The sequence below is a fragment of the Streptomyces sp. NPDC056128 genome, from assembly GCF_042263835.1.
Lineage (GTDB): Bacteria > Actinomycetota > Actinomycetes > Streptomycetales > Streptomycetaceae > Streptomyces.
The window spans coordinates 1-54,678 of record NZ_JBHJVQ010000033.1; the positions used below are offsets into that span (position 1 = coordinate 1).

Annotated in this window: 56 protein-coding genes (1 of these 56 only partly in view); 36 read left to right on the forward strand and 20 right to left on the reverse strand. The window is 71.1% G+C overall.

Translation table 11 applies throughout. The features are described 5' to 3' along the window. Positions 1-260: 260 nt before the first annotated feature. The 19 genes from ACFC1X_RS34925 (at position 261) to ACFC1X_RS35015 (ending at position 18,649) form a co-directional block, all read left to right on the forward strand. Complete coding sequence (locus tag ACFC1X_RS34925) at positions 261-1,946, forward strand: trypsin-like serine protease (protein WP_376362111.1); 1,686 nt, start codon at positions 261-263, stop codon at positions 1,944-1,946. Between the two features lie 215 nt (positions 1,947-2,161). Further along, positions 2,162-3,307 carry an LCP family protein gene (locus ACFC1X_RS34930; protein WP_376361918.1) on the forward strand — a complete coding sequence of 382 codons (1,146 nt, stop codon included), beginning with the start codon at positions 2,162-2,164 and terminating at the stop codon, positions 3,305-3,307. Positions 3,308-3,443: 136 nt separating this feature from the next. Continuing rightward, positions 3,444-3,668, forward strand: coding sequence for a 50S ribosomal protein L31 (gene rpmE / locus ACFC1X_RS34935; RefSeq protein ID WP_064729851.1), 225 nt, complete (start codon positions 3,444-3,446; stop codon positions 3,666-3,668). A 108-nt stretch (positions 3,669-3,776) separates the two neighbouring features. Next, complete coding sequence (gene prfA, locus ACFC1X_RS34940) at positions 3,777-4,853, forward strand: peptide chain release factor 1 (protein WP_376361921.1); 1,077 nt, start codon at positions 3,777-3,779, stop codon at positions 4,851-4,853. Positions 4,854-4,903: 50 nt separating this feature from the next. Then, positions 4,904-5,749 (forward strand): peptide chain release factor N(5)-glutamine methyltransferase, encoded by an 846-nt coding sequence (gene prmC, locus ACFC1X_RS34945; RefSeq protein WP_125493191.1) that lies wholly within the window; start codon positions 4,904-4,906, stop codon positions 5,747-5,749. Positions 5,750-5,799: 50 nt separating this feature from the next. Next, positions 5,800-6,447 carry an L-threonylcarbamoyladenylate synthase gene (locus ACFC1X_RS34950; protein WP_122616247.1) on the forward strand — a complete coding sequence of 216 codons (648 nt, stop codon included), beginning with the start codon at positions 5,800-5,802 and terminating at the stop codon, positions 6,445-6,447. Continuing rightward, the gene (locus ACFC1X_RS34955) at positions 6,444-7,124 is read left to right on the forward strand and encodes a protein-tyrosine-phosphatase (RefSeq protein WP_376361926.1); all 681 of its coding nucleotides are present in this window, start codon (positions 6,444-6,446) and stop codon (positions 7,122-7,124) included. Before ACFC1X_RS34950 ends, ACFC1X_RS34955 begins: the two co-directional genes overlap by 4 nt. Positions 7,125-7,234: 110 nt before the next feature. Beyond that, the gene (gene glyA / locus ACFC1X_RS34960) at positions 7,235-8,491 is read left to right on the forward strand and encodes a serine hydroxymethyltransferase (protein WP_376361929.1); all 1,257 of its coding nucleotides are present in this window, start codon (positions 7,235-7,237) and stop codon (positions 8,489-8,491) included. Positions 8,492-8,621: 130 nt separating this feature from the next. Further along, a complete protein-coding gene (locus ACFC1X_RS34965; protein WP_376361932.1) occupies positions 8,622-9,926 on the forward strand; it encodes an MraY family glycosyltransferase in 1,305 nt (434 codons plus the stop codon). Positions 9,927-10,213: 287 nt separating this feature from the next. Further along, complete coding sequence (locus ACFC1X_RS34970; protein WP_376361935.1) at positions 10,214-10,648, forward strand: hypothetical protein; 435 nt, start codon at positions 10,214-10,216, stop codon at positions 10,646-10,648. A 210-nt stretch (positions 10,649-10,858) separates the two neighbouring features. Continuing rightward, positions 10,859-11,701 carry a F0F1 ATP synthase subunit A gene (atpB, locus tag ACFC1X_RS34975; RefSeq protein ID WP_376361938.1) on the forward strand — a complete coding sequence of 281 codons (843 nt, stop codon included), beginning with the start codon at positions 10,859-10,861 and terminating at the stop codon, positions 11,699-11,701. A gap of 79 nt (positions 11,702-11,780) precedes the next feature. Beyond that, the gene (atpE, locus tag ACFC1X_RS34980) at positions 11,781-12,011 is read left to right on the forward strand and encodes an ATP synthase F0 subunit C (RefSeq protein WP_009321656.1); all 231 of its coding nucleotides are present in this window, start codon (positions 11,781-11,783) and stop codon (positions 12,009-12,011) included. Between the two features lie 40 nt (positions 12,012-12,051). Continuing rightward, the gene (locus tag ACFC1X_RS34985; protein ID WP_376361942.1) at positions 12,052-12,606 is read left to right on the forward strand and encodes a F0F1 ATP synthase subunit B; all 555 of its coding nucleotides are present in this window, start codon (positions 12,052-12,054) and stop codon (positions 12,604-12,606) included. Beyond that, a complete protein-coding gene (locus ACFC1X_RS34990) occupies positions 12,603-13,418 on the forward strand; it encodes a F0F1 ATP synthase subunit delta (protein ID WP_376361945.1) in 816 nt (271 codons plus the stop codon). Before ACFC1X_RS34985 ends, ACFC1X_RS34990 begins: the two co-directional genes overlap by 4 nt. A 173-nt stretch (positions 13,419-13,591) precedes the next feature. Further along, positions 13,592-15,181: a F0F1 ATP synthase subunit alpha gene (atpA, locus tag ACFC1X_RS34995; protein WP_376361948.1), complete on the forward strand. Its 1,590-nt coding sequence runs from the start codon at positions 13,592-13,594 to the stop codon at positions 15,179-15,181. 21 nt (positions 15,182-15,202) lie between these two features. Then, positions 15,203-16,120, forward strand: a complete 918-nt coding sequence (locus ACFC1X_RS35000) for a F0F1 ATP synthase subunit gamma (protein ID WP_376361951.1) — start codon at positions 15,203-15,205, stop codon at positions 16,118-16,120. Further along, on the forward strand, positions 16,120-17,568 hold the full coding sequence (gene atpD / locus ACFC1X_RS35005; RefSeq protein WP_376361954.1) for a F0F1 ATP synthase subunit beta: 1,449 nt from the start codon (positions 16,120-16,122) through the stop codon (positions 17,566-17,568). The genes ACFC1X_RS35000 and atpD overlap by 1 nt, the downstream gene beginning before the upstream one ends. Before the next feature lie 130 nt (positions 17,569-17,698). After that, entirely contained in the window at positions 17,699-18,073 is a 375-nt protein-coding gene (locus tag ACFC1X_RS35010) for a F0F1 ATP synthase subunit epsilon (protein ID WP_064729863.1), read from the forward strand. A gap of 129 nt (positions 18,074-18,202) precedes the next feature. After that, entirely contained in the window at positions 18,203-18,649 is a 447-nt protein-coding gene (locus ACFC1X_RS35015; protein ID WP_376361958.1) for a DUF2550 domain-containing protein, read from the forward strand. 8 nt (positions 18,650-18,657) lie between these two features. Here ACFC1X_RS35015 and ACFC1X_RS35020 read toward each other — a convergent pair whose 3' ends face one another. The 3 genes from ACFC1X_RS35020 to ACFC1X_RS35030 form a co-directional block, all read right to left on the reverse strand. After that, on the reverse strand, positions 18,658-20,484 hold the full coding sequence (locus tag ACFC1X_RS35020; RefSeq protein WP_376361960.1) for a glycosyl hydrolase family 18 protein: 1,827 nt from the start codon (positions 20,482-20,484) through the stop codon (positions 18,658-18,660). 146 nt (positions 20,485-20,630) lie between these two features. After that, positions 20,631-21,272: a response regulator gene (locus tag ACFC1X_RS35025; protein ID WP_376361963.1), complete on the reverse strand. Its 642-nt coding sequence runs from the start codon at positions 21,270-21,272 to the stop codon at positions 20,631-20,633. Next, positions 21,269-22,465, reverse strand: coding sequence for a sensor histidine kinase (locus tag ACFC1X_RS35030; RefSeq protein WP_376361965.1), 1,197 nt, complete (start codon positions 22,463-22,465; stop codon positions 21,269-21,271). Before ACFC1X_RS35030 ends, ACFC1X_RS35025 begins: the two co-directional genes overlap by 4 nt. Positions 22,466-22,617: 152 nt before the next feature. Here ACFC1X_RS35030 and ACFC1X_RS35035 point away from each other — a divergent pair, with 152 nt between their 5' ends. Together ACFC1X_RS35035 and ACFC1X_RS35040 are read left to right on the forward strand one after the other, a co-directional pair. Then, on the forward strand, positions 22,618-23,202 hold the full coding sequence (locus ACFC1X_RS35035; protein ID WP_376361968.1) for a hypothetical protein: 585 nt from the start codon (positions 22,618-22,620) through the stop codon (positions 23,200-23,202). Beyond that, positions 23,199-23,384, forward strand: coding sequence for a DUF5708 family protein (locus ACFC1X_RS35040; protein WP_376361970.1), 186 nt, complete (start codon positions 23,199-23,201; stop codon positions 23,382-23,384). Before ACFC1X_RS35035 ends, ACFC1X_RS35040 begins: the two co-directional genes overlap by 4 nt. A 91-nt stretch (positions 23,385-23,475) precedes the next feature. On the opposite strand, the gene ACFC1X_RS35045 is transcribed toward ACFC1X_RS35040, so the two are convergent. The 3 genes from ACFC1X_RS35045 to ACFC1X_RS35055 are packed head-to-tail and all read right to left on the reverse strand — an operon-like array spanning position 23,476 to position 25,640. Then, complete coding sequence (locus ACFC1X_RS35045) at positions 23,476-24,048, reverse strand: cob(I)yrinic acid a,c-diamide adenosyltransferase (RefSeq protein WP_376361973.1); 573 nt, start codon at positions 24,046-24,048, stop codon at positions 23,476-23,478. A 13-nt stretch (positions 24,049-24,061) separates the two neighbouring features. Next, complete coding sequence (locus ACFC1X_RS35050; RefSeq protein ID WP_376361976.1) at positions 24,062-24,811, reverse strand: ABC transporter permease; 750 nt, start codon at positions 24,809-24,811, stop codon at positions 24,062-24,064. Positions 24,812-24,857: 46 nt separating this feature from the next. Then, positions 24,858-25,640, reverse strand: a complete 783-nt coding sequence (locus tag ACFC1X_RS35055) for an ABC transporter ATP-binding protein (protein ID WP_376361979.1) — start codon at positions 25,638-25,640, stop codon at positions 24,858-24,860. A gap of 82 nt (positions 25,641-25,722) precedes the next feature. On the opposite strand from ACFC1X_RS35055, the gene ACFC1X_RS35060 reads away from it, so the two are divergent. The 4 genes from ACFC1X_RS35060 (at position 25,723) to ACFC1X_RS35075 (ending at position 30,693) form a co-directional block, all read left to right on the forward strand. After that, entirely contained in the window at positions 25,723-26,364 is a 642-nt protein-coding gene (locus ACFC1X_RS35060) for a TetR/AcrR family transcriptional regulator (RefSeq protein WP_376361982.1), read from the forward strand. A gap of 136 nt (positions 26,365-26,500) precedes the next feature. Continuing rightward, on the forward strand, positions 26,501-27,349 hold the full coding sequence (locus tag ACFC1X_RS35065) for a 3-hydroxyacyl-CoA dehydrogenase family protein (protein WP_376361984.1): 849 nt from the start codon (positions 26,501-26,503) through the stop codon (positions 27,347-27,349). Positions 27,350-27,530: 181 nt separating this feature from the next. After that, complete coding sequence (locus tag ACFC1X_RS35070; RefSeq protein ID WP_003973611.1) at positions 27,531-27,854, forward strand: STAS domain-containing protein; 324 nt, start codon at positions 27,531-27,533, stop codon at positions 27,852-27,854. Between the two features lie 226 nt (positions 27,855-28,080). Next, the gene (locus ACFC1X_RS35075) at positions 28,081-30,693 is read left to right on the forward strand and encodes an ATP-binding protein (protein WP_376361988.1); all 2,613 of its coding nucleotides are present in this window, start codon (positions 28,081-28,083) and stop codon (positions 30,691-30,693) included. A gap of 70 nt (positions 30,694-30,763) precedes the next feature. Here the strand turns inward: ACFC1X_RS35075 and nucS are convergent, their stop codons facing one another. Further along, positions 30,764-31,435 (reverse strand): endonuclease NucS, encoded by a 672-nt coding sequence (gene nucS / locus ACFC1X_RS35080; protein ID WP_064729874.1) that lies wholly within the window; start codon positions 31,433-31,435, stop codon positions 30,764-30,766. 279 nt (positions 31,436-31,714) lie between these two features. Here nucS and ACFC1X_RS35085 point away from each other — a divergent pair, with 279 nt between their 5' ends. Beyond that, positions 31,715-32,107: an SCO5389 family protein gene (locus tag ACFC1X_RS35085; RefSeq protein ID WP_055421911.1), complete on the forward strand. Its 393-nt coding sequence runs from the start codon at positions 31,715-31,717 to the stop codon at positions 32,105-32,107. Between the two features lie 79 nt (positions 32,108-32,186). On the opposite strand, the gene ACFC1X_RS35090 is transcribed toward ACFC1X_RS35085, so the two are convergent. Next, complete coding sequence (locus ACFC1X_RS35090; protein ID WP_376361992.1) at positions 32,187-33,215, reverse strand: LLM class flavin-dependent oxidoreductase; 1,029 nt, start codon at positions 33,213-33,215, stop codon at positions 32,187-32,189. Between the two features lie 202 nt (positions 33,216-33,417). Here ACFC1X_RS35090 and ACFC1X_RS35095 point away from each other — a divergent pair, with 202 nt between their 5' ends. Continuing rightward, a complete protein-coding gene (locus tag ACFC1X_RS35095; protein WP_376361995.1) occupies positions 33,418-33,750 on the forward strand; it encodes an ATP/GTP-binding protein in 333 nt (110 codons plus the stop codon). Positions 33,751-33,756: 6 nt separating this feature from the next. Here ACFC1X_RS35095 and ACFC1X_RS35100 read toward each other — a convergent pair whose 3' ends face one another. The 7 genes from ACFC1X_RS35100 to mce form a co-directional block, all read right to left on the reverse strand. Then, on the reverse strand, positions 33,757-34,626 hold the full coding sequence (locus ACFC1X_RS35100; RefSeq protein ID WP_376361998.1) for an ABC transporter permease: 870 nt from the start codon (positions 34,624-34,626) through the stop codon (positions 33,757-33,759). Then, positions 34,623-35,897: an ABC transporter ATP-binding protein gene (locus tag ACFC1X_RS35105; protein ID WP_376362001.1), complete on the reverse strand. Its 1,275-nt coding sequence runs from the start codon at positions 35,895-35,897 to the stop codon at positions 34,623-34,625. Before ACFC1X_RS35105 ends, ACFC1X_RS35100 begins: the two co-directional genes overlap by 4 nt. Positions 35,898-36,040: 143 nt before the next feature. Then, complete coding sequence (locus ACFC1X_RS35110) at positions 36,041-36,811, reverse strand: ABC transporter permease (RefSeq protein ID WP_185832643.1); 771 nt, start codon at positions 36,809-36,811, stop codon at positions 36,041-36,043. A gap of 2 nt (positions 36,812-36,813) precedes the next feature. After that, positions 36,814-37,803 carry an ABC transporter ATP-binding protein gene (locus tag ACFC1X_RS35115; protein ID WP_352158044.1) on the reverse strand — a complete coding sequence of 330 codons (990 nt, stop codon included), beginning with the start codon at positions 37,801-37,803 and terminating at the stop codon, positions 36,814-36,816. A 108-nt stretch (positions 37,804-37,911) separates the two neighbouring features. Then, a complete protein-coding gene (locus tag ACFC1X_RS35120; RefSeq protein ID WP_307015150.1) occupies positions 37,912-38,847 on the reverse strand; it encodes a cellulose-binding protein in 936 nt (311 codons plus the stop codon). 207 nt (positions 38,848-39,054) lie between these two features. After that, positions 39,055-42,969, reverse strand: a complete 3,915-nt coding sequence (gene scy / locus ACFC1X_RS35125) for a polarized growth protein Scy (protein ID WP_376362006.1) — start codon at positions 42,967-42,969, stop codon at positions 39,055-39,057. A 233-nt stretch (positions 42,970-43,202) separates the two neighbouring features. Beyond that, positions 43,203-43,643, reverse strand: coding sequence for a methylmalonyl-CoA epimerase (gene mce / locus ACFC1X_RS35130; protein WP_376362009.1), 441 nt, complete (start codon positions 43,641-43,643; stop codon positions 43,203-43,205). 149 nt (positions 43,644-43,792) lie between these two features. Here mce and ACFC1X_RS35135 point away from each other — a divergent pair, with 149 nt between their 5' ends. From ACFC1X_RS35135 to ACFC1X_RS35145, 3 genes are all read left to right on the forward strand, one after another. Then, on the forward strand, positions 43,793-44,998 hold the full coding sequence (locus ACFC1X_RS35135) for an acetyl-CoA C-acetyltransferase (RefSeq protein ID WP_376362012.1): 1,206 nt from the start codon (positions 43,793-43,795) through the stop codon (positions 44,996-44,998). A 70-nt stretch (positions 44,999-45,068) separates the two neighbouring features. Next, the gene (gene meaB / locus ACFC1X_RS35140; RefSeq protein ID WP_376362015.1) at positions 45,069-46,025 is read left to right on the forward strand and encodes a methylmalonyl Co-A mutase-associated GTPase MeaB; all 957 of its coding nucleotides are present in this window, start codon (positions 45,069-45,071) and stop codon (positions 46,023-46,025) included. 205 nt (positions 46,026-46,230) lie between these two features. Next, a complete protein-coding gene (locus ACFC1X_RS35145) occupies positions 46,231-47,526 on the forward strand; it encodes an MFS transporter (protein WP_376362018.1) in 1,296 nt (431 codons plus the stop codon). Here ACFC1X_RS35145 and ACFC1X_RS35150 read toward each other — a convergent pair. Next, positions 47,462-48,184: a PepSY domain-containing protein gene (locus ACFC1X_RS35150; protein ID WP_376362021.1), complete on the reverse strand. Its 723-nt coding sequence runs from the start codon at positions 48,182-48,184 to the stop codon at positions 47,462-47,464. The genes ACFC1X_RS35145 and ACFC1X_RS35150 overlap by 65 nt on opposite strands. A 125-nt stretch (positions 48,185-48,309) precedes the next feature. Here ACFC1X_RS35150 and ACFC1X_RS35155 point away from each other — a divergent pair, with 125 nt between their 5' ends. Together ACFC1X_RS35155 and ACFC1X_RS35160 are read left to right on the forward strand one after the other, a co-directional pair. Next, complete coding sequence (locus tag ACFC1X_RS35155) at positions 48,310-48,978, forward strand: response regulator transcription factor (RefSeq protein ID WP_352158039.1); 669 nt, start codon at positions 48,310-48,312, stop codon at positions 48,976-48,978. Beyond that, positions 48,975-50,417: an ATP-binding protein gene (locus ACFC1X_RS35160; protein ID WP_376362024.1), complete on the forward strand. Its 1,443-nt coding sequence runs from the start codon at positions 48,975-48,977 to the stop codon at positions 50,415-50,417. Before ACFC1X_RS35155 ends, ACFC1X_RS35160 begins: the two co-directional genes overlap by 4 nt. A 13-nt stretch (positions 50,418-50,430) precedes the next feature. Here ACFC1X_RS35160 and ACFC1X_RS35165 read toward each other — a convergent pair whose 3' ends face one another. From ACFC1X_RS35165 to ACFC1X_RS35180, 4 genes are all read right to left on the reverse strand, one after another. Then, positions 50,431-50,907 (reverse strand): MarR family winged helix-turn-helix transcriptional regulator, encoded by a 477-nt coding sequence (locus ACFC1X_RS35165; RefSeq protein WP_122616280.1) that lies wholly within the window; start codon positions 50,905-50,907, stop codon positions 50,431-50,433. A 101-nt stretch (positions 50,908-51,008) separates the two neighbouring features. Continuing rightward, positions 51,009-51,785, reverse strand: a complete 777-nt coding sequence (locus ACFC1X_RS35170) for an AIM24 family protein (protein ID WP_376362027.1) — start codon at positions 51,783-51,785, stop codon at positions 51,009-51,011. Beyond that, positions 51,782-52,432 carry an AIM24 family protein gene (locus ACFC1X_RS35175; RefSeq protein WP_376362030.1) on the reverse strand — a complete coding sequence of 217 codons (651 nt, stop codon included), beginning with the start codon at positions 52,430-52,432 and terminating at the stop codon, positions 51,782-51,784. The genes ACFC1X_RS35170 and ACFC1X_RS35175 overlap by 4 nt, the downstream gene beginning before the upstream one ends. 2 nt (positions 52,433-52,434) lie before the next feature. Next, a complete protein-coding gene (locus ACFC1X_RS35180; RefSeq protein ID WP_376362033.1) occupies positions 52,435-53,067 on the reverse strand; it encodes an AIM24 family protein in 633 nt (210 codons plus the stop codon). Positions 53,068-53,241: 174 nt separating this feature from the next. Between ACFC1X_RS35180 and ACFC1X_RS35185 the strand changes: the two genes are divergently transcribed. The 4 genes from ACFC1X_RS35185 to ACFC1X_RS35200 all read left to right on the forward strand — a co-directional run. Continuing rightward, positions 53,242-53,592: a DUF3817 domain-containing protein gene (locus tag ACFC1X_RS35185; protein ID WP_376362036.1), complete on the forward strand. Its 351-nt coding sequence runs from the start codon at positions 53,242-53,244 to the stop codon at positions 53,590-53,592. Beyond that, positions 53,589-53,882, forward strand: a complete 294-nt coding sequence (locus ACFC1X_RS35190; RefSeq protein WP_114529225.1) for an MTH1187 family thiamine-binding protein — start codon at positions 53,589-53,591, stop codon at positions 53,880-53,882. Before ACFC1X_RS35185 ends, ACFC1X_RS35190 begins: the two co-directional genes overlap by 4 nt. Before the next feature lie 77 nt (positions 53,883-53,959). Continuing rightward, a complete protein-coding gene (locus ACFC1X_RS35195; RefSeq protein WP_376362039.1) occupies positions 53,960-54,469 on the forward strand; it encodes a MarR family winged helix-turn-helix transcriptional regulator in 510 nt (169 codons plus the stop codon). Between the two features lie 81 nt (positions 54,470-54,550). Then, positions 54,551-54,678, forward strand: the 5' end (the start) of a protein-coding gene (locus ACFC1X_RS35200; protein ID WP_163015798.1) for a DUF3817 domain-containing protein. Its footprint extends 211 nt past the window's final position; 128 of the gene's 339 nt are visible here — the first part of the coding sequence; its start codon is at positions 54,551-54,553; its stop codon lies beyond the right edge, outside the window.

Genomic DNA, 54,678 nt, shown 5'->3' on the forward strand with positions numbered 1-54,678 from the left:
CCCCGCGTCACACCGTGACGCGGGCGGCCCTGCGTTTCCTCTGGAACAGGTGTACGATCACGGCTTCTCGAGGGTGCGGCGTCCGGGGGGATCAGCCGGCGCCGTGACTGCTCGATTTCGCCTGTTTCTCATCTCCTGGGGGGACTTGAGTGAGCACATCCCTGTCCGCGTCCGACCGGCCCCGCCGCCGCAGACGCAGGACCAGCCTCGCCCTGCCCGCGCTCGCCACGGGCGTGGCCGCAGTGCTGGCCGCGGCGCTGATGACGTCGTCCGCCACGGCCGCACCCGCCCTGCCGGGCCCGGCCTTCGAGCCGGCCGCCAGAACGGTGCCGCAGGCCGAGCTGGAGCGGCGGGTCGCCGGCGCCGTCGCCGGTGACGACAAGGCCGGCCAGAGCACCGGCAAGGCCCAGCGCGGCGACACCACCGGTGCCGCCGCCATCGATCCGAAGATCATCGGCGGCACCGAGACCGGCATCTCGACCGCTCCCTGGATGGCGCAGCTCTGGTACTTCGACGACCGCGGCAACGGCGACGCGGCCGACGACATCGGCTTCTTCTGCGGCGGCACCGTCATCGCGCCGACGAAGATCCTCACCGCCGCGCACTGCGTCCAGGGCTACAACTGGAACGCCAACGGCGCCGTCGTCACCGGCACCGCTCAGCTGGCGACCAACGGTGACCTGCACGGCGGCACCGTCTCCGGTGTGTGGCGGCAGTGGAACCACCCGTCGTACAACGCGGTGACCATCGACAACGACATGGCGCTGCTGACCCTGCCGAACCCGGTCTCGGCCAAGCCGATCCCGATGACGACGGCCGACGACACGGCTTCCTACCGGGCCGGCACCAGCGCCAAGGTGTACGGCTGGGGTCGCACCAGCTCCGCCTCCGACGAGATCTCCGACGTGCTGAAGACGGCGACGCTGCCGATCCGGTCCGACGCCACCTGCGCCGCGGCCTGGGGGGCCGACTTCGTCAAGGGGCACATGGTCTGCGCGGGCGAGCCCGCGACCGGCTCGGACGAGGGAACCGTCACCGCCTGCAACGGTGACTCCGGTGGCCCCCTGGTCGTCGGCGGGCGCGTCGTGGGCGTCGTCTCCTGGGGTGTGGAGGACTGCGTCGCCCGAGGCGCCTACGGAGTCTTCGCCAAGGTCAGCACCTTTGCCGGCGTCACCTACCCACGGGTGGAGGACACCGACATCAGCGGTGACGGGCGCGCCGACCTGTGGCTGCGCCAGGCGTCCAGCAAGGTCGGCTACTCCCAGTTCTCGCGGGGCAACTCCTTCGCCGCCCGTGAGGCCTGGGGCGACTGGAGCGGCGTGAACCTGGTCGTGCAGACCGACCTCGACCGGGACGGCTACCAGGACCTGCTCAACCGGGGTCTGGGCGGCGAGCTGGTCTGGACGCACTACCAGCCGTCCACCCAGTCCTGGTCGCACCGGACCCTGGCGACCGGCTGGGGCAGCCGCAAGCAGATCCTCGTTCCGGGTGACCTGACCGGCGACACCCTGCCCGACCTGCTCTCCCTCGACTCGGCGAACACCCTGTGGCTCTACCCGGGCCGCGGCAACGGCTACTTCGCCGGACGCGTCCGGGTGACCGCCGGCCTGACCGCGTACAGCCAGCTGCGCGGCCACGGTGACTTCACCGGCGACGGCAAGGCGGACCTGCTCGGCCGTGCCTGGAACGGGGACCTCTACCTGTACCGGGGCACCGGGAAGGCCGCGGGCGCCTTCACCTCGCGTGTCAAGCTGCGCAGCTGGCCCGAGGTGAAGACCGTCGTCTCGCCCGGCGACGTGAACGGCGACGGGAAGGCCGACGTCCTGGCCATCACGAAGTACGGGAACATGTACCTGTACCGCGGCACCGGGAAGACCGGATCCGCGACCTTCGCCACAGCCGTGAAGGTCGGCGGCGGGTACGGCAACTACGACATCTTCGGCTGAAACCCCAGGTGACCGCCTGATTCACGGCTCCTCTCACTACGCTCTGTGTCCGAATCGCTACGAATCGGGCACAGAGCGTTGTGCAACCCTGTCCCGAGTTCCGCCGTCTCAGCTACGGGGGGACGATGGTGAGGTACCGGTGGAAAACCGCCGGGCCGACCGACCCCGACCCTGAGCGCAGGGGGTAGACCGACCGGACGAACACTGAGGAGCCCATGTCAGCCGAGAGCACGCCGGACCCCGCGATACCCGGCCCCGGAGAGTCCCGCGCCACCGGACCCGGCCGCCGGGGCAAGGGCCGCCGCCGCAAGCCCCGGGCCAGGCGGCGCAAGGCCCTGCTCGTCGCCGCCTGGAGCGCCGCGGGCATCGTGGTCCTGGGCGGCACCGGCGCCGGAGTCCTGTACTTCAAGCTGAACGGCAACCTCACGAGCGTCGACATCGACCAGGCACTCGGTGCCGACCGGCCCGAGAAGACCGACAACGGCTCCCAGAACATCCTGGTGCTCGGCTCGGACACCCGCTCCGGCGGCAACGACAAGCTCGGCGGCGGCACCGACGACGGCACCGCGCGCTCGGACACGGCGATGATCGTGCACGTCCACAAGGGCCACAAGAAGGCCAGCGTGGTCTCCATCCCACGCGACACCCTCATCGACCGCCCCGCGTGCACCGGCACCAACGGCGACGAGCAGCCCGCCGCCGACGGCGTCATGTTCAACTCCGCCTACTCCACCGGTGGCGCCGCCTGCGCCGTGAAGACCGTCGAATCGATCAGCGGCCTGCGCATGGACCACTACCTGGAGGTCGACTTCAGCGGCTTCCAGAACCTCATCGACGACCTCGGCGGCGTCGAGGTCACCACCACCGAGAGCATCAAGGACCCCGACAGCCACCTGGACCTCGCCGCCGGGACCCACACCCTCGACGGAGAGCAGGCGCTCGGCCTGGTCCGCACCCGGCACGGCGTCGGCGACGGCTCCGACCTCGGCCGCATCCAGCTCCAGCAGGCCTTCGTGAAGGCCCTGGTCGAGCAGGTCAAGGACGTCGGCGTGCTCGGCAACCCGAAGAAGCTGTACGACCTCGCCGACACCGCCACCAAGACCGTGACCACCGACTCCGAGCTGGGCTCGGTGAACTCCCTGATGTCCTTCGCGAGCGGCCTCAAGGGCATCAGCCCCGAGGGCATGAACATGGTCACCATGCCGGTGATCTACGACCCCGCGGACGCCAACCGGGTCCTGATGGAGAAGGACAAGGCCCAGCAGGTGTGGACGGCCCTGAAGAACGACCGGCCGATCCCCGCGAGCGCCACCGAGGGCACGGCCGCCGGCGGTGCCAAGGGCGTCGTGAACGCCTCGTGAACGCCTCGGAATAGATGAGGGCGGCCCCCGGTTTTGGGGAGTGACCCCAGTCCTGGCAGACTGGTACGTCGGCCCCGGTTCACGCTCCCGCACCCCGCGGCGGCGACCCGGTGCCCTCCCGAACCTAGGAGACACCTTGAAGCGCGACATCCACCCCGAGTACGTCGAGACGCAGGTCAGCTGCACCTGCGGCGCGTCGTTCACCACCCGCAGCACCATCGAGTCCGGCACCGTCCGCGCCGAGGTCTGCTCCGAGTGCCACCCGTTCTACACGGGCAAGCAGAAGATCCTCGACACCGGTGGCCGTGTGGCCCGCTTCGAGGCCCGCTTCGGCAAGGCTTCCGCCGGCTCCAAGAAGTAGCGAGCCCCCAACCGCCGGTCCACGGCCGCATCCCCCGCCCGGGGGAGCGCCGGGACCGGCGTTTTTGGTCGCCCGCCTTCCCCTTCCCCCGCAGTGCAGGAGCCCAAGATGTTCGAGGCCGTCGAGGAACTCGTCGCCGAGCACGCCGACCTGGAGACGAAGCTCGCCGATCCGTCGGTCCACGCCGACCAGGCCAACGCGCGCAAGCTGAACAAGCGTTACGCCGAGCTGACCCCGATCGTCGCCACGTTCCGCTCCTGGAAGCAGACGGGTGACGACATCGAGACCGCGCGCGAGCTGGCCGCCGACGACCCCGACTTCGCCGCCGAGGTCAAGGAGCTGGACAAGCAGCGCGAGGAGCTCACCGAGAAGCTCCGCCTCCTGCTCGTCCCGCGCGACCCCAGCGACGACAAGGACGTCATCCTGGAGGTCAAGGCCGGCGCGGGCGGCGACGAGTCGGCGCTCTTCGCCGGCGACCTGCTGCGCATGTACCTGCGCTACGCCGAGCGGGTCGGCTGGAAGACCGAGATCATCGACGCCACCGAGTCCGAGCTGGGCGGCTACAAGGACGTCCAGGTCGCCGTGAAGACCAAGGGCGGCCAGGGCGCCACCGAGCCCGGTCAGGGCGTCTGGGCGCGGCTGAAGTACGAGGGCGGCGTGCACCGCGTGCAGCGAGTGCCGGCCACCGAGTCGCAGGGCCGTATCCACACCTCCGCGGCCGGCGTGCTCGTCACGCCCGAGGCCGAGGAGATCGACGTCGAGATCAACCCCAACGACCTGCGCATCGACGTCTACCGGTCCTCCGGACCCGGCGGCCAGTCCGTCAACACCACCGACTCCGCCGTGCGCATCACGCACATCCCGACCGGGGTCGTCGCCTCCTGCCAGAACGAGAAGAGCCAGCTGCAGAACAAGGAGCAGGCGATGCGTATCCTGCGCTCCAGGCTGCTCGCGGCCGCGCAGGAGGAGGCGGAGAAGGAGGCGGCGGACGCCCGGCGCAGCCAGGTCCGCACCGTCGACCGCTCCGAGAAGATCCGCACGTACAACTTCCCGGAGAACCGCATCTCGGACCACCGCGTCGGCTTCAAGGCGTACAACCTGGACCAGGTCCTGGACGGCGACCTCGACTCGGTGATCCAGGCCTGCGTCGACGCGGACTCGGCCGCCAAGCTCGCCGCCGCCTAGCACCGCCGCACCACCCACACCGGACCACAGCTCAGCCCCGGAGGACCAGCGTGAACCTGCTGCTCATGGAGGTGGCCCAGGCCACCCAGCGGCTGGCCGACGCCGGCGTGCCGTCACCGCGCACCGACGCGGAGGAACTCGCCGCGTACCTGCACGGCGTCAAGCGGGGCGAGCTGCACACCGTGCCGGACGCGGAGTTCGACGCCCGCTACTGGGAGGTCGTCGCCCGCCGTGAGGCGCGCGAGCCGCTCCAGCACATCACCGGCCGCGCCTACTTCCGCTACCTGGAGCTCCAGGTCGGCCCCGGCGTCTTCGTGCCCCGCCCCGAGACCGAGTCCGTCGTCGGCTGGGCCATAGACGCGGTGCGCGCCATGGACGTCGTCGAACCCTGCATCGTCGACCTGTGCACCGGCTCCGGCGCCATCGCGCTCGCGCTCGCCCAGGAGGTGCCCCGTTCGCGCGTGTACGCCGTGGAGCTGTCCGAGGACGCGCTCAGGTGGACGCGCAAGAACATGGAGGGGTCCAGGGTCGAGCTGCGCCAGGGAGACGCCCTGGCGGCCTTCCCGGACCTCGACGGACAGGTCGACCTGGTCGTCTCCAACCCGCCGTACATCCCGCTCACCGAGTGGGAGTACGTCGCCCCCGAGGCCCGCGACCACGATCCGCAGATGGCCCTGTTCTCCGGCGAGGACGGCCTCGACCTGATCCGCGGCCTGGAACGCACCGCGCACCGCCTGCTGCGCCCCGGCGGCGTGGTCGTCGTCGAGCACGCCGACACCCAGGGCGGCCAGGTGCCGTGGATCTTCACCGAGGAGCGGGGCTGGGCCGACGCGGCCGACCACCCCGACCTCAACAACCGCCCGCGGTTCGCGACCGCCCGCAAGGCACTGCCGTGAGCACCGCCCCGACTTCCATCCCGCAGTACGTGTACGAGGAGGCCCGCTAAATGGCACGGCGATACGACACCAACGACGCGACCGACCGAGTGACCGGTCTGCGCGAGGCCGCGTCCGCCGTCCGCCGAGGCGAGCTCGTGGTGCTCCCGACCGACACGGTGTACGGCATCGGCGCCGACGCGTTCTCCGGAGAGGCCGTCGCCGACCTGCTGGACGCCAAGGGCCGCGGCCGCAACATGCCCACGCCCGTCCTCATCGGCTCCCCGAACACCCTGCACGGCCTGGTCACCGACTTCTCCGAGCTGGCCTGGGAGCTGGTCGACGCCTTCTGGCCGGGCGCGCTGACGCTGGTCGCCAAGCACCAGCCGTCGCTCCAGTGGGACCTCGGCGACACCCGCGGCACGGTCGCCGTGCGCATGCCGCTGCACCCCGTCGCCATCGAGCTGCTCACCGAGTTCGGCCCCATGGCCGTCTCCTCCGCCAACCTCACCGGCCACCCGGCGCCGGAGGACTGCGACGCCGCCCAGCAGATGCTCGGCGACTCCGTCTCCGTCTACCTCGACGGCGGCCCCACCCCCGGCAACGTCCCGTCGTCCATCGTCGACGTCACCCGCGAGGTGCCGGTGCTGCTGCGCGCGGGCGCGCTCTCCGCCGAGGAGCTGCGCAAGGTGGTACCCGACCTCGAGGTGGCGAATTGACGGCCCCTGGGACGGGGCGTGGCATAGGCAACGGGGAACGTGCCGCGGAGATCACGACAACGTTCGTCGGGCTTCCGCGCGACAGCTTCCGCATCCTCCACGTCAGCACCGGCAACGTCTGCCGCTCGCCCATCACCGAGCGGCTGACCCGGCATTTCGTGACGGAGCGGCTCGGCGTGCTGGGCGGCGGCCTCATCGTGGAGAGCGCGGGCACCTGGGGCCACGAGGGCGCGCCCATGGAGGCGAACGCGGAGACGGTCCTCGCGGACTTCGGCGCGGACGCGGCCGGGTTCACCGGGCGTGAGCTGCTCGACGAGCACGTGATCCGCGCGGACCTGGTGCTCACCGCCACGCGGGACCACCGGGCGCAGGTCATCTCCATGGGCCACTCGGCCGGACTGCGCACCTTCACCCTCAAGGAGTTCACCCGCCTGGTCAACGCCATCGACCCGGCGACGCTGCCGTCCCTGGACGAGGGTGTGGTCACCCGCGCACGCGCCCTGGTCCGCGCGGCGGCCGCTCTACGCGGGTGGCTCCTGGCGCCCACGGTGGAGGCGGACGAGGTGTACGACCCCTACGGCGCGCCGCTGCCCTTCTTCCGCTCGGTCGGCGACGAGATACACCAGGCACTGGACCCGGTGGTGACGGCGCTGACCGGGGTTCCCACGCGGGCGTGACGGGGGTCGCGGCGCGGGCGTAGGGCGTACGGCCCGCGACGCCGGGCGGCATCCGCCCCTCGGGCCTACATTGGTCGTACGTCACCGTCGACGCACGCCCGGAGCACACCATGTCGGTCACCCACGAGGTCCCCCTGGCCGAAGACAGCACGCTCGCGGGACTGGGCCGCCAGGACCCCGAACTGGCCGAGATCCTGGTCGCCGAGCGCCGCCGGCAGTCGACGACCCTCCAGCTGATCGCCGCCGAGAACTTCACGTCCCCCGCCGTGCTGGCCGCGCTCGGCTCCCCGCTGGCCAACAAGTACGCCGAGGGCTACCCGGGCGCCCGCCACCACGGCGGCTGCGAGATCGTCGACATGGCCGAGCGGCTCGCCGTGGAGCGCGCGCGGGACCTCTTCGGCGCCGAGCACGCCAACGTGCAGTCCCACTCCGGCTCCTCCGCCGTGCTGGCCGCCTACGCCGCCCTGCTGCGCCCCGGCGACACCGTCCTCGCCCTCGGCCTGCCGTACGGCGGCCACCTCACGCACGGTTCGCCCGCCAACTTCTCCGGCCGCTGGTTCGACTTCGTCGGCTACGGGGTGGACGCGGAGACCGGGCTCGTCGACCACGACCAGGTACGCACCCTGGCCCGGGCGCGCCGGCCCAAGGCGATCGTGTGCGGTTCGATCGCCTACCCCCGCCACCTCGACTACGCCTTCTTCCGCGAGGTGGCCGACGAGGTGGGTGCCTACCTCATCGCGGACGCCGCCCACCCGATCGGACTCGTCGCCGGGGGAGTGGCGCCCAGCCCGGTGCCGTACGCCGACATCGTGTGCGCCACCACACACAAGGTGCTGCGCGGTCCGCGCGGCGGCATGGTGCTGTGCGGGAGCGAACTGGCGGAGCGGGTGGACCGGGCCGTGTTCCCCTTCACACAGGGCGGCGCGCAGATGCACACCATCGCCGCCAAGGCGGTCGCCTTCGGGGAGGCGGCGACCCCGGCCTTCGCGGCCTACGCCCATCAGGTGATCGCCAACGCCCGGGTCCTCGCCGCCCACCTGGCCGCCGAGGGCCTGGTCGTCACCACCGGCGGCACCGACACCCACCTGCTCACCGCCGACCCGGCCCCGCTCGGCGTCGACGGCAGGACCGCGCGGGGTCTGCTGGCGGCGGCCGGGATCGTGCTGGACTGCTGCGCGCTGCCGCACGCGGACCTCCGCGGACTGCGCCTGGGCACGGCGGCCGTCACCACGCAGGGCATGGGGGAGCGGGAGATGCGGGCGGTCGCGACGCTGCTCGCGGGGGTGCTCCGCGGCGACACCGACCCGGCCGCCGCCCGGGACGACGTGCGCGCCCTGGTCACGGAATTCCCGCCGTATCCGGACTGAGGTGGGGTGGACGTACGCACGTGCACAGCCACTCGTGCAACCATCGTCGATACCCGGAAGTCCTCAACCGTATGCGTGCATCGCTAGGGTGTGGGGCTGAGGATGGCCAGCGAGACCTGTGGGGAAGCCCGTGCGTGAATACCTGCTGACGCTCTGCATCACGGCCGCGGTGACGTATCTGCTGACAGGGCCGGTACGGAAGTTCGCGATCGTGGCAGGGGCGATGCCGGAGATCCGGGCACGTGACGTGCACCGGGAACCCACTCCGCGGCTCGGCGGGATCGCCATGTTCTTCGGACTGTGCGCGGGCCTGCTCGTCGCCGACCACCTCACCAACCTCAGTGAGGTCTTCGAGAAGTCCAACGAACCGCGCGCCCTGCTCTCCGGCGCCGCCCTGATCTGGCTGATCGGCGTCCTGGACGACAAGTTCGAGATCGACGCCCTGATCAAGCTGGGCGGGCAGATGATCGCCGCCGGTGTGATGGTGGTGCAGGGTCTGACCATCCTGTGGATTCCGCTGCCCGGCGTCGGCACGGTGGCGCTCACCCAGTGGCAGGGCACCCTGCTGACGGTGGCGCTGGTGGTCATCACCATCAACGCGGTCAACTTCGTGGACGGCCTCGACGGCCTCGCGGCGGGCATGGTGTGCATCGCGGCGGCGGCGTTCTTCATGTACGCCTACCGGATCTGGTACTCGTACGGCATCGAGGCCGCGGCGCCCGCCTCGCTCTTCGCGGCCATCCTCATGGGCATGTGCCTGGGTTTCCTCCCGCACAACATGCATCCCGCCCGGATCTTCATGGGCGACTCGGGCTCGATGCTGATCGGGCTGGTGCTGGCGGCCGGCGCGATTTCCGTCACCGGGCAGGTCGACCCCGACCTGATGAACCTGTTCTCCGGGTCCGAGCGCAACTCGGTCCACCAGATGGTGCCGGTCTACATCCCGCTGGTGATGCCGCTGACCATCATCGCCGTCCCGGCCGCCGACCTGATCCTGGCGATCGTCCGGCGGACCTGGCGCGGCCAGTCGCCGTTCGCGGCGGACCGCGGGCACCTGCACCACCGGCTGCTGGAGATCGGGCACTCGCACAGCCGCGCGGTGCTGATCATGTACTTCTTCTCGGCGCTGATCGCCTTCGGGGCGCTCGCCTACTCGGTGAACGCCGCGTCCATGTGGATCGTGCTGGGTGTGGTCTTCCTCAGCGCGATCGGGCTGGTCCTGCTCCTGCTGCCGCGCTTCACACCGCGCGCCCCGCGCTGGGCGGAGCGGTTCGTGCCGCCCCGCTACCGGCGCCGGGGGGTCGGCGCGGAGGCGGAGGCCGAGGAGGAGGCGGTGGTCGCGGACGAGGCCGCCGAGGAGCGGGTGCCGGTCGCCGCGGGTGTCTCGGGCGTCAACGGGGCCACCGCCATCGGACCCCGTTCGCGCACAAGGTAAGAATCTGACTAGAGCATTGCCAAGTCGTGGTGGAGCGAATCGCCCCATTACCAGACAAGTGGGTGCAGTGATTGCACATACGCGCACTGTCACTCTCATGTGTGACAGCAAGCACACCCACAGGTAAAGACCTCATCAAATAGTTTGTGATACGGTTCACGAGAACCCCCGGGTAGAGCCTAAGGACCGTAGTGCGACGGTCTCTTGGGCGTGAGGACTCCGTTCGGCCCGGGACTACGCTCGTCCATGACGACACCCTGCCCCCTGTGAAAAGCGGAGTTGCCGCCATGCCGTCCAATGACGTCCGGACCTTGCTTCAGGCTGCCGTGCCCACGGCTGCCGTCGGCGCAGTAGCCGCCGTCGTCAGCGCCGTGGCCGCCGGCGGCAAGGGCGCGGTCGGAGCCGTGGTGGGAACGGTGGTGGTGATCCTCTTCATGGGGCTGGGCCTCTACATCCTGCAGCGCACCGCCAAATCGCTTCCGCACCTCTTCCAGGCGATGGGCTTGATGCTCTACGCGGCGCAGATTCTTCTGCTGTTCATCTTCGTCGCCGCGTTCAAGAACACGACGCTGTTCAATCCCCGGGCCTTCGCGCTCACCCTGGTCGCCGGCACCCTCGCCTGGATCGCCGCCCAGACGCGTGCCCACATGAAGGCCAAGATCCTCTACGTCGAGCCCGAGTCCTCGGGGGACAAGCCCGAGAAGACGGGCCACTCGTCGTGAGGGGTAGGGCCGGGATAAAGAGGCATGTGAAGTCCTGCTATCGTCCGGTGCCAACTGCGGCATCGCGGGCGCGGGCATCCGAGCTGACGCCTGCTCAATCGCGAGGCGAGATGCCCCACAGCCGCCCCCACATCCGTAACACCAGTCCCGTGCCGAACTGCGGCCCCGCGCCGCGCCGACACAACGAGGTTGCCGTACCCATGCGCCACGATGAAGGAGCCCGCGGTGAGTGCTGACCCGACACAGGTGCTCGCCTTCGACACCAACTGTCACATCTTCGACGGCTGTGGCTTCGCCGAGGTCTCCCCGGGCCTGCACTCGTTCCTGTTCCAGCCCCTTCTGGGCGATGGGGACAGCAACCTGTACTTCAACAAGACGATGCTGCTGGCGCTGCTCGGCTCGATCATCATCGTCGGCTTCTTCTGGGCCGCCTTCCGCAAGCCGCAGGTGGTCCCGGGCAAGCTCCAGATGGTGGCCGAGGCCGGCTACGACTTCATCCGGCGCGGTGTCGTCTACGAGACCATCGGCAAGAAGGAGGGCGAGAAGTACGTCCCCCTCGTGGTCTCGCTGTTCTTCTTCGTATGGATGATGAACCTCTGGTCGATCATTCCGGTCGCCCAGTTCCCGGTCACCTCGATCATCGCCTACCCGATGGTCCTGGCCCTGGTCGTCTACGTCCTGTGGGTCTCGCTCACCTTCAAGCGGCAGGGCTTCGTCGGCTTCTGGAAGAACGTCACCGGCTACGACAAGTCGCTCGGCGCGGTGCTGCCGCTGGCCATGCTGATCGAGCTTTTCTCGAACCTGCTGATCCGGCCGTTCACCCACGCCGTGCGACTGTTCGCGAACATGTTCGCCGGGCACACGCTGCTGCTCCTGTTCACGATCGCCAGCTGGTACCTGCTGAACGGTGTCGGCATCGCCTACGCGGGCGTCTCGTTCGTGATGGTCATCGTGATGACCGCCTTCGAGCTGTTCATCCAGGCCCTGCAGGCTTACGTGTTCGTCCTGCTCACGTGCACCTACATTCAGGGCGCGCTGGCCGAGCACCACTGAGCCGGCACCCAACCCGCCCTCCACCAAGTCGTCCGGTGGCCAACCCCCACCGGTCCGTAAAGGAAAAGGAAGAACTGGCATGTCCCAGACCCTTGCTGCCGTCGAAGGTTCCCTCGGTTCCATCGGTTACGGTCTCGCCGCCATCGGCCCCGGCGTCGGCGTCGGCATCATCTTCGGTAACGGCACCCAGGCCCTGGCCCGTCAGCCCGAGGCCGCCGGCCTGATCCGTGCCAACCAGATCCTCGGCTTCGCCTTCTGTGAGGCGCTGGCCCTGATCGGTCTGGTCATGCCGTTCGTCTACGGCTACTGATCGCTGACACAGACCAGCCGACTAGACGAAAGGCACCCACATGAGCCAGCTGCTCACGATCGCGGCATCGGAGGGCGAGAACCCTCTCGTTCCGCCGATCCCCGAGCTTGTCATCGGCCTGATCGCCTTCGTCATCGTCTTCGGCTTCCTCGCCAAGAAGCTGCTCCCGAACATCAACAAGGTTCTGGAAGAGCGTCGCGAGGCCATCGAGGGCGGTATCGAGAAGGCCGAGGCCGCACAGACCGAGGCCCAGAGCGTCCTTGAGCAGTACAAGGCCCAGCTCGCCGAGGCCCGGCACGAGGCCGCGCGCCTGCGCCAGGAGGCGCAGGAGCAGGGCGCCACGCTCATCGCCGAGATGCGCGCGGAAGGCCAGCGGCAGCGTGAGGAGATCATCGCCGCCGGTCACGCCCAGATCCAGGCCGACCGCAAGGCCGCCGCGTCCGCGCTGCGCCAGGACGTCGGCAAGCTGGCCACCGACCTGGCCGGCAAGCTCGTCGGCGAGTCCCTTGAGGACCACGCCCGTCAGAGCCGCGTCATCGACCGCTTCCTCGACGAGCTGGACGACAAGGCGACGAAGGCAGAGGCAACCCGATGAACGGAGCGAGCCGCGAGGCCCTGGCTGCCGCACGTGAGCGTCTCGACGCGCTGACGGACTCCACGTCCGTGGACGCCGGCTCGCTCGCCGACGAGCTGGCCGCCGTCACCGCGCTGCTCCACCGCGAGGTGTCACTGCGTCGGGTCCTGACCGACCCGGCGCAGGCCGGCGAGGCCAAGGCCGAACTCGCCCAGCGTCTCTTCGGCAGCCAGGTCAGCGGTACCACCGCCGACCTGGTGGCCGGTATGGTGCGCTCCCGCTGGTCGCAGTCGCGCGACCTGGTGGACGCGCTGGAGGAGCTGGCGAGCACCGCCGACCTCACCGCCGCGCAGAAGGCGGGCCGGCTCGACAACGTGGAGGACGAGCTGTTCCGGTTCGGCCGGATCGTCTCCTCGAACACCGAGCTGCGCGCCGCGCTGACCAACCGCTCGGCCACCACCTCGGCCAAGGGCGAGCTGCTGCGCAGCCTGCTCGGCGGGCGGGCGGACGTGACCACCGAGCGTCTGGTGACGCGCCTTGTCACCGCACCGCGGGGACGTAGCCTGGAGTCGGGACTCGAGTCCCTGTCCAAGCTCGCCGCCGACCGGCGTGACCGGATGGTCGCCGTCGTCACCTCGGCGGTGCCGCTGAGTGACACGCAGAAGCGGCGCCTCGGCGCGGCCCTGGCGAAGGTCTACGGCCGTCCGATGCACCTGAACCTCGACGTCGACCCCGAGGTCGTCGGCGGGATCCGGGTGCAGGTCGGTGACGAGGTCATCAACGGCTCCATCGCGGACCGCCTCGAGGACGCCGGCCGCCGACTGGCGAGCTAGCGGCGGCGCCGGTCCACCGTGGCCGACGGCACACAGCAGAACAAGCAGTACGTACTTACGACGGCCCTGGTTGGGCCGTGCAGAGGATTCACCTCTTTTTGGGGGGAGTCCCCGACTCGTGGAATACCCCCCAAGTGAAACTTCGGGCCCAACAAGGAGAGCAGGGAACTCAGATGGCGGAGCTCACGATCCGGCCGGAGGAGATCCGGGACGCACTGGAGAACTTCGTCCAGTCGTACAAGCCGGACGCGGCCTCGCGCGAGGAGGTCGGTACGGTCACCCTTGCCGGCGACGGCATCGCGAAGGTCGAGGGCCTTCCCTCGGCCATGGCCAACGAACTGCTGAAGTTCGAGGACGGCACCCTCGGCCTCGCCCTCAACCTCGAGGAGCGCGAGATCGGTTGCGTCATCCTCGGTGAGTTCAGCGGTATCGAGGAGGGCCAGCCGGTCACCCGCACCGGCGAGGTCCTGTCGGTCGCCGTGGGCGAGGGCTACCTCGGCCGCGTGGTCGACCCCCTCGGCGCCCCGATCGACGGCCTCGGCGAGATCGAGACCGAGGGCCGCCGCGCCCTCGAACTGCAGGCCCCCACGGTCATGCAGCGCAAGTCGGTGCACGAGCCGATGGAGACGGGCTACAAGGCCGTCGACGCCATGACCCCGATCGGCCGCGGTCAGCGCCAGCTGATCATCGGCGACCGGCAGACCGGCAAGACCGCCCTGGCCGTCGACACGATCATCAACCAGCGTGACAACTGGCGCACGGGCGACCCGAACAAGCAGGTCCGCTGCATCTACGTCGCCATCGGCCAGAAGGGCTCCACCATCGCGTCGGTCCGCCGCGCGCTGGAGGAGAACGGCGCGCTGGAGTACACGACCATCGTGGCCGCCCCGGCGTCCGACCCGGCCGGCTTCAAGTACCTGGCGCCGTACACCGGCTCGGCCATCGGCCAGCAGTGGATGTACGAGGGCAAGCACGTCCTGATCATCTTCGACGACCTGTCGAAGCAGGCCGACGCCTACCGCGCCGTGTCGCTGCTGCTGCGCCGCCCGCCGGGCCGCGAGGCCTACCCCGGTGACGTCTTCTACCTGCACTCCCGTCTGCTGGAGCGCTGCGCCAAGCTCTCCGACGCCGAGGGCGCCGGTTCGATGACCGGTCTGCCGATCGTCGAGACCAAGGCCAACGACGTGTCGGCGTTCATCCCGACCAACGTCATCTCCATCACCGACGGCCAGTGCTTCCTGGAGTCCGACCTGTTCAACGCCGGTCAGCGTCCGGCCCTGAACGTCGGTATCTCGGTCTCCCGCGTCGGTGGCTCCGCCCAGCACAAGGCCATGAAGCAGGTCTCCGGCCGGCTCCGCGTCGACCTCGCCCAGTTCCGCGAGCTGGAGGCGTTCGCCGCCTTCGGTTCCGACCTGGACGCCGCGTCGAAGTCGCAGCTGGAGCGCGGTCAGCGCATGGTCGAGCTGCTGAAGCAGGACCAGTACCAGCCGATGGCCACCGAGGACCAGGTCGTCTCCGTCTGGGCCGGCACCACCGGCAAGATGGACGAGGTGCCCGTCGCCGACATCAGCCGCTTCGAGAAGGAGCTGCTGGAGTACCTGCACCGCCAGGAGCAGGGCCTCATGACCTCCATCAAGGAGGGCGGCAAGATGTCCGACGACACCCTGCAGGCCATCGCCGAGGCGATCACGTCGTTCAAGAAGCAGTTCGAGACCTCGGACGGCAGGCTGCTCGGCGAGGACGCCCCGTCCGCCGCCAAGTGACGTAAGGAAGGGACCTGACTCATGGGAGCCCAGCTCCGGGTCTACAAGCGTCGCATCCGATCCGTCACCGCGACCAAGAAGATCACCAAGGCGATGGAGATGATCGCCGCCTCGCGCGTCGTCAAGGCGCAGCGCAAGGTGGCGGCCTCCACGCCGTACGCGCAGGAACTCACCCGCGCGGTCACGGCGGTCGGTACCGGGTCGAACACGAAGCACCCGCTCACCACGGAGGCGGAGAACCCGACCCGTGCCGCGGTCCTGCTCCTCACGAGCGACCGCGGTCTGGCCGGCGCCTTCAACTCCAACGCCATCAAGGCGGCGGAGCGGCTCACCGAGCGCCTCGAGCGCGAGGGCAGGGAGGTCGACACGTTCATCGTCGGCCGCCGCGGTCTGGCCCACTACAACTTCCGTGAGCGCAAGGTCGCGGAGTCGTTCTCGGGCTTCACCGACGAGCCCTCGTACGCGGACGCCAAGAAGGTCGCGGCGCCGCTGATCGAGGCCATCGAGAAGGAGACGGCGGAGGGCGGCGTGGACGAGCTCCACATCGTCTACACCGAGTTCGTCTCGATGATGACGCAGACGGCGGCCGACTCCCGGCTGCTGCCGCTCAGCCTCGAAGAGGTCGCGCAGGAGTCCAAGGCGAAGGACGAGATCCTTCCGCTGTACGACTTCGAGCCGTCCGCGGAGGACGTCCTCGACGCCCTGCTGCCCCGCTACGTGGAGAGCCGCATCTACAACGCGCTGCTCCAGTCGGCCGCCTCCAAGCACGCCGCCACGCGGCGCGCGATGAAGTCGGCCACCGACAACGCGGGTGAGCTGATCAACACGCTCTCCCGTCTTGCCAACGCGGCCCGCCAGGCCGAAATCACCCAGGAAATCAGCGAGATCGTCGGTGGCGCCAGCGCCCTGGCCGACGCGACCGCGGGGAGTGACAACTAATGACCACCACTGTTGAGCCGACCGCTGCGTCGGGCGTGGCCTCCGGCCGCGTCGCGCGCGTCATCGGCCCGGTCGTCGACGTGGAGTTCCCCGTCGACGCGATGCCGGAGATCTACAACGCGCTGCACGTCGAGGTCGCCGACCCGGCCCAGGAGGGTGAGCTCAAGACCCTGACCCTGGAGGTCGCCCAGCACCTGGGTGACGGCCTGGTCCGCACCATCTCGATGCAGCCCACCGACGGTCTGGTCCGCCAGGCCCCGGTGACCGACACGGGTTCGGCCATCTCCGTCCCCGTCGGCGACTTCACCAAGGGCAAGGTGTTCAATACCCTCGGTGAGGTGCTGAACGTCGACGAGCAGTACACGGGTGAGCGCTGGCCGATCCACCGCAAGGCGCCCAACTTCGACGAGCTCGAGTCGAAGACCGAGATGTTCGAGACCGGCGTCAAGGTCATCGACCTGCTGACCCCGTACGTCAAGGGCGGCAAGATCGGCCTGTTCGGCGGCGCCGGCGTGGGCAAGACGGTGCTCATCCAGGAGATGATCTACCGCGTCGCCAACAACCACGACGGTGTCTCCGTGTTCGCCGGTGTCGGTGAGCGCACCCGTGAGGGCAACGACCTCATCGACGAGATGAGCGAGTCCGGCGTCATCGACAAGACCGCGCTTGTCTTCGGTCAGATGGACGAGCCGCCGGGCACCCGTCTGCGCGTCGCGCTGGCCGGCCTGACCATGGCCGAGTACTTCCGTGACGTCCAGAAGCAGGACGTGCTGTTCTTCATCGACAACATCTTCCGCTTCACCCAGGCGGGTTCCGAGGTGTCGACCCTGCTCGGCCGCATGCCCTCCGCGGTGGGCTACCAGCCGAACCTGGCCGACGAGATGGGTCTCCTCCAGGAGCGCATCACCTCGACCCGTGGTCACTCGATCACCTCGATGCAGGCGATCTACGTCCCCGCGGACGACCTGACCGACCCGGCCCCGGCCACCACCTTCGCCCACCTCGACGCGACGACGGTGCTCTCCCGTCCGATCTCCGAGAAGGGCATCTACCCGGCCGTGGACCCGCTGGACTCGACGTCCCGCATCCTCGACCCGCGGTACATCGCGGCGGACCACTACCAGGCCGCGATGCGCGTGAAGAACATCCTGCAGAAGTACAAGGACCTGCAGGACATCATCGCGATCCTCGGTATCGACGAGCTCGGCGAGGAGGACAAGCTGGTCGTCCAGCGTGCCCGCCGCGTGGAGCGCTTCCTGTCCCAGAACACCCACGTCGCCAAGCAGTTCACCGGCGTGGACGGTTCGGACGTGCCGCTGGACGAGTCGATCACCGCGTTCAACGCGATCTGCGACGGCGAGTACGACCACTTCCCGGAGCAGGCGTTCTTCATGTGCGGTGGCATCGAGGACCTGAAGAAGAACGCCAAGGAGCTCGGCGTCTCCTGAGCCTCGCGCTCGTGGTGAGCCCCACGGCTCACACCGGAGGGGGCGGGCGCGTCCCGCCCCCTCCGTCACGCCCCTTAGACTTGTAACCAACACCCGGCTCTCCCGCCGGGTGGTGACCCGAGGAGCCACCTTGGCTGCTGATCTGCACGTCGCGCTGGTCGCGGCCGACCGAGAGGTCTGGTCCGGCGAGGCCACCCTGGTCGTCGCGCGCACCACGTCCGGCGACATCGGCGTCATGCCCGGTCACCAGCCGCTGCTCGGTGTGCTGGAGTCGGGCCCGGTGACCATTCGTACGAGTGACGGTGGGACGGTCGTCGCCGCGGTGCACGGCGGTTTCATCTCGTTCGCCGACAACAAGCTGTCCCTGCTGGCCGAGATCGCCGAGCTGTCGGACGAGATCGACGTCCAGCGTGCGGAGCGGGAGCTCGAGCGCGCGAAGGCGGAGGGCGACGCCCACGCCGAGCGTCGCGCGGACGTCCGACTGCGCGCGGCGGCGGGGCGCTGATCGACGGCGCTGTGCTATGACGTGACTCAGCCGCGGCTGGGACCGGAGCAATCCGGACCCGGCCGCGGCTGAGGCAGATCCGGGTGTTTTTTCCGTTCCGTTACCTAGGAGACGAGGAGGTCGGTGTCGATGGTCCTCGCTCTGACTGTGTGCGGAAGTGTCGTCGCCCTGGTGGTGATCGGGCTCTTCGTCTTCGGTCTGCGCCGCCGGCTGATCCAGCGTTCGGGCGGCACGTTCGACTGCTCCCTGCGCTGGGACGCCCCCAAGGAGGGTGACACCGGCGGCAAGGGCTGGTCCTACGGCGTCGCCCGCTACAACGGCGACCGGGTCGAGTGGTACCGCGTCTTCTCGTACTCCCCGCGCCCCCGCCGCGTACTGGAACGCTCCGCGATCGAGGTGGCCGGCCGCCGGGTGCCCGACGGCGAGGAGGAGCTGGCGTTGCTCTCCGACGCCGTGGTCCTGGCCTGTCTGCACCGGGGCACACGGCTCGAACTGGCGATGAGCGAAGACGCGCTGACCGGATTCCTCGCGTGGCTGGAAGCAGCCCCGCCCGGTCAGCGCGTCAACGTCGCTTAGAGGGCCCGTTACTTCAGACCGCTGTCGATGGCGGTCACCAGCTCGCCGTTCGCGGTGTCGCCGCTGAACTCCCAGAAGAAGGCCCCGCCGAGCTTCTGCTGCTCGGCCCAGTCCATCTTCGACTTGACGGTGGCCGGGGTGTCGTAGGACCACCAGTTGCTGCCGCAGTGGGCGTACGCGGTGCCGGCGACGGTGCCGGTGGCCGGGCAGCTGTTCTTGAGGACCTTGTAGTCCTCGATGCCCGCCTCGTACGTGCCGGTCGCCGGGCCGGTCGCCGTGCCGCCGGGCGCGGACTGGGTGACGCCGGTCCAGCCGCGGCCGTAGAAGCCGATGCCGAGGAGCAGCTTGTCGGACGGCACGCCCTTCGCCTTGAACTTCGCGATCGCCTCGGCGGAGTTGAAGCCCTGCTGCGGGATGCCGGGGTACGAGGTCAGCGGCGAGTGCGGGGCGGTCGGCCCGTTCTTCGCCCAGGCGCCGAAGAAGTCGTACGTCATCACGTTGTACCAGTCGATGTACGGCGCGGCGGCCCCGTAGTCGGCGGCCTCGATCTTGCCGCCGTCGGAGGCGTCGGCGGTGACGGCCGCGGTGACCAGGTAGTCCTGGCCGAACTCGGAGCGCATGGCCTTCATCATGCTGCTGAAGGCGTTCGGGCCGCTGGTGGTGTCACAGCTCAGTCCGCAGGCGTTCGGGTACTCCCAGTCCAGGTCGATGCCGTCGAAGACGTCGGCCCAGCGCGGGTCCTCGACCAGGTCGTGGCAGGACTTCGCGAAGGCGGCCGGGTTCTTCACGGCGTCGGGGAAGCCGCCGGACCAGGTCCAGCCGCCGAAGGACCACAGCACCTTGATGTGCGGGTACTGCGCCTTCAGCTTGCGCAGCTGGTTGAAGTTGCCGCGCAGGGGCTGGTCCCAGGTGTCGGCCTTGCCGTCGACGGACTGGTCGGCGGTGTAGGCCTTGTCGTAGTCGGCGTAGGCGTCACCGATGGTGCACTTGCCGCCCTGCACGTTGCCGAAGGCGTAGTTGATGTGCGTGATCTTCTGGGCGGAGCCGGAGGTGACCAGGTTCTTCACGTGGTAGTTGCGCCCGTAGACGCCCCAGTTGGTGAAGTACCCCAGCTTGACCTCGGCGCCGGGGTCCGGCTCGCCGCCTCCGCCGCCGGTCGTGCGGACGGCGACCGCGCCGCTGACCGGGCCGGTCTGGTCGGCGGTGTCGCGGGCCTGGACCGTGTACGAGTAGTCCGTGCCCTTGGTCAGGCCGGTGTTGGTGTAGGTGGTGCCGGTGACGGTGGCGACCTTGGCGCCGTCGCGCAGGACGTCGTAGTTCTTGACGCCCTTGTCGTCGGTCGCCGCCGACCAGGACAGCTTCACCGAGGTGTCGGTGACGTCCGAGGCGGTGGGGGTGCCGGGCGCGGAGGGGGCGGCGTCACCGGGGACGGAGCCGCCGTCGCAGCTGCCGCCGTTGAGCTTGCAGTTGGAGGGGGAGCCCGGACCGCTGCCGTTGAAGCCGAAGGAGACCGAGGCGCCGGGGGCGAGCGTCCCGTTCCAGTTGACGTTCTTGGCGGTCCAGTGGTCGCCGGAGTTGGTGACCGTGGCGTCCCAGGCGGAGGTGACCTTGGTGCCGGAGGGGAAGTCCCACTCGACGGTCCAGGAGCTGAGGGTCGTGGTCCCGGTGTTCTTCACCGTCCAGTTGCCGCCGAACCCCGTGCCCCAGTCCGAGGTCTTGTTGAACGTGGCCGTGGCACTCGTCGCGGCCTGGGCCGGACTCGCCAGGCCGACCAGTCCGGCCAGCGGGAGTGACAGACACGCGACGAGGGCCGCGACTCTGTGTCTGAAGCGCATGCTGCGCCTCCTTATGTGAGGTTGTGTTGTGGCCATGACTGAGCCTCATGTCCACAGTGCCGCGAGAATAGAAAGGTCTGGACCTTAGGTCAATAGGTCTGGACCAGTGCTGCTTGCCGCGGTCGAAACCGGAACCGGAGCGGGAACTAGATCCCCAACTCCTGTGCGAGCACCGCGGCTTGCACCCGGCTGCGCAGCGACAGCTTCCCCAGTAGGCGGCTGACGTGCGTCTTCACCGTGGCCTCCGCCATGTCGAGACGCTCGGCGATCGCGGCGTTGGACAGGCCCTCGCCGAGGCAGGACAGCACCTCGCGCTCCCGCCGGGTCAGCTCCCGCAGCACCGCCGGGTCGGCGGCCGGATCCCGCACCGGCTTCGCGGCGAACTCCGCGATCAGGCGCCGGGTGACGGCCGGGGCGACGATGCCCTCGCCGCCCGCCACCGTGCGCACGGCCGCGAGCAGGTCCTTGGCCTCCGTGTTCTTCAGCAGGAACCCGGCGGCTCCCGCCCGCAGCGCCCCGAAGACGTACTCGTCCAGGTCGAAGGTGGTCAGCACCAGCACGTCGGCAAGCCCCTCGCCGACCACGAGCGCGGTCGCCGACACACCGTCCATGCGGGGCATCTGAACGTCCATCAGCACCAGGTCGGGACGGAGCTCCCGGGCCAGCGCCACCGCCCGCTCGCCGTCCGCGGCCTCCCCGACGACCTCGATGTCCGGTGCGCTGCCGAGGATCAGCACCAGTCCCGCGCGGACGGCGGACTGGTCCTCGGCGACGACGACGCGGATCATGCCAGGTCTCCTTCGGTCAGGGGCAGCACGGCGCACACCGCCCAGATCTTGCCGTCCGGCGAGCCGGGGTCCGCCACCGCCCCGGCCTCGAAGCTGCCGCGCAGCAGCGCCGCCCGCTCCCGCATGCCGACCAGACCGGCGCCGGAACCGGGTGCGCGGGGGGTGTCCCGGCCGCCGTAGGGGCTGGTCACGCGCACCCGCAGGGCCGTCTCGTCGCGGGTGAGCCGGACCAGGACCGTCCCCGGCGAGCCGTGCTTGAGGGCGTTGGTCAGCGACTCCTGCACGATCCGGTACGCGGCCAGCTCGACCGGCGCGGGCAGGTTCTCGCCGGGGGCCGCGTCCAGCGTGACGTCGAGGCCGTTGGCGCGGGCGCCGTCGACGAGCGCGCCGAGTCCGTCGAGGGTGGGGGCGGCGGCCGGCTCGGTGTCCCCGCCGTCGTCCCGCAGGATGCCGATCAGGCGGCGCATCTCGGCCAGCCCCTCCACGCTGTTCTCGCGGATCACGCCGAGCGCCTGCCGGGTGGTGGCCGGGTCGTCCAGGGAGAGCGCGGCGGTGGAGTGGATGGCGATCGCGGAGAGGTGGTTGGCGACCATGTCGTGCAGCTCGCGGGCCATCCGGGAGCGTTCCGCGGTCACCGCCTGGACCCGGTCCATCTCGGCCAGCAGCGCGGTCTGCTCGGCCCGCAGCAGGGCGGCGTCGGCGGCCTCGCGGTGGTTGCGCACGATCAGTCCGGTGGAGGCGGGGGCGAAGGACACGATCCCGACGGCGACCCCGATCAGCAGCGCCTCGGGCTGGCGCCACAGGGCGAACGGCACGATGGTCCCGGCCACCGTGAGCAGCCCGGTGATCCAGGGGATGCGGCGGGCCGAGGCGGGCGGGCCGTAGAGCACGGCGGCGTACATCACGTCGGTGTACATGATCACCGTGACCAGGCTGCCCTGGGTGAGCGTGTCCCCGATCAGCGCGGCGGTGCCGATCAGCAGGCCGGTGCGGGGAGCGGACCGGCGCAGCAGTTCGCAGGCCGCCATGACCGCGAGCGGGACCAGCAGCGGCCACTTGCCGTCGAACAGCACGACCGGCTCGTCGGCCGGGCGCACGCCCAGCCCGATCCCCCACAGCAGCAGGCCGCCGAGCAGTCCGGCCGCGGCGACGTAGCAGTCGAAGCGGCGCGGGCGGGGGAGTCGTACGGCCATGTCCCCATCCAACACGGCCCGGGGCCCGCCCGCCTGATGCCGGGGAAGGGTCCCGCACTGCATCTTTCGATGTACCGGAGGTTCGTCACCGGCGACGACGATCCCGGGCGTGCGGCACGGGAGCCTGGAAGGGCGATCGAGAGGAGCGAACCGTGATCGTCACCCTGATCATCGTCTGCGAGATCGGCTTCTGGGTGCTGCTGGCGGCCGGGCTGTCCGTCCGCTATCTGCTGCGGATGCCGCGCACGGGCTTGGCGCTGCTGCTGTGCGAGCCGCTGCTGGAGGTCGTGCTGCTGGTGGTCACCGCGCTGGACCTGAAGAACGGCGCCGACCCGAGCTGGAAGCACGGTCTCGCGGCGCTGTACATCGGCTACACCGTCGGTCACGGCCACCGCACCGTGAAGTGGCTCGACGGCCACGCCGCCCACCGGATCGGCGGCGCCCCGAAGCCGGCCGGACCGCCGCGCTACGGCTTGGCCCGCGCCCGGCACGAGGGCAAGGTGTGGCTCGGCACGCTGCTCGCCGCCGCGGTGGCGACCGGGCTGCTCCAGATCGCCATGTGGTACGTCGACGACCCGAGCCGCACCACGTCCCTGGAGAGCTGGCAGTACACCGCCTGGCGCGCGGCCGGCATCCACGGCCTGATCGCCCTCACCTACACGATCTGGCCGAAGAAGGCACCGGCCGGGACGCTGCATGCCACCTCCGAGCGCGAGAAGGAAGGGGCGGGCCGATGAGTCGCCTGCCGGAGCGGAATGTGTGGGAGGGCGGCGCCACCCTGGTGGTCGGCCTCGCCCTTCTGCTGTTCGCCGGAGACGTGGAGGTCCCCGTCGTGGACCTGACGAAGGTCGGCGTCGTGATGATGTGCGTGGGCGGCGCGCAGACGCTGTGGGGCCTGTTCCGTTCGGCGCGCCGCTGACGCGCCCCGAAGGGGCGCGGGGAACTGCGCGACCAGCCACGACGGCGCCGCAGACGAACGACGGCACCGCCCCCCACACCCAGCGGAGCGCTCAGCGCTCCCCGCCCGGCACCCACAGCACGTCCCCGACCTCCTTGTTCGCCGCGCGGGCCAGGATGAACAGGAGGTCGGACAGGCGGTTGAGGTAGGTCGCGGTCAGCGGGTTCATCGTCTCGCCGTGGGCCTCGAGCGCCGCCCAGGTCGAGCGCTCGGCCCGCCGGACCACCGTGCACGCCTGGTGCAGCAGCGCCGCGCCGGGCGTGCCGCCGGGCAGGATGAAGGAGCGGAGCTTCTCCACCTCGGCCAGGAAGCGGTCGCAGTCCGCCTCCAGCTTGTCGACGTAGAACTGCTCGACCCTGAGCGGCGGGAACTCCGGGTTCTCCACCACCGGCGTCGACAGGTCCGCGCCCACGTCGAACAGGTCGTTCTGGACCCGGACGAGGACCTTGACGACGTCCTCCGGCAGACCGCCCAGGGCGATCGCCGTGCCGATCACCGCGTTCGCCTCGTTGGCGTCGGCGTACGCGGAGATCCTCAGGTCGGTCTTGGGGACCCGGCTCATGTCACCGAGGGCGGTGGTGCCCTGGTCGCCGGTCCGGGTGTAGATGCGCGTCAGGTTGACCATGAGGCCAGCCTAGTTACGCACCGGCGGTACGGAACACGCGTGTGCCCACCGTCACGGCCAGTGCGGTGAACGCGAGCGCCACCAGCGTGCCGTACAGCATGTGTGCCGTCGCGTAGCTGCCGACGTAGGCGTCCCGCACCGCGTCCACCAGATAGCGGAACGGCATCAGGTGCGACAGCACGTCCAGCCACGCCGGTCCCAGGGTCATCGGCAGCATCAGGCCGGACAGCAGCATCGACGGCATCGTCAGCGCGTTGACGGCGGGCCCGAACTCCTGCGGCGTGCGGACCTTCATCGCCAGCGCGTACGACAGCGACGCCAGCGACACCGTGAGCAGGGCGACGAACGCGAAGCCGATCAGCACCCCGGCCAGCGGCGCCCGCAGGCCCATCACCACGGCCGCCAGCACCAGCAGCACCGCCTGGAAGGCGAAGACCGTGGCGTCCCGCAGCACCCGGCCGAGCAGCAGCGCCAGTCGGCTGACCGGCGTGACGCGCATGCGTTCGACCACGCCCTGGCCGTTCTCGATGATGACCGAGAAGCCGGCGAAGGAGGCGCCGAACAGCCCGAGCTGGAGCAGCAGGCCCGGCACCAGCACCTGCCAGGAGCTGCCCCGCCCGCCGAGCGGCAGATCGGTCAGCAGCGGGCCGAAGAAGAGCAGGTACAGCAGCGGCATCAGCACGCCGAACAGCAGCGCGAAGCGGGAGCGCAGGGACTGGCGCAGATAGCGGCCGTAGATGAGCGCGGTGTCGTGGAACAGCATCGGGTCAGCCTCGGATCTCGGGGTGTGGTACGCCTGCTTCGGCGTTCTATACGGCCACGGGCGCGGCGTCGGCCGGCGCGGCGCTGCGGCCGGTGATGGCGAGGAAGGTGTCCTGGAGCGGGGCGTCGATCGAGCCGCCGTACTCCAGCTTCAGCGCGGTCGGCGTGCCCTCGGCGACCACCACTCCGCCGTCCACGACGACCAGCCGGTCGGAGAGCGCGTCGGCTTCGTCGAGGTAGTGGGTGGTGAGGAAGACCGTCGTGCCCTGCTCGTCGCGCAGCCGCCGCACCAGGTCCCACAGGTCGGCGCGGCTGCCCGGGTCGAGGCCGGTGGTCGGTTCGTCCAGGAAGAGGACCTTCGGGCGGTGCGTGAGCGCCATCGCGATGTCCAGCCGCCGCCGCTGACCGCCGGAGAGCGCGCCGCACTTGCGGTCGAGCAGCGCGGTGAGGTCCAGGTCGCGGGCGAGTTCGTCCGCGCGCTCCTCGGCCCGCGCCCGGGGCAGCCGGTACAGGCGGCCCTGGGTGACCAGCTCCTCCCGCACGGTGATCTGCGTGTCCACCCCGCCCGACTGCGCCACGTACCCGCAGGCCCCGCGGACCCCCGCGGGGTCGGTCGCCAGGTCGTGGCCGGCGACGGTGGCCGCGCCGCCGGTGGGGGCGAGCAGCGTCGTGAGCATCCGCAGGGTGGTGGTCTTGCCGGCGCCGTTGGGGCCCAGGAAGCCGAGGATCTCGCCCGCGCGGACGGTCAGGTCGATGCCGCGCACGGCCTCGACCGGGCCGCGCCTGGTCGTGAAGGTCCGGGCCAGGCCGGCCGTACTGATGATTGCCATGCGTCCCAGAAAAACAGAGGCACTTAAATTTTGCAACGTCCCCAATTTTCTACCGGCACCAGCGAAGCCTAGGATGGGGGGCATGGCCGAGGGACTCAGGGAACGGAAGAAGCGGCAGACCCGGCAGTACCTCTCGGATGTCGCCACAGGGCTGTTCCTGGAGCGCGGCTTCGAGGCGGTGACGGTCGCCGAGGTCGCGGAGGCCGCGAACGTCTCCGTGAACACCGTCTACAACTACTTTCCGGCCAAGGAGGACCTGTTCCTCGACCGCTCCAAGGGGGTCGTCGACCGGCTGTCGCGCTGGGTGCGCGGACGGGGCGACGGCGAGTCCGCCGCGTACGCCGTCCTGCGCGAGCTGCGCGACGAGGTCGAGTCGGTCTCCCCGCGCGTGGGCCTGATGGACGGATACGCCGGATTCATGAAGGTCGTGCACGAGTCGCCCGCCCTGCGGTCCAGGATGTGGGCCATCGGCCAGGAGGTCCTGGTCAATCTGGAGGGGACCCTCAGGGAGGAGACCGGCGCCGCGGCCGACGATCCGCTGCCCTCCCTGATGGCCGGTCAGATCAACTGGCTGCACGGCACCGTGATGATGGGAATCGGCCAGCGCATGGTCGCCGGGGGCAAACCGGCCCAGGTCTCCCGCGAGATACTCCTGCTGCTGGACGAGATGGAGGAGCTGTTGAGCGAGAAGGTGCTCAACTACGCCGTACGGGGCGCGGAGTGACACCCGAATGACACACGCCGGTGTGATGTCCGTCATGTGAGACGTGACGCGCGTTACTAACCGGTCACACAGCCCCTCACGCCCGCTAATCTCCGGCCGAGAGACCAAGGACAGCTTGTATCAGGGGAGTCGCACAGTGGCACGGAAGCTCGCCGTCATCGGAGCCGGACTCATGGGGTCCGGCATCGCCCAGGTCGCCGCACAGGCGGGCTGGGACGTCGTCCTGCGGGACGTCACCGACGAGGCGCTGCGGCGCGGCACCGACGGCATCCGCACCTCGTACGACAAGTTCGTCGCCAAGGGGAAGCTCGCGGCCGAGGACGCCGAGGCCGCCCTCGCGCGGCTCACCGCCACCACCGACCTGGACGCCGCCGCGGACGCGGACGTCGTCGTGGAGGCGGTCTTCGAGAAGCTCGAGGTCAAGCACGAGATCTTCCGCGCGCTCGACAAACTGGTGAAGGACGGGGCGATCCTCGCGTCCAACACCTCCGCCATCCCGATCACCAAGATCGCGGCGGTGACGGAACGCCCCGAACGGGTCGTCGGCACCCACTTCTTCTCGCCGGTCCCCATGATGCAGCTGTGCGAACTGGTGCGCGGCTACAAGACCAGCGACGAAACGCTCGCCATCGCACGTGAGTTCGCCGAGTCCACCGGCAAGACCTGCATCGTCGTCAACCGCGACGTCGCCGGCTTCGTGACCACCCGCCTCATCTCCGCCCTCGTCGTCGAGGCCGCGAAGCTGTACGAGTCGGGCGTCGCCACCGCCGAGGACATCGACCTCGCCTGCAAGCTGGGCTTCGGCCACGCCATGGGGCCGCTGGCCACCGCCGACCTGACGGGCGTCGACATCCTGCTGCACGCCACGGGCAACATCTACACCGAGTCCCAGGACGAGAAGTTCGCCCCGCCGGAGCTGATGCGCCGGATGGTGGACGCCGGTGACATCGGCCGCAAGAGCGGGCAGGGCTTCTACAAGCACTGAAGTCCCATCGGCCCCGGGAGACATCACACGCCGGGGTGAATTCGGTATCGGTTCGCTTACAGGCGGCAACCTCCGGTCGTTTCGGCCAGTCAGAGGGTGCAACACCTGATATCGCCGAGAGATCACGACGAAGAGTCGAAGAATCGAAGAGACGAACAAGGACGCACGCCGGGGAGCACATATGCACATCAGGGGCGACCACGTCGAGCTGGTCGTCGGGGGCCGCCTCGACGTCCGCAGCGCGGCGGACGCCCGTACGGTCCTGCACTCGGCCGTCGACGACGGAGTCGGCGACCTGGTGCTCGACCTGTCAGAGCTGGACTCCTGGGACGCCACCGGACTCGGCGTGATCATGGGGGCCCACCGGCGGGCCGGCCGCTGCGGCCGGCGGCTGGTGCTGCGCGGAGTACCCCCGCAGATGCAGCGCCTGCTGGTGGCCACCAGGCTGCACCGGATCCTGGCCATCGAGGGCGGCATCGGCGTGGAGACCCTGCCCAGGGTGTGACGTCCCGTGCCCGACACACGCAATCCTCACGAGACCGTGACGTCTCGGGCGGGTCGGTACCCCGGGCTGTCGGAGATACTGAGCGAAGGTTTAGGGTCTGGCTGCCCGCACTTTTGCGAACCCATCGGCGGGACCGGACCAGAAGCGACAGCGCGGTGTGCGGCAAGGCCGGGAGGGTGGTCCCGACCGGGGCCCTGCACACGACGCTTTTGGGGGGCTTGAACCGATGGACCCGAACAACCGGGGACCCGAGGAGTACGGCCACGACGGCGACACGCCGCGCCCGCGCCCTCCCAGGGATCCCCTCACCTCCGACTTCGGACAGCCCGCGCTCGCCCGCACGGTGCAGCTCGTCTCCGGCGACTTCCTGCTCACCGTCAACCCCGTCGACGGCAGCGAGATCGAGGTCTGCCCGCCCGCAGAACGGCCCGCCCGCCCGGAGAAGCTCACCGCGGCCGAACGCGCGGAGACGGCCCGCGCCGCCCTGCCGCCCGTCCCGCCGGGCCCCACCAGGACCGTGCTGGGCCTGCTGGCCCGCGAGGACGAACGCGAACGCCTCGTCCGGCTGCTCGCCCGCGGCCGTTCCGTCCGCCTCACCGGCCCCGGCGGCTCCGGCCGCACCAGCCTCCTCGACCTCGTCGCCGAGGACTGCGCCGGACTCGCGCCCGACGGCGTCGTACGCCTGAACGGCTTCCACCGCACCGCCGACGACCTGCTCCACGACCTCTTCTACGCCGTCCACCGCGCGCCCCTGCACCGGCCGGGCCGGGAGGAACTGCTCGGGCACCTGCGCGAGGTCGGCGCCGTCGTCGTCCTGGACGACATCGAGTTCGGCGGCACCGCCCTCGACGAGCTGCTGGAGGCCACCCCCGAGTGCGCCTTCCTCATCGGCGCCACCCCGGACGTGCCCGCCCCCTCCGCCGACTCGGCCGTCGAGGAGGTCTTCCTCACCGGCCTGGACCGCTCGGACGGCGTCGAGCTGCTGGAGCGCGCCGCCGGCCGCGGTCTCACCGAGGACGAGGCCAACTGGGCCGGCGACCTCTGGTTCGAGTCCGAGGGCCTGCCCCTGCGCTTCGTCCAGGCGGGTGCCCTGCTGCGCCGCCGTGACCGGCTGCGGGCCGGCGCCGACGCGGTGGACGAGTTCGGCGTCTTCGCCGACGCCCGCCCGGCCGACGACGACACGCCCTTCGACGCCGCCGAGGCCGATGCCGGCGACGTGTCGCCCCTGCCGTCCCTCGGCGAGGCCGCCGCGCCCGCGCCGCTGCTCGCCTCCCGGCTGACCGCCTCGGCCCGCGCCACCCTGGAGTTCGCCGTCGCGCTCGGCGGCGAGCTGCCGCACCAGGCGCATCTGCCCGCGCTGGTCGGCGACACCCACGCGGACGCCGCCCTCGGCGAGCTGGCCGACTGCGGACTGGTCTCGCCGGTCGGCTCCCGCTACCGGCTGGCCGCCGGGGTGCTCACCCAGCTGGAGAGCGGCGGCTACACCGACGGCGTAGGGGCTCGCGCACTGGCCGCCGCCCAGCACTACGCCTGGTGGACCGGGCACCCCTCGGTCACCCCGGAGCGGGTCTGCGCCGAGGCCGACGCCGTGCTGGCCGCCCTCGCGGTGCTGGTGCCGGCGACGACCCGGACCGCGGACGACGAGGAGAGCCCCGCCGTCCAGCTGGCCCGCACCGCGGCGCCCGCGTTCGCCGCCGGACTGCACTGGAGCGCCTGGGAGCGGGCCCTGCGGGCCGGCACCGAGGCCTCCCGGCTCGCCGGGGACGTCGCCGAACAGGCCTACTTCCACCACGAGCTCGGCGTCCTCGCCCTCTGCGAGGACCAGCTCGACCGGGCCCGCGCCGAGCTGGAGGCGTCCATCGGGCTGCGCGGCGCGCTCTCCGACAAGCACGGCGCCGTCGCCGGCCGCCGCGCCCTCGCCCTGGTCGCCGACCGCACCGGGGACACCCCCGGCATGGGCAGCGGCGCGGGTGCCTTCGGTGCCGTGGGGGCCGCCGCCGGACTCGGCGTCGTCGGCGCCGGCCTCGGACCGACGGCGGGGGAGGAGGTGCCCGACGCCCGGCACGAGGAGTCGGCGTCGCCGTCCGCGGGCGTCCCCGCGCCCTTCCCGCCGCTCCAGCCGCCCCCGCAGTCCCCGACCCTGGTCACCAGCCGCGAGCGGGCCGAGGAGCCGTCCCGCACGGTCGGCAGCGGCATCAAGGGCTTCGCACGGCGCAACCTGGTGGCCGCCGGGGCGGGCGCACTGCTCGTCGCCGTGCTCGGCACGGTGGTGACGCTCGGCGCCACCTCCGAGAACGACCCGGGCGACCCCTCCAACGAGGTCGGCGTCAACCCCTCGGCCAGCCAGGGCATCGACGACGGCGGCCTCGGCGCGGACCGGCCGTCCGAGGACGGGCAGGGGCAGGACACCACCGGCCGGCCGAGCGACTCCGGCACGCCGGACGCCCCGACGCCGTCCGAGTCGGGGCGGCCGTCGCAGGGCGCGAGCGATTCGGAGGAGCCCAGTGACCCGGGCTCCGGCGACCCGAGTGACTCGGACAAGCCGGACGACCCGACTTCGTCATCCAAGCCGCCCACCTCCAACGAGCCGTCCGACCCACCGTCCTCGCCGGAACCGAGCGACTCCGAATCGGAGACCACCCCCGAGCCCACGGACTCCAGCACGAGCCCGGGTGGCTCGGGATCGCCGTCCACCGAACCACCTGTCTCCAACAGCGCCAGCGATACCACCACGCCCACCGCCGCCAGCTCCCCCGCCGGCACTCCGACCGCCTCGCAGAGCGGCACCGGCACGGGAACGCCGAGCGGTTCGAACCCGGCGTCGGAGCAGATCATCTGAGGCACCGACAGACAGACAGACATACGGGAGGGCCGGGTCCTGCACGCGGACCCGGCCCCTCCCGTATGTCTCAGAACAGCCGCAGCTTGTCGTCCTCGATGCCCCGCATGGCGTTGTAGTCCAGCACCTGGCAGCCGATGCCGCGGTCCGTGGCCAGCACGCGCGCCTGCGGCTTGATCTCCTGCGCGGCGAACACGCCCCGCACCGGGGCGAGATGGGGATCGCGGTTCAACAGCTCCAGATAGCGCGTGAGTTGCTCCACGCCGTCGATCTCGCCCCGCCGCTTGATCTCGACCGCGACCGTCCCGCCGTCGGCGTCCCGGCACAGGATGTCGACGGGGCCGATGGCCGTCATGTACTCGCGGCGGATGAGGGTGTAGCCCTCGCCCAGCGTCTCGATGCGGTCGGCGAGCAGTTCCTGGAGGTGTGCTTCCACGCCGTCCTTGATCAGGCCGGGGTCGACGCCCAGTTCGTGCGAGGAGTCGTGGAGGACCTCCTCCATCGTGATGATGAGCTTCTCGCCCGCCTTGTTGACGACGGTCCAGACGCCCTCCTCCTCGCCCGTGCCCTCCTTCAGGGTGCAGGGCGGCGACATCCAGTTGAGGGGCTTGTAGGCCCGGTCGTCGGCGTGGATCGAGACGCTGCCGTCCGCCTTGACCAGGATCAGGCGGGGCGCCGAGGGCAGGTGGGCGGTGAGCCGCCCGGCGTAGTCGACGGAGCAGCGGGCAATGACGAGACGCATGGTCGGCAACGCTACTCGACGGGCCCGGCCCGACGCGATTCGCCCGTACCCGGACGCCCCGTGGGCTGTCCCACTTCTCCCATTGGCCCCGTCTTGCGCACTGGCCGATTGTGCGCCTACGGGATGGTGTCCATCTCGGCATTCTCCTGGTGCGGTCACGATCGGTTGCTTACGGTATTGAACGGGAGGTCGCGAACTGTGTACGCAGCGTGTTCGAAATCGCGGACTCCCTCAACTGTCCGGCAACCCCCGCCCGTCGGGGGTGCGAGAGGAGAACCCATGTCGCTCGACGTCTCACCGGCCCTACTCGAACAGGCCGAGCGAGGCGAGGTCGACGAAGCAGCCTTCGTCGACTGCGTCCGGACTTCCCTGCCCTACGCATGGGAGATGGTCAGCTCCCTGGTGGCACAGCTGAAGGTCGACGGCGGTGCGTTCGCCGACAACCAGACGCCTCCGCCGGACGAGCAGGCGCGCGGTCAGCTGCTGCGTGCGCTCGCGAGTGACGCCATACGCGGTGCACTGCAGCGGCACTTCGGAGTGCGGCTGGCCTTCCAGAACTGCCACCGGGTGGCGGTGTTCCCGTTGGACTCCTCTGTCGACGAGAAACTGACCCGCTTCACCTCGGTGCGCAGCCAGGTGCTGAACCAGTCGCCCGAGTTCCGCGACTGCTGACGCCACGATCGTCCGCTTGCCGCTCCGTACGCGGGAGGTGCAGTTCTGTACCGGAGCGGCAAGCTCCCCGCCCATGGCCTCAGCCGAGCTGGGGGAGTACCTCGGCGCCGAGCCGTCGTACGTTGTCCTCGGTCGCCGCGAGGTCTCCGGAGCCCTCGACGAGCAGCGCGAAGCGGGAGATGCCGGTGCGCTCGGACGTGGCCGCCAGCCGGTCCGCGCAGAGCCGGGGCGTGCCCACCGGGTGCAGCCCGCAGAGCAGTTCGGTGTACGCGTGCGGGTCGCGCATCTGCCGGGCGCGGCCGTCCACCGTGACATGGGCGCCCAGCCCTTGGCGCAGCCAGCCCGGCATCGCCTTGAGCAGGGTCTCCGCCGCGTCCGTGCGCCGGTCGGCGACCTGGCAGACGCCGGCCGAGACATGGGCCGCGGCGTGGACCTCGGCGGCCGGGCGTCCGGCCGCGCGGGCGTGCCGCCGCCACAGGGCGACCATCTCCGCCTTCTCCTCGTCGCCGACGTGCATGCCCAGCAGCATCGGCAGCCCCCGCTCGGCCGCCATCCGCACGCTCGACGGCGAGGTGCAGGCGACGACGACCTCCGGGCCCGCCGCCTCCGAGAGGGCCTCCGAGGGGCGCGGGACGACGGGCACCTCGCGGAAGCTGAAGCGTTCCCCCGAGGCGCCGACGGCCGGTTCGCGCAGCCAGCGCACCAGGAGGTCGAGGGACTCCGGGAACCCCTTCTCGTACGCCTCCAGGCCCGCGCCGAAGACCTCCAGGTCCACCCACGGGCCGCCCCGGCCCACGCCCAGCGAGAACCGGCCGCCGCTCGTGACGTGCAGCAGCGCGGCCTGCTCGCCGAGCGCCACGGGATGGACGGTGGGCAGCACGCTGACCGCGGTGCCGACCCGGATGCGCCGGGTGCGGCCCAGCAGCAGCGCGGCCAGCGTCACGGCCGACGGGCACGTGCCGTACGGCACGAAGTGGTGCTCGGCCAGCCAGACCGCGTCGAGCCCGGCCTCCTCGGCGACCTCGGCCGAGCGGACCGCGCGGTGCAGCGCCTCCCCCTGACCCTGGCCCGGGAACTGGGCCCCCAACACGAAACTTCCAACGCGCATTGCCTTTTCCTGCTTCCTCGGCCCCGACACGGAGCTCCCCCACACGGCATAACCGCCTGACACGTGCCGAGGACACGGCCGGACGGAGGATTTTCCGGATTGTCTGCAGAATCGGTCGTCGCGGAAGGGCCCGGGTACCCCGGTCCGTGCCGCGTAGGCTGGATGCCGCCCGTACTTCCTGTATAGCTCCGTGAGGTGTCCTGTGTCCCCGCGTCGCAACCGACCGAAGGAAGCCGCTTCGTCCGGCCGGAGCGCCGAGGACGACGGCGCCGGCCGTTACGGCGGCTGGCAGTCGTCGGAGGACTGGCAGGGCGAGGAGTGGAACGTACGGCACGTGGCGGGCGCGAGCGCGCAGGGCAAGTCGTACCGCTGCCCGGGCTGCGACCAGTTGATTCCGGACGGCGTCCCGCACGTGGTGGCCTGGTCGGCGCACTCGGGGGTCGACGAGCGCCGGCACTGGCACAAGGCGTGCTGGAACGCGAAGGACCGCCGCACCACGCGGGTGCAGCGGTCCCGTAACGCGCCGAAGTTCTGAGCCGGGTCAGACGTCCCGCTTCTCCAGCAGGGCGAAGGCGCCGGCGAACGCGGCCGCGGTCACGCCGAGCACGATCCACAGCGGGTCCCAGCCCGAGGGGCCGGACTCGGACAGCGAGTTGGCGTAGAAGATGCTCATCTGGTTCGGGATCGAGTACTCGAACAGCGCCTGCTGCACGTCCTTCAGGGACTCCGAGAACATGAACAGCGCGATCACCAGCGGCGCCAGCAGCACGCCGATCATGATGGTGATGGCGCCAGCCGAGTGCCGGATGATCGAGCCGACGGCCAGCGAGAGCAGGCCGAGCAGCGCGATGTACAGCGAGACGCCGACGGTGCCCTTCAGCCACTCGGAGCCGGTGGGCTCGGCCGCCCCGTTGCCCTCCAGCATCGCCACGTGCGCGAGGCCGACCAGCGTCGCGGAGACCAGGGTCACCACGAAGGCCACCAGGAAGAAGACGATCGCCTTCGCCGTCAGCACCCGGCCGCGGCTGGGGCAGGCGGTCATCGTCGTACGGATCATGCCGGTGCCGTACTCCGAGGCGGTGGTCATCACGCCGAGCGTGATGACGCAGATGCTGCCGAGCAGCAGCCCGAAGAAGCCGAGGCTCAGCGCGCTCTCGCCGGCCAGGTCGGAGGACGAGTTCGCCACCACGACGCCGGTCAGCAGGCCGATGCCGATGACCAGCAGGACGAACACGCCCAGCGTCCACATCGTCGAGCGCACCGACTTGATCTTCGTCCACTCGGAGGCGAGCGCGTGCGCGAGGCTCGTGCGCACCACCGGGATCGGCGACGTGTAGCTGGGGTACGGCGAACCGGACGCCGCCTGCCAGTCGGGGGCGGCCTGAGGGGTCGGGGGCTGGGGCGTGCTCATCGGGCGTCCTCGGGCTTGGTCGGGTCGGTGACGGGCGCGGAGGCGGGCAGCGGCGCGGGCGCGGCGGCGGGCGGCGCCGGGGCCGGAGCGGCGGCCTGAGGCGCCTGCGGGGCCTGCGGCGCCTGCTGTGCCGCGTACGGGTTGACCGGCTGGCCGCCCGGCTGCGCGCCGGGCGCGGCCGGGGCGCCGTACGGTCCCGCCGGGGCCTGACCCGGCGCGCCCTGCGGCGCGAAGGGCTGACCGCCCTGCTGGGGCGGCGGCGGGGCGTACCAGCCGGGCTGGCCCTGGCCGGGCACCGGCATCGGCGGCTGCGCGCCCGGCGGCAGCGGCTGCTGGAGCCCCGCCTTCTGGTCCGCGGTCGACCGGTAGTCGACGGCGCCCTGCGTCATCCGCATGTACGCCTCCTCCAGGGACGCCTGGTGCGGCGACAGCTCCCACAGCCGTACGTCATTGCCGTGCGCGATGTCGCTGATCCGGGGGAGCGCGAGGCCGGTCACGCGCAGCGCGCCGTCCTGCTCGGGCAGTACGTGGCCGCCCGCCTCGGTCAGCGCGGAGGTCAGCTTCTCGCGCAGCTGCGGGTCGGTGTCCGGCGTCCGCACCCGCGCGAAGTCGGCGGAGTTGGCCGAGATGAACTCCGTCACGCTCATGTCGGCGAGCAGCTGGCCGCGCCCGATGACGATCAGGTGGTCCGCGGTCAGCGCCATCTCGCTCATCAGGTGCGAGGAGACGAAGACGGTACGGCCCTCGGCCGCGAGCGCCTTCATCAGGTTGCGCACCCAGTGGATGCCCTCGGGGTCGAGGCCGTTGACCGGCTCGTCGAAGAGCAGCACCTGGGGGTCGCCGAGCAGCGCCGCGGCGATGCCGAGCCGCTGGCCCATACCGAGCGAGAAGCCCTTGGAACGCCGCTTGGCCACGTCCTGGAGGCCGACCACGCCGAGTACCTCGTCCACCCGCCGGGCGGGGATGCCGGACAGCTGGGCCAGGCTCAGCAGGTGGTTGCGGGCGGACCGGCCGCCGTGCACCGCCTTGGCGTCCAGCAGCGCACCGACGTGCCGCGCGGCGTTCGGCAGCCGGCGGTACGGGTGGCCCCCGATCGTCACGTGACCCGCGGTGGGGTTGTCCAGGCCGAGGATCATCCGCATCGTCGTCGACTTGCCCGAGCCGTTGGGCCCGAGGAAGCCAGTGACGGCACCGGGCCGCACCTGGAAGGAGAGGTTGTACACGGCGGTCTTGTCGCCGTATCGCTTGGTCAGGCCGACAGCCTCGATCATGCTCCGCACCCATCGAAAGGTTCAGGACAGCAGGGCACACGCCCCCGTAAGGGTTAGGAGGATATCCAGGCGCTGACGGTTCCGTTCAAGCCCGGGCAAAATCCGACGCCCCACGGAACCTTTTCAGCACCGGTCCTACGGCCCTAGGCGTCCCGTCGTTTCAGCACCACGTACCCGCCGACGAGGGCCGCGATCACCCACAGGACCATGATGCCGAGGCCGCCCCACGGGCCGTAGGGGACGTCGTCGTCGATCGGGGTGACCACCTGCATGATCTTGCTGCCGGCCTGGTCGGGCAGGAAGCGGCCGACCTTCTCGGTGGCCGGGACGTTGCCCAGGATGTTGGAGATCAGGAAGAAGAACGGCATCAGGATGCCCAGCGACAGCATCGGCGAGCGCAGCATCGCCGCGACGCCCATCGAGAACATCGCGATGAGGGTCATGTAGAGGCCGCCGCCGATCACCGCGCGCAACACGCCCGGGTCACCGATCGACGCCTTGAGGTCGCCGAGCATCGCCTGCCCGAGGAAGAAGGTCGCGAAGCTGGTGATCATCGCCACGACGAAGGCGAGCACGGTGGCCACCGCGATCTTGCTGAACAGGAAGCTGCCGCGCCGCGGCACCGCCGCCAGCGAGGTGCGGATCATGCCGGAGCTGTACTCGTTGCCCACGACCAGCACGCCGAACACGATCATCGCCAGCTGGCCGAGGCTGGTGCCGGCGAAGCTGATGAAGGTCGGGTCGAAGGAGAGCTGGTCCCGCTCGCTCATGCCGTCGAACTCGCTCTTCGACAGCGCCGAGATCAGCATGCCGAGGGCGATGGTGACGACCACGGCGAGGGACAGCGTCCACACCGTGGACGCGACCGAACGGATCTTGGTCCACTCCGACCGGACGACCTGTGCCGTCGCCATGCTCATCCCCTCTTCCAGTCGCTGCCCCACGGCTGCTGCGGCTGTTGCTGTTGCTGTGGTTGCTGCGGCACCGCGCCGGGCGGCTGCCCGTCGTGCGCGTGGTACTCCACGGACTCCGCGGTCAGCTGCATGAACGCCTCCTCCAGCGAGGCCCGCTGCGGGCTCAGCTCGTACAGCACGACCTGGTCGCGCGCCGCCAGCTCACCGACGGCCTCCGACTTGTCGCCGTCCACCTCCAGCACCTCGGCGCCGGTGTCGACGACCTCGATGCCGGCGCCGTGCAACGCGTCGAGCAGCCGCTCGCGGTGCGGGGTGCGGATCCGGACGTAGCTGCGCGAGTTCTCCGCGATGAAGTCGGCCATCGAGGTGTCCGCGAGCAGCCTGCCCTGGCCGATGACCACGAGGTGGTCCGCGGTCAGCGCCATCTCGCTCATCAGGTGGGAGGAGACGAAGACCGTGCGCCCCTGCGCGGCCAGAGTCTTCATCAGATTGCGGATCCAGTGGATGCCCTCGGGGTCGAGGCCGTTGACCGGCTCGTCGAACATCAGGATCCGCGGGTCGCCGAGCAGCGCCCCGGCGATGCCGAGCCGCTGTCCCATGCCGAGGGAGAACCCCTTGGTCTTCTTCCTGGCGACCGCCGACAGCCCCACCGTGTCCAGCACCTCGCGCACCCGGGTCGCCGGGATGCCGTTGCTCTGCGCGAGGCACAGCAGGTGGTTGTAGGCGCTGCGCCCGCCGTGCCACGCCTTGGCCTCAAGCAGCGCCCCGATGTACGTCAGCGGGTCCTTCAACTGGTCGTAGTGCTTGCCGTCGATCCGCACGTCCCCGGCGGTCGGCCGGTCCAGGCCCAGCACCATGCGCATGGTGGTGGACTTGCCCGCCCCGTTGGGGCCGAGAAAGCCCGTGATGATGCCGGGTCTGACGGTGAAGGAGAGATTGTTGACCGCCACCTTCTCGCCGTACCGCTTGGTCAGCCCCTCGAGCTCGATCATGGCGCCCACGCTAGAACGGGACGAGGCCCACTGCCACCCCAGTGACAGAAGGCCTCGTCCTTGTTCTGTATCTGTTTCCCTGTCCGGTCGGCCGCGGTACGTCCCGCGTCAGCGGGACTGCTGGGCCGGCACCCCGCGGGAGACCGACTCGTCCTCGGCCGGCGTACCGGCGGCGGCCACCGCGGCGCCCGTGAGGGTCGCCAGCATCTCGCGCACGTTGGTGAGCTGCGCGTTGATGGAGTCGCGGCGGTTGGTCAGGGCGGCCAGCTCGCGCTCCGACTCCGAACGGATCCGGTCCGCCTTGGCGTTGGCGTCGGCCACGATGTCCTCGGCCTGGCGCTGCGCCGTCTCGACGGTCTGGCGGGCCCGGCGCTCGGCGTCCGTGCGCAGCTTCTCCGCCTCCAGGCGCAGCTGCTCGGCACGGTGCTCGATCTCCGCGAGGCGCTTCTCGGCCTTGGCCTGACGGGAGGCCAGGTCGCGCTCGGACTGCTCGCGGCGCTTGGCGAGGTTCGTCTCGAAGTCGGCGGCGGCCTGGGCGGCCTTGGCGCGGGTCTCCTCGAAGAGGGCGTCCGCCTCCTCGCGCTTGGACTGAGCGTCCTTCTGCGCCTCGGAACGAAGCTGCGAGGCGTCGCCCTTGGCCTTCTCGACGATCCGGACGCCCTCGTCCTCGGCCTTGGCCTTGCGCTCCGCGGCGTACGACTCCGCGTCGTTGCGCACCTGCTGGGCCGACGACTCGGCCAGCTCGCGGTGCTGCTCGGCCGCGCGCCGGGCCTCCTCGCGCAGGTCCTTCGCCTCTTCCTCGGCGAGGCGCAGGATCTTCTCGACCCGGGCGCCCAGACCGGCGTACGACGGCTCGGCGTCGTTGACCTGGGCCTGGGCGTTCTGGGTCTCGAGGTGAAGCTCCTCGATGCGCTTTTCCAGAGCGGTGATGCGGGCGAGAGCGCTGTCACGGTCGGAGACGAGCTTGGAGATGCGTTCGTCCACCTGAGCGCGGTCGTACCCACGCCGCACAAGCTCGAAGCCGTAGGGGGAAGTGTCGCTCATGGGGTTCCTGTCGAAAGAGACCGGGTGAGGTGATAGAGGGAATCCTAGGCGCCAATGCGGTGTGTCATCGAGCGGATGCGCGTTTGATACGGAGAATGACACCTCTTTTGAGTGGCTGACCCGCGGACGGCTTGCCAAAGTTCTGGGCAAGGGTCCGGTCGGGAGTCAACCAAAGATCTCCAGGAGACACCGAATCCGCTCCGCACGCTAGCCGTCTGACGACTTGCCACCCGAACGTGGGGCGCCCACCGTGGCTCCGGCCTTCACCCCGTTGTCCTTGGCCCCCGTCGGCGTCTCGAAGGACTCCAGCGCCTCCAGCACGTCCTGCACCCGGGAGATCTCCGCGTTGATGTCCTCGCGGCGCCGCACCAGGATCTCCAGCTCGCGCTTGCCCTCGTCGACCGTGCGCCTGGCCTCCTGGACCGCCTCGGCCTTCAGCTCCTCGGCCTCCCGGACCAGGGTGGCCTTCTTCTGCTCGGCCTCCTTCAGCAGCCCCTCGGCCTTCTTGACGGCGGCGATGCGCACCTTGCCGGCCTCGGAGTTGGCCTCCGACACCAGCTCCTTGGCCTTCGCCTCCGCCTTGGCCAGCTGCTCCTCGGCGGCCTTGATGAGCGCGTCGCAGCGGTCGCCCGCCGACTTCATGGTCTCGGCGGCCTCGCGGCGCGCCCGCTCGTGCAGTTCCTCGATCTCGGAGGTGAGACGCTCGCGCAGCTCCTCCGCGCGCTCCCTTATGGCGGTCGCGTCCCGGCGGGCGCCGACCAGCAGCTCGTCCGCGTCCGTACGGGCCTTCTCCACCCGGGTGTTGCCCTCGACCGTCGCCTCCGAGACGAGCCGGTCGGCCTCCGTGCGGGCCGCGCCGACCATCGTGTCGGCCTGCGACTCGGCCTCCGCGGTGGTCTTCTGGGCCTGCTGCTGCGCCTCGGAGAGCAGCTTGTCGGCCTCGGACGTGGTCTCCGTGATGAGCGTGTCGACCTGCTCGGCCGCCTCCGAACGCCGCTTGTTGGCGTCCTTGCGGGCCTCGTCCAGGGTGCGCTCGGCCTCCTCGCGGGCGGCCGTGGTGACCCGCTCCGCCTCCGCCGCGGCCTCGGTACGGACCCGGTCGGCCTCGGTGCGGATCCGCTCGGCGTGCTGCTGGGCGGAGCCGACGGTGTCGGCGGCCTCGGCCCGCAGCCGCTCCGCCTCCCCGGTGGCGTCCGAGAGCAGCCGCTCGGCCCGGGCGCCCGCCTCGTTCCGCACCCGCTCGGCCTCGCTCGACGCCTCCGTGCGGACGCGCTCCGCCTCCGCGACCGTCTCCGTCCGGATCCGGTCGGTCTCGGCCGCCGTCTGCGTGGTGAGCCGCTCCGCCTCGGCGCTCGCCTCGGTGATCAGGGTGTCCGCCTGCGTCGCCGCGTCGGACCGGATGCGGTTGGCGTCCTCGCGGGCGTCCGCCCGGGTGCGCGACGCGGCCTGCTCGGCCTCGGCGATGGCGTCGGAGGCCTCGGTGCGCACCCGCTGGGCGTGCTCCGATACGTCCGCGCGGATCCGGTCGGCCTCCGTGATGGCCTCGGACACCGTCCGCTCGGCCAGCGTCTTGGCGGCCTCGGTCTCCTCGCGCGCCTCACGCCGCAGCCGTCCGGCGTCCTCGCCCGCCCGCTCCCGCTCCGCGTGGGCGTCGGCGCGGACCCGGTCCGCCTCCTGCTCGGCCTCGTGCCGGGTGCGCTCCGCCGCGTGCTCGGCGGCGCTGCGCAGCCCGGTGATCTCCTCCTGGGCCTGCTCGTGCAGCCCGGCGACGGAGTCCCGCACCTGCTGCGCGTGCTGCTCGGCGGCCGACACCATCTCGGTCGCGCGCCGGTCGGCCTCCTCGACCAGCCGGACCGCCTCGGTCTGCGCCTCCTCCACGCGGTTGCGCGCCGAGGCCAGCAGCTCCTCGCTCTGCTCGCGGGCCCGCTCGCGCTCCTGGTCGGCCTCCTGCCGGGCGGACCCCAGCAGCTCCTCCGCCTCGCGACGGCGCCGGGCGGCCTCCTCCTGGGCGGCGCCCAGCGCCTCGGACGCCTCGGCGGCGATGCGCTCGGCGGCGGTCTGCGCCTCCGCGCGCACCCGGTCGGCGCTCTCCTGCGCCTCCGACTTCAGCCGCTCGGCCTCGCTCGACGCCTCCGACCTCAGCCGTACGGCGACGGACTCGCCCTCCGCGCGGGAGGCGGACGCGTCGGCGGCGGCCTCGGTGCGCAGCCGCTCGGCCTCCGTCTCGGCCTGCTGCTGGAGCGTACGGATCCGCTCCGCGGCCTCGGTGCGCAGCCGTTCGCTCTCCTCGGCGGCCTCCCGGCGGAGCCGAGCGCCCTCCTCGCGGGCCTCGGTCAGCGCCTCCTCGGCGGCGGTGCGGTGCTCCTCGGCCTCCGTGTGCAGTCGCGTCAGGTCCTCGGCGGCCTCCGTCTTGCGGGCCTCGACGGCGCGCTCGGTCTCCTCGCGCAGCTCGCGGGCGGCCCGCTCGGCCTCCGCCTGGAGCTCCTCGGCGCGCTCGGCGGCCTCCGTGCGGTGCCGCTCGGCCTCGGCGCGGGTGCGCTCCAGGGTCTCCTCGGCCTGCCGGCGCAGGGTGGTGGCCCGCTCGATGGCCTCGGCACGGACCTTCTCGCCGTCCGTCGTCGCGGTCTGCCGCAGCTCGTCCGCGTCCGCCTTGGCCTTGGCGAGCAGCTCCTCGGCGGTCTTCGCCGCCTCCTCGATCTGTGCCACGGCCTCCTTGCGGGCCTCGGCGCGGATCTTCTCGCCCTCGGCGACCGCGTCGGCGCGCAGCTGCTCGGCCTCGCCGCGCAGCCGGCGCGCCTCCTCCTGCAGCTCGACCGTCTTGGCGCGGTACTCCTTGGTGTCGTCCTTCGCCGCGCCCTTGAGCTCCGTGGCGATGTCGTGCGCCTCGGCGCGCAGCCGGTCCGCCTCCGTCTCGGCCTCGGTGCGGATCCGCTCGGCCTCCTCGGTGGCGGCCTTCGTGGTCCGCCTGGCGTCCTCGGACGCCTTGATCAGCACGTCCTCGGCGGTCTTGGCCGCCTTGGACAGCTGGGTGGCCGACTCCTCGGCGGTGAGCGTACGGGCCTTCTCGGCGGCCTCGGCGACGATCCGCTCGGCCTCGGTGCGGGCGTCCGCGACCAGCTGCTCGGCCTCGGACTTGGTGTTCTCGGCGTCCTTGGTGGCCTCGCCGACCAGCCGGGCGACCTGCTCCTTGGCGGTGCGGGTGCGCTGCTCGTTGGTCGCCTCGGCGCCGGCCAGCGCCTTGGCGGCCGACTCCTTGGCCTCGGCGATCACCTTCTCGGCCTCGGTCTGCGCCTTGCGCAGCGCCTCCTCGGCCTCCGACATGCGCCGCTCGGCGGCCCGGCTCAGCTCCTGGGACTGGCGCCGCGCGGACTCCGACTCGTCGGCGGTGGAGGTGCGCAGCTGCTCCGCGTGGTCGGTGGCCTCCTGGGCCTGGTTGGAGGCGGCGTTCAGCAGCCGCTCCGCGTCGGTGCGGGCGCGGCGCAGGAGCTGCTCGGCCTCGGTGCGGGCGCTCTCGGCGTCGTCGGTCAGCCGCTGCCGGGCCTCGGAGGTCAGCCGCTCGGCCTCGGTGCGGGCGGTGGCCAGGGACTGCTCGGCCTCGGTGCGGGACTCGTCGAGGAGGCGGCGGGCCTGCTGCTCGGTGCGGGCGCGCAGCTGCTCCGCCCAGGCCACGTTCTCGTTGACGTGCGACTCGACGGTCTGCCGGCGCTCGGCCAGCTCCTGGTCCAGCTGCTGGCGGCGGGTCACCGCCTCCTGGTGCAGCTCCGCCTGGAGCCGGGCGGCCTGCTCGGCGTGCTCCTGGAGGATGCGCTGGGTCTGCGCCCTGGCCTGGCTCAGCTCCCGCTCGGCGTCCGAGCGCAGCTGGTCGGCCTGCGTCTGCGCGTTGCGCAGCAACTGCTCGGCCTGGTACCCGATGTCACCGCCGTCGAAGGCGGGCCGGGACATGATGGTGCGCCGCGCCTCGTGCAACTTGGCGCGCAGCACCTCGACCTGGTAGCCGAGGTCCTCGGCGTGCTGGATCGCCTTTTCCCGCTCGGTCTTCAGCCGCTTCATCTCGGCCTCGAACCGAGAGAGGTGGTCGACGTCAGCCGCCGGCTCTCGCTCCTGGCTCTCGTAGCCCCGCACTGCGCGGTCCCATCCGTCCCCTGGTCGCAAATCTTCCCGACTGAGCTCCGTCCGTCCGACGGACGGGGCCCCCGGGGAATGGTGTCAGATCAACGGCGGAGCATGTGCCGCTGCCCCGTCGCCCGCCCCCCGAAACACGACCCCGGCGATCCCGCCGTCGCCGACGACAGGACCGGGTCACCCTGGATTGAGCGGCGACCGCACCCAACCCTACCGGCCCCTATGTACGAGAGTCAGTGCTCAGGTGACTCAACGGCCGCCGAAGTGACCAGTTCTGTCAGTACGCCATGGCAGTCCTTGGGGTGCAGGAAAGTGATCCGCGACCCCATGGAACCCCGCCGGGGCTCGTCGTACAGAACGCGTACGCCCTTCTCCCGGATGTCCGCGGCGTCCGCGTCCACATCCGCCGTACCGAAGGCGATGTGGTGGACGCCCTCGCCGTTCTTCGCCAGCCACTTGCCGACCGCGGAGTCCTCGCGGGTGGGTTCGAGAAGCTGGAGGTACGACGCTCCGCCGTCCGACGTATCGTTGATCTTGAGCATGGCCTCTCGGACGCCCTGCTCCTCGTTGATCTCGGTGTGGAACACCTCGAAGCCGTAGGTGGCACGGTAGAACTCGACGGTGGTGTCGAGGTCGCGGCAGGCGATTCCGATGTGGTCGATTCGCGTCAGCATGGATTCAGTGCAGCGCTCCGGAGGTGGTTACGCAACGTGCGCGCGATCACACCGACCGCCGGGTGACGGGCGGGATACCGCTCAGTACATTCGAGTAAACCCTCGTTCACTCCTCGGCCTGTGCGGGCCGGAAAAGGGGATCGCAGCTCATGTCTTCTGCAACGAACGGCACGACCTCCGTCATCGTCGCGGGTGCCCGCACCCCGATGGGACGGCTGCTCGGCTCGCTGAAGTCCTTCTCCGGGGCCGATCTCGGCGGTTTCGCGATCAAGGCAGCCCTGGACCGCGCGGGGATCGGCGGCGACCAGGTCCAGTACGTGATCATGGGCCAGGTGCTCCAGGCCGGCGCCGGGCAGATTCCCGCCCGCCAGGCCGCCGTCAAGGCCGGCATCCCCATGAACGTCCCGGCACTGACGATCAACAAGGTGTGCCTCTCCGGCCTCGACGCCATCGCCCTCGCCGACCAGCTCATTCGCGCGGGTGAATTCGACGTGGTCGTGGCGGGCGGCCAGGAGTCCATGACCAGCGCCCCGCACCTGCTGCCGAAGTCCCGCGAGGGTTACAAGTACGGCGCGGTCCAGATGATCGACGCCATGGCGTACGACGGGCTGACCGACTCCTTCGAGGACATCGCCATGGGCGAGTCCACCGAGAAGCACAACACCCGCCTCGGCATCGAGCGCGGCCCCCAGGACGAGATCGCGGCCCTGTCCCACCAGCGCGCCGCGGCCGCCCAGAAGAACGGCGTGTACGACGCCGAGATCGCCCCGGTCGAGATCCCGCAGCGCAAGGGCGACCCGGTGGTCTTCAGCAAGGACGAGGGCATCCGCGGCGACACCACCGCGGAGTCGCTGGGCAAGCTCCGGCCGGCGTTCTCCAAGGAGGGCACGATCACCGCAGGCTCCTCCTCGCAGATCTCCGACGGCGCCGCGGCCGTGGTCGTGATGAGCAAGGCGAAGGCGCAGGAGCTGGGCCTGGAGTGGATCGCCGAGATCGGCGCGCACGGCAACGTCGCCGGGCCGGACAACTCTTTGCAGTCGCAGCCCTCCCACGCGATCCGGCACGCGCTGGGCAAGGAGGGCCTGGACGTCGGCGACCTCGACCTGATCGAGATCAACGAGGCGTTCGCGGCCGTCGCCGTGCAGTCAATGAAGGACCTCGGCGTGTCCACCGAAAAGGTGAACGTCAACGGTGGTGCGATCGCGCTGGGCCATCCGATCGGCATGTCCGGCGCCCGGCTGGTGCTGCACCTGGCGCTGGAGCTGGGGCGGCGCGGCGGCGGGATCGGCGCGGCGGCCCTGTGCGGCGGCGGCGGCCAGGGTGACGCGCTGATCATCCGGGTCCCGAAGGCCTGAGCGCCGTACGGCGTCTCGGGAAACAGTCAACGCAGTCGAACGTAGTCGGACGGAGCTGAACGGAGCTGTGATGCAGGACGTCTCCTCACTGGTGGCCCAGGCCAGGGAAGGCCGACCGCGGGCCGTGGCCAGGCTGATCTCTCTGGTGGAGGGGGCGTCCCCGCAGCTCAGGGAGGTCATGGAGACGCTCGCGCCGCTGACGGGCCAGGCCTACGTGGTCGGTCTGACGGGTTCGCCGGGCGTCGGCAAGTCCACCTCCACCTCGGCCCTGGTGACGGCGTACCGCAAGCAGGGCAGGCGGGTCGGCGTCCTCGCCGTCGACCCGTCCTCCCCCTTCTCCGGCGGCGCGCTGCTCGGCGACCGCGTCCGGATGTCCGAGCATGCCTCCGACCCCGGCGTCTACATCCGCTCCATGGCGACCCGCGGCCACCTCGGCGGCCTCGCCTGGGCGGCCCCGCAGGCGATCCGCGTCCTGGACGCGGCGGGCTGCGACGTGATCCTGGTCGAGACGGTCGGCGTCGGCCAGTCGGAGGTCGAGATCGCCTCCCAGGCCGACACCTCGGTCGTCCTCCTCGCCCCCGGCATGGGCGACGGCATCCAGGCGGCCAAGGCCGGAATCCTGGAGATCGGCGACGTCTACGTCGTCAACAAGGCCGACCGGGACGGCGCCGACGCCACCGCCCGCGAGCTGAACCACATGCTGGGCCTCGGCGAGGCCCGCGCGGCCGGCGACTGGCGCCCGCCCATCGTCAAGATGGTCGCCGCGCGCGGCGAGGGCGTCGACGAGGTGGTCGAGGCCCTGGAGAAGCACCGCGCGTGGATGGAGGAACGGGACGTCCTCGCCGAACGCCGCCGCGCCCGTGCCGCCCGCGAAGTCGAGACCATCGCCGTCACCACCCTGCGCGAACGCATCGGCGACCTGCACGGCGACCGCCGGCTCGGCGCCCTGGCGGAACGGATCGTGGCCGGCGAACTCGACCCGTACCGCGCGGCGGACGAACTGGTGACGGGGCTGACGAACGGCTGACGCCCGGCGTCCGACGGCCGATACCCGGCGTTCGACGGCTGACACTCGACGTCCGAAAAAGGCCGCGCGCACCCGGAGCCGCGCTGCTACCTTGACCCGCATGTTCCTCCTCATGGCATAGGGCCCGCCCCGCACGCGACCGCCGCATCCGGCCGTCGCGCGCCTCGGCGTCCCCTCGTTGCCTCCCTGCAGAGGAACCCTTCGCGTGTCCACGCCCTTTCCGCGGCCCTCGTACGCCGCCGTGCTCCGTGTCCCCCATGCCCGCCGTACCTTCGCGGCCGCCCTCGTCGGCCGGCTCTCGTACGGCACGGTCTCCCTCTCCCTGATGCTCGCCCTGACCCGGTCCACCGGGTCGTACGCCGTGGCCGGCCTGGTCATGGCGGTCTTCGGCGCGACGAGCGTCTTCCTGTCCCCCTACCGCGCCGGCCTGGTCGACCGGCACGGCCCGCGCCGGGCCCTGCTCCCCATGGCCCTGCTGTACGCCGCCCTGCTCTGTGTGACGGCGGCGGCCTGCTGGCGCCCGGGTGTGCCCGCGGCCGTGCTCGCCGTGACCGCCGCGTTCGCGGGTGCCTGCACACCGCCGCTCGGGCCCTCGATGCGGGCGGTGTGGGCCGACATGCTCCCCGATCGCGCCATGCTCCAGCGCGCCTACAGCCTGGACGGCGTCGCCGAGGAACTGCTCTTCGTCTCCGGTCCGCTGCTGGTCGGCGTGGTGGTCGGCGTCGCACCGCCCGCCGTCGGCGTCGTGCTCAGCGCGGTGCTGGTGGCGGTGGGCACCCTCGGCTTCGTCACGTCACCGGCGGCGGACCGCCCGCGACCGGCGGAGCCGGAGAAGGACGGAACGCCGGCCCGGCGCGGGCGAGGCGGAGCCGGGCAGGGGCGGGCCCTGCTGCAACCGGTCCTCGTCGCCGCGGGGGTCGGCGTCTCGGTGAGCGCCGTCGACCTCCTCGCCGTCGCCTACGCGGGGCAGCGCGACCTCGGGGGCTCCACCGTCGCCTGGGTACTCGCGGCACTGTCGGCGGGCAGCGCGGTCGGCGGCCTGCTGAACGGCGCCATCACCTGGACCTCGTCCGCCCGCGCCCGGCTGCCGTTCCTCGCGGCCGGTCTCGGCGTGAGCCTGGCCGCCGCCGGTCTCGCCCCGGGCGTCGGCACGCTGGTCGCGGCCGTCGCCTGCGCGGGGCTCTTCGTGGCACCGGCGCTCACGACGGCGTACCTGATCGCCGACGAGAGCGCGGCGCCCGGGTTCCGGACCCGGGCGGGTGCCTGGTGCAACACGGCCGTGAACGCCGGCATGGCCGCCGGTGCCGCCGCGGTGGGCCTGCTGGTGGAACGGCTGCCGCTGCCGGTGTGCTTCGCGGTGGCCGGCGCGGTCGCGGTGGCGGCGGCGCTGGTGCCGGGGCGCCGCCGCGGTGCGTCCGCGGGGTGGTCCGGGCCGGTCAGTCGTCGTCCGAGCCGGAGTCGTCCGAGCCGGAGTCGTCCGAGTCCGAGCGGTCGGCGGTGACCTTGCCGGTCTTCAGGTCGACCCGCCAGTCCTGCTCGCCCTTGCCGTCGGCACGGGTCTCGACCTCCCAGGCGGCCGGGCCGTCGTCGCCGTCGTCGTCCAGGTCCACGGAGGTCACCGTGGACTTGCCGGCCGCGGCCCGCGCCGCCTCGGCCGCGTCGACGGAGCTGCCCTTGAGGGCGGCCCGCGCCTCGGCCGTGTCGTCCTCGTCGGCGTCCTTGTGGGAGCCGAGGACCTTGCCGGAGGCCGGGTCGATCCGGACGCTGTGCCAGGTGCCGTCGCCGGAGAGGACGTCGACCTCCCAGGCGGCACGCTCACGGCGGTCGCCGCCGTCGTCGTCCGCGTCGTCGTCCGCGTCGTCGTCCTCGTCGTCCAGGTCGGCGGAGACGGCGGTGCCCGGCGTGTCCCGCAGGGCGGCGGCGATGGCGTCGGCCGCCGTCACCTTGGCGGAGGACGCGCGGGCGGCGTCGTCGCGGTCGTCGGCCGAGTCGTCGTGGTCGTCGGACTCGTCCCGGACGCCACCGTCGTCCGACACGCTCACGTCCGCCCGGGGCGTCGTGCTCCGGCCGTCGTCGCCCGTGGCCGCGAGGGCCGTCGCCGTACCGCCTCCGATCAGTGCGGCGGCGGTGACGGCGGCGATGACGATGTTGCGCCTCATGCTGGTTCCTCCCGAGTCGTACGGAGTGCTGTCGTTTTCGACGTCTTCACTGTCGCGGAGCGACGCTGAGCCGGAGCTGAAGCCTCCTGAAGGGTTCTTCAGCCTGGTTTTGCGACTCTTTACGCATGCGCCTGTTGATCGTGGAGGACGAGAAGCGGTTGGCCCTGTCGCTCGCGAGGGGCCTCACCGCCGAGGGGTACGCCGTGGACGTCGTCCACGACGGCATGGAGGGCCTGCACCGGGCCGGCGAGGGCGACTACGACCTCGTCATCCTCGACATCATGCTGCCCGGCCTCAACGGCTACCGGGTCTGCGCCGCCCTGCGCGCCGCCGGGCACGAGGTGCCGATCCTGATGCTCACCGCCAAGGACGGCGAGTACGACGAGGCGGAGGGCCTGGACACGGGCGCGGACGACTACCTCACCAAGCCCTTCTCGTACGTCGTCCTGGTCGCCCGCGTGAAGGCGCTGCTGCGGCGGCGCGCGCAGGGCGGCGGGGCCTCGCCCGTGCACGTCCACGGCGACCTGAAGGTCGACACCGCCGCCCGCCGGGTGTTCCTCGGCGAGGACGAGGTCACCCTCACCGCGAAGGAGTTCGCGGTCCTGGAGCAGCTCGTGGTGCGGGCCGGGCAGGTCGTGTCCAAGGCGGAGATCCTGGAACACGTCTGGGACTTCGCCTACGACGGCGACCCGAACATCGTCGAGGTGTACGTCAGCGCCCTGCGGCGCAAGCTGCGCGCCGGGCTCATCCGGACCGTGCGCGGCGCCGGGTACCGCCTGGACGGCGGGCGATGAGCCGCCTCTTCGGGTCGGTCCGCGCCCGCGCCACGCTCGGCGCGACCCTGGTGGTCGCCGTCGCCCTCGTCGCGGCCGGTGCCGCCGTCCTGCTCTCCCTGCGCTCCAACCTGCTCGGCGAGGCCGGCACCCAGGCCGAACGCTCCGCGCGGGAGGTCGCCACCGAGCTGGCGGTCGGGACGCCGTACGTCGACCTGTCGCTGGACGTGGACGACCGCCCGGTGCAGGTCGTCGACGAGGACGGCACGCTGGTCGCCGCCAGTGAGGACCTGGAGCGGATCACGGGCACCGGCGTCGAGACGGTGAAGCCGCGGCCGGCCGCCTCGCCCGAGGGCACCGGCGACGCCGACGACACGGACGACGCGGACGACGATGACGACGCGGGCGAGCCGCTCGAAGCGGGGGAGATCGGCGAACGGACCACCGTCAGCGACGGGTCGGCGACCATCGACGGCGACACGGAGGACTACCGCTTCGCCGCCGTCCCCGTGAAGACCGAGGACCGGGGCCGCCTCACCGTCTACGCCGGGGCCCCGCTCTCCGCCGAGCACGGCGCCGTGAACACCGCGCTGACCGTCATGCTGATCGGCTTCCCGGTGCTGCTCGCGGTCGTCGGGTGGGTGACCTGGCTGGTGACCCGGCGCGCCCTGCGTCCGGTGGAGGGCATCCGGCGGGAGATGGCCGCGATCACCGCCAGCGAGGACCTGGCCCGCCGCGTCCCGGTGCCGGGCACCCACGACGAGGTGGCGAGGCTCGCCTCGACCACCAACGAGACGCTGGCCGCGCTGGAGACCTCCGTGGAGCGGCAGCGGCGGTTCGTCGCCGACGCCTCGCACGAACTGCGCAGCCCGATCGCCTCGCTGCGCACCCAGCTGGAGGTGGCCGCCGCCCATCCCGAGCTGCTGGACCTGGACGGCGCGGTGGAGGACACCGTACGGCTCCAGCACCTCGCCGCCGACCTGTTGCTGCTGGCCCGGCTGGACGCGGGGGAGCGGCCCGCCGACGCGCGGGTCGACCTCGCGGCGCTGGCGCGGGAGGAGGCCGGGGGACGGGTCCAGGTGAGCGTGCGGGAGGACGCCGGTGTCGCCGGCGGGGTGACGGTGGCGGGCTCGCGCGGGCAGCTGGGCCGGGTGCTGGCCAATCTGCTCGACAACGCCCAGCGGCACGCCCGCTCGGCGGTGGAGGTGTCCGTGCGCAGGGACGGCGACCTGGCCGTGGTCGGGGTGGCCGACGACGGGGAGGGGGTGCCGGCGGCCGACCGGGAGCGGATCTTCGAACGGTTCGTACGGCTCGACGCCGCCCGCAGCCGCGACGACGGCGGGGCGGGGCTGGGGCTGGCCATCGCCCGGGACGTCGCCGTGCGCCACGGCGGCACGCTCACCGTGCACGACGCGCCGGCAGGCGGCGCCCTGTTCGAGCTCCGCCTGCCGGCCGCCTAGATCAGGGCCTGGATCAGGAACGCCCTCGCTGTCCGCGCAGGTGTTCCGCGATGGGTTTGAGTGCCTTGTCCAGTTCGGTCAGGGTCTCGGGGGCCAGCAGGTCGATGAAATGCCTGCGGACGGAGGCCACGTGGTGCGGCGCGACCTTCCGCATCGTCTCCATGCCGTGCTCGGTGAGGACGGCGTAGAGGCCGCGGCGGTCGGACTCGCAGTTCTCCCTGCGGACCAGATCCGCGTTCTCCATGCGCGTGATCTGGTGGGAGAGGCGGCTCTTGGACTGCATCGTGGCGGTGGCCAGGTCGCTCATCCGCATGCGGTCGCCCTCCGACTCGGAGAGGTTCACCAGGATCTCGTAGTCGTTCATTGTCAGGCCGAACGGCTGCAGGTCCTTCTCTAGCTGGTGCGTCAACAGCCTGTTGACCTCCAGGTGGGTGCGCCAAGCACACTGCTCCGTATCGGTCAGCCAGCGAGTGGCCGTCTCGGTCTCCATGAATGAAGTCTACCTAAAAGGTTGAAAGGCGAACTAGTGAGGGGTTTTCTGTGACGGTGACGGTGCGCACGCGTTCGATGTCACACTCCGCAGATTACCGCTCACAGCCCGAAGCGGCGCTGGAGGTCCCCCAGCTGTCCGGGAAGCCCCGGTACCCCGGAACGCCCTCCCTGGGCTCCCTGCGCCCCACCGCCGGGCACCCCCGCCTGCTGCGGCGGAGCCCCCGTGGCCTGCTCCGCCATCAGCGCCTCGCTCGACTGCAGCAGCACCGTCCCCGCTCCCGCGAACTCGAACTGGTGCTCCTCCCCGGAGGCCCCGCCGAGCCCCGTCATCGCACGTAGACCGCCCATCAGGCCGGTCATGTACCCGTGGTCGTAGTGATGGCACGGGGAGGGACAGTCGGCCCAGCCGACCAGGGCCTGCGGGTCGACCCGGATCGGCGGTTCCATGAACACCACCGGACCGTTCGACGCGGCCACGAACTTTCCGGTTCCGATCAGCGTCAGAAAACCCGGCACGATCGACTGCTTCAGCGCGAGAGTTGGCTGAAAAGCGAGCAGGTTGCCGGAGCGAATGGTCAGGTTGCCGTCCTCGAGGTCGTACGAATTCACATCGAAGGCCCGGTCGGCGAGGAGCATCTGGCCCGAACCCTCGGCCACCACCCAGTCGCTCGCGTGCAGTGGCGAATGGAACGACGTACGCACCAGACGGTCCAGCCGGCCGTGCCCGACGCCGTTGAACTCGATCGTCCCGTAGTAGGCGATCATCTTCCCCTTCTGCAGGAACCACTGACCGCCCTTCAGCTCCACGCAGAAGGTGTACGCGTTCACGTTGTCGTCGGCCGGCAGGGTCGACGGGTCGTGGTGGACCGTGCTCACAGCTTCTCCTCCGACGCCTGGACGAACACCGTGCCGCTGCCGCTCAGCTCCAGCTGGAACGCCTCGCCCGAGCCGCGCCCCACCATGTCCCGCCAGCCCATGGCGGTGGACAGCTTGTTACGCACGTCGCCGTGGTGGGCGACGTACGCCTGGGGGTCGACGCGCACCGGCCGCTGCGGGGTGATCGGGACCTCGAAGACGCCGCCGTGGGCCATCACGGCCACCGAGCCGTGGCCCTTCAGCGTCGTGGTGAACAGCCCCTGCCCGCTGACCTGCCCGCGCACCATGCCCATGACGCCGCCCTGGGAGCCCAGGAACACCGTGCCCTGCTCCAGGGTGCCCTCGAAGGCGAGCAGGCGGTCCGCCTCGACGTACAGGGTGTCGCCGGCGAGGTTGATCACCTGGACGTGGTGGCCGCCGTGCCCGAAGAGCACCGTGCCGCTGCCCTCCACGGTCATCAGCGGGGTGTCCTCGTTCGCCACCCGGCGGCCGATCATCGACATGACGCCGCCCTGGCCGCCCCGCAGATTGGGGGTGAAGGACACCTCGCCCTGGTACGCGAGCATGGCACCGCGCTGACTGAACAGCCGCTGCCCGTGCGCCACGGTGGCCTGCACCATCTTGTGGTTGATCTCCTGGAAGGCCATCGTCAGACATCCCCCGCGATCGTGTTCCGCTCGCTCGGCTGCACGTACACCAGTCCGTCGCCCTCGAAGCGGATCTGGAACGCCTCGCCACCGCCCTCCCCGAGCAGGGTGCGGAAGGTCACACCCGACTGGAAGGTCTGCCGCAGGTTCCCCTGGTGCGCCACGTACGCCCCCGGGTCGACGGTCAGCGGGTACTGCGCGCTGACCCGCAGCGCCACCGCCGGGCCGTCCGACATGATCGCCACCTGCCCGTGCCCCTCGACGGTCGTGGTGAACAGCCCGTTGCCCTGCGAGGCGCCGCGCGTTCCCGTGAAGCTGGTGCCGGTGCGCAGTCCGGCGTCCGCCGCCAGGAAGTTGCTCGACTCGACGTACAGCCTGTCGCCCTGGAGACCCACGAGATTGATCTCCGAGGCCCGGTCCGCGAACCAGCAGGTCCCCTGCCCCCTCACCTCCATCACCGTCATCTGCTCGCCGGTGATACGCCGGGTCACCATCCCCCGGATGCCCTCACCGCCACCGCTCAGCTTCTTGAAGGCCATCTCCCCGTCGTAAGCGACCATCGAGCCGTTCTTCGCCTTGACGGCGTCTCCGGTCATGTCGACGGCGAGTACCTTGCTTCCTTGAAGTCGGAACATCGCCACAAATGCGAAGGTAGCCCGCCGGGCGGGTCCACCGACAGGGATCGACCCCCTCACCCGGGCGCGTCGGGGGGTTTGCCACAATGGGCGTGCGCTTGTGCGTGCGTTCACAAACCGCCCCGCCCGGCGGTGCGCCCGCGTACCGATTCCTCTCCCACCGAAGGTGACCCCGTGGACCTCAAGACAGCATCCGCCCTCCGCCGCCTCCGCCTGGTCTCCGTGCCGGAGGGAATCTCCTGGATCGTGCTCGCCGTCTGCACGGTCATCAAGTACACCGTCGCCTCCGGCTTCAACGTCGCTCCGGTGCTCGGACCGATTCACGGCGTTCTGTTCGTCCTCTACGTGATCTTCTGCCTGGACGCCTGGAACCGCGCCAAGTGGAGCTTCCGTACCGGCGCCCTGTACCTCGCCTACTCGGTCATCCCCGGCGGCGGCTTCATCGCCGAGCGCAAGCTCAAGCGTGAGGCCGAGAGCGCGGTCATCGCCTCCCGCGCCCGCCAGGAAGGGATCGTCGGCGCATGATCGTCGCCTTCTCCGTGACGCCGCTCGGCGTCGGCGAGGACGTCGGGGAGTACGTCGCCGACGCCGTACGGGTGGTCCGCGAGTCGGGGCTGCCGAACCGCACCGACGCGATGTTCACCTCCGTCGAGGGCGAGTGGGACGAGGTCATGGACGTCGTCCGGCGGGCCGTCGCGGCCGTCGAGGCGCGGGCGCCGCGCGTGTCCCTGGTCCTCAAGGCGGACATCCGCCCCGGCGTGACGGACGGCCTCACGTCGAAGGTGGACACGGTGGAGCGGCACCTCGCCGAGTAGCCGTCCGCCGTGGGCGGTGGTATCGAAAGGCGAGACGGGGCTGACCGGCATATGACCGGCCGGTAAGGTCTGGTGCCGTGTCCAAGCCCCTCAGTCTCTCCTTCGACCCCATCGCCCGTGCCGACGAACTCTGGAAGCAGCGCTGGGGCGGCGTGCCCTCGATGTCCGCGATCACCTCGATCATGCGGGCCCACCAGATCCTGCTGGCCGAGGTCGACGCGGTGGTCAAGCCGTACGGGCTGACCTTCGCGCGCTACGAGGCGCTGGTGCTGCTCACCTTCTCCAAGTCGGGCGAACTGCCGATGTCCAAGATCGGTGAGCGCCTGATGGTGCACCCCACGTCCGTGACGAACACCGTCGACCGGCTGGTGAGATCCGGCCTGGTGGACAAGCGTCCCAACCCCAACGACGGCCGTGGCACCCTGGCCTCCATCACCGACCGGGGCCGCGAGGTGGTCGAGGCCGCCACCCGGGACCTCATGGCGATGGACTTCGGCCTGGGCGCGTACGACGCCGAGGAGTGCGGCGAGATCTTCGCGATGCTCCGCCCGCTGCGGGTCGCCGCCGGGGACTTCGCCGAGGACTGAGGCGAGGGTCCGGGACGGGGCCCGGGCGAGTCGCCGGGGCCGCCCGAAGATCGCGCGAAACGGGCGGTTACGCTCGTACGCATGAAAAAGAGCGTGCTGACCCGCTACCGGGTCATGGCGTACGTCACCGGTGTGCTGTTGATCGCGCTGTGCCTTGGCATGATCGCCAAGTACGCCCTGAAGATGGACGGCGCCGCAGACTTCACCCA

What these genes read in the sequence shown, in the direction of transcription:
- ACFC1X_RS34925 (WP_376362111.1), top strand. Translation starts at nt 261, where the DNA reads ATGACGTCGTCCGCCACGGCCGCACCCGCCCTGCCGGGCCCGGCCTTC.
- ACFC1X_RS34930 (WP_376361918.1), top strand. Translation starts at nt 2,162, where the DNA reads ATGTCAGCCGAGAGCACGCCGGACCCCGCGATACCCGGCCCCGGAGAG.
- prfA (WP_376361921.1), top strand. Translation starts at nt 3,777, where the DNA reads ATGTTCGAGGCCGTCGAGGAACTCGTCGCCGAGCACGCCGACCTGGAG.
- ACFC1X_RS34950 (WP_122616247.1), top strand. Translation starts at nt 5,800, where the DNA reads ATGGCACGGCGATACGACACCAACGACGCGACCGACCGAGTGACCGGT.
- glyA (WP_376361929.1), top strand. Translation starts at nt 7,235, where the DNA reads ATGTCGGTCACCCACGAGGTCCCCCTGGCCGAAGACAGCACGCTCGCG.
- ACFC1X_RS34970 (WP_376361935.1), top strand. Translation starts at nt 10,214, where the DNA reads ATGCCGTCCAATGACGTCCGGACCTTGCTTCAGGCTGCCGTGCCCACG.
- atpB (WP_376361938.1), top strand. Translation starts at nt 10,859, where the DNA reads ATGAAGGAGCCCGCGGTGAGTGCTGACCCGACACAGGTGCTCGCCTTC.
- atpE (WP_009321656.1), top strand. Translation starts at nt 11,781, where the DNA reads ATGTCCCAGACCCTTGCTGCCGTCGAAGGTTCCCTCGGTTCCATCGGT.
- ACFC1X_RS34985 (WP_376361942.1), top strand. Translation starts at nt 12,052, where the DNA reads ATGAGCCAGCTGCTCACGATCGCGGCATCGGAGGGCGAGAACCCTCTC.
- ACFC1X_RS34990 (WP_376361945.1), top strand. Translation starts at nt 12,603, where the DNA reads ATGAACGGAGCGAGCCGCGAGGCCCTGGCTGCCGCACGTGAGCGTCTC.
- atpA (WP_376361948.1), top strand. Translation starts at nt 13,592, where the DNA reads ATGGCGGAGCTCACGATCCGGCCGGAGGAGATCCGGGACGCACTGGAG.
- ACFC1X_RS35000 (WP_376361951.1), top strand. Translation starts at nt 15,203, where the DNA reads ATGGGAGCCCAGCTCCGGGTCTACAAGCGTCGCATCCGATCCGTCACC.
- atpD (WP_376361954.1), top strand. Translation starts at nt 16,120, where the DNA reads ATGACCACCACTGTTGAGCCGACCGCTGCGTCGGGCGTGGCCTCCGGC.
- ACFC1X_RS35015 (WP_376361958.1), top strand. Translation starts at nt 18,203, where the DNA reads ATGGTCCTCGCTCTGACTGTGTGCGGAAGTGTCGTCGCCCTGGTGGTG.
- ACFC1X_RS35020 (WP_376361960.1), bottom strand. Translation starts at nt 20,484, where the DNA reads ATGCGCTTCAGACACAGAGTCGCGGCCCTCGTCGCGTGTCTGTCACTC.
- ACFC1X_RS35025 (WP_376361963.1), bottom strand. Translation starts at nt 21,272, where the DNA reads ATGATCCGCGTCGTCGTCGCCGAGGACCAGTCCGCCGTCCGCGCGGGA.
- ACFC1X_RS35030 (WP_376361965.1), bottom strand. Translation starts at nt 22,465, where the DNA reads ATGGCCGTACGACTCCCCCGCCCGCGCCGCTTCGACTGCTACGTCGCC.
- ACFC1X_RS35040 (WP_376361970.1), top strand. Translation starts at nt 23,199, where the DNA reads ATGAGTCGCCTGCCGGAGCGGAATGTGTGGGAGGGCGGCGCCACCCTG.
- ACFC1X_RS35045 (WP_376361973.1), bottom strand. Translation starts at nt 24,048, where the DNA reads ATGGTCAACCTGACGCGCATCTACACCCGGACCGGCGACCAGGGCACC.
- ACFC1X_RS35050 (WP_376361976.1), bottom strand. Translation starts at nt 24,811, where the DNA reads ATGCTGTTCCACGACACCGCGCTCATCTACGGCCGCTATCTGCGCCAG.
- ACFC1X_RS35055 (WP_376361979.1), bottom strand. Translation starts at nt 25,640, where the DNA reads ATGGCAATCATCAGTACGGCCGGCCTGGCCCGGACCTTCACGACCAGG.
- ACFC1X_RS35060 (WP_376361982.1), top strand. Translation starts at nt 25,723, where the DNA reads ATGGCCGAGGGACTCAGGGAACGGAAGAAGCGGCAGACCCGGCAGTAC.
- ACFC1X_RS35070 (WP_003973611.1), top strand. Translation starts at nt 27,531, where the DNA reads ATGCACATCAGGGGCGACCACGTCGAGCTGGTCGTCGGGGGCCGCCTC.
- ACFC1X_RS35075 (WP_376361988.1), top strand. Translation starts at nt 28,081, where the DNA reads ATGGACCCGAACAACCGGGGACCCGAGGAGTACGGCCACGACGGCGAC.
- nucS (WP_064729874.1), bottom strand. Translation starts at nt 31,435, where the DNA reads ATGCGTCTCGTCATTGCCCGCTGCTCCGTCGACTACGCCGGGCGGCTC.
- ACFC1X_RS35085 (WP_055421911.1), top strand. Translation starts at nt 31,715, where the DNA reads ATGTCGCTCGACGTCTCACCGGCCCTACTCGAACAGGCCGAGCGAGGC.
- ACFC1X_RS35090 (WP_376361992.1), bottom strand. Translation starts at nt 33,215, where the DNA reads ATGCGCGTTGGAAGTTTCGTGTTGGGGGCCCAGTTCCCGGGCCAGGGT.
- ACFC1X_RS35100 (WP_376361998.1), bottom strand. Translation starts at nt 34,626, where the DNA reads ATGAGCACGCCCCAGCCCCCGACCCCTCAGGCCGCCCCCGACTGGCAG.
- ACFC1X_RS35105 (WP_376362001.1), bottom strand. Translation starts at nt 35,897, where the DNA reads ATGATCGAGGCTGTCGGCCTGACCAAGCGATACGGCGACAAGACCGCC.
- ACFC1X_RS35110 (WP_185832643.1), bottom strand. Translation starts at nt 36,811, where the DNA reads ATGGCGACGGCACAGGTCGTCCGGTCGGAGTGGACCAAGATCCGTTCG.
- ACFC1X_RS35115 (WP_352158044.1), bottom strand. Translation starts at nt 37,803, where the DNA reads ATGATCGAGCTCGAGGGGCTGACCAAGCGGTACGGCGAGAAGGTGGCG.
- ACFC1X_RS35120 (WP_307015150.1), bottom strand. Translation starts at nt 38,847, where the DNA reads ATGAGCGACACTTCCCCCTACGGCTTCGAGCTTGTGCGGCGTGGGTAC.
- mce (WP_376362009.1), bottom strand. Translation starts at nt 43,643, where the DNA reads ATGCTGACGCGAATCGACCACATCGGAATCGCCTGCCGCGACCTCGAC.
- ACFC1X_RS35135 (WP_376362012.1), top strand. Translation starts at nt 43,793, where the DNA reads ATGTCTTCTGCAACGAACGGCACGACCTCCGTCATCGTCGCGGGTGCC.
- meaB (WP_376362015.1), top strand. Translation starts at nt 45,069, where the DNA reads ATGCAGGACGTCTCCTCACTGGTGGCCCAGGCCAGGGAAGGCCGACCG.
- ACFC1X_RS35150 (WP_376362021.1), bottom strand. Translation starts at nt 48,184, where the DNA reads ATGAGGCGCAACATCGTCATCGCCGCCGTCACCGCCGCCGCACTGATC.
- ACFC1X_RS35155 (WP_352158039.1), top strand. Translation starts at nt 48,310, where the DNA reads ATGCGCCTGTTGATCGTGGAGGACGAGAAGCGGTTGGCCCTGTCGCTC.
- ACFC1X_RS35160 (WP_376362024.1), top strand. Translation starts at nt 48,975, where the DNA reads ATGAGCCGCCTCTTCGGGTCGGTCCGCGCCCGCGCCACGCTCGGCGCG.
- ACFC1X_RS35165 (WP_122616280.1), bottom strand. Translation starts at nt 50,907, where the DNA reads ATGGAGACCGAGACGGCCACTCGCTGGCTGACCGATACGGAGCAGTGT.
- ACFC1X_RS35175 (WP_376362030.1), bottom strand. Translation starts at nt 52,432, where the DNA reads ATGGCCTTCCAGGAGATCAACCACAAGATGGTGCAGGCCACCGTGGCG.
- ACFC1X_RS35180 (WP_376362033.1), bottom strand. Translation starts at nt 53,067, where the DNA reads ATGTTCCGACTTCAAGGAAGCAAGGTACTCGCCGTCGACATGACCGGA.
- ACFC1X_RS35190 (WP_114529225.1), top strand. Translation starts at nt 53,589, where the DNA reads ATGATCGTCGCCTTCTCCGTGACGCCGCTCGGCGTCGGCGAGGACGTC.